Annotated in this window: 52 protein-coding genes; 33 read left to right on the forward strand and 19 right to left on the reverse strand. The window is 38.8% G+C overall.

From position 1 onward, the window contains the following. Window positions 1-371: 371 nt before the first annotated feature. From lpxK to EDC17_RS10210, 4 genes are read right to left on the reverse strand one after another with little or no spacing between them, the layout of a single operon-like run. Complete coding sequence (gene lpxK, locus EDC17_RS10195) at window positions 372-1,403, reverse strand: tetraacyldisaccharide 4'-kinase (protein ID WP_132777980.1); 1,032 nt, start codon at window positions 1,401-1,403, stop codon at window positions 372-374. Next, window positions 1,400-1,858, reverse strand: a complete 459-nt coding sequence (locus tag EDC17_RS10200) for a gliding motility lipoprotein GldH (protein ID WP_132777981.1) — start codon at window positions 1,856-1,858, stop codon at window positions 1,400-1,402. Before EDC17_RS10200 ends, lpxK begins: the two co-directional genes overlap by 4 nt. 23 nt (window positions 1,859-1,881) lie before the next feature. After that, window positions 1,882-3,261: a PSP1 domain-containing protein gene (locus EDC17_RS10205; RefSeq protein ID WP_207895741.1), complete on the reverse strand. Its 1,380-nt coding sequence runs from the start codon at window positions 3,259-3,261 to the stop codon at window positions 1,882-1,884. 10 nt (window positions 3,262-3,271) lie between these two features. Beyond that, on the reverse strand, window positions 3,272-4,417 hold the full coding sequence (locus EDC17_RS10210) for a DNA polymerase III subunit (RefSeq protein ID WP_132777983.1): 1,146 nt from the start codon (window positions 4,415-4,417) through the stop codon (window positions 3,272-3,274). Window positions 4,418-4,542: 125 nt separating this feature from the next. Here EDC17_RS10210 and dnaN point away from each other — a divergent pair, with 125 nt between their 5' ends. Genes dnaN through EDC17_RS10245 form a run of 7 tightly spaced genes read left to right on the forward strand, consistent with a single transcriptional unit; the run spans window position 4,543 to window position 9,339 of the window. Continuing rightward, window positions 4,543-5,667, forward strand: a complete 1,125-nt coding sequence (gene dnaN, locus EDC17_RS10215; protein WP_132777984.1) for a DNA polymerase III subunit beta — start codon at window positions 4,543-4,545, stop codon at window positions 5,665-5,667. Window positions 5,668-5,679: 12 nt separating this feature from the next. After that, entirely contained in the window at window positions 5,680-6,339 is a 660-nt protein-coding gene (locus EDC17_RS10220; RefSeq protein ID WP_132777985.1) for a DedA family protein, read from the forward strand. Window positions 6,340-6,366: 27 nt separating this feature from the next. Beyond that, complete coding sequence (locus EDC17_RS10225) at window positions 6,367-7,005, forward strand: DedA family protein (RefSeq protein ID WP_132777986.1); 639 nt, start codon at window positions 6,367-6,369, stop codon at window positions 7,003-7,005. A 58-nt stretch (window positions 7,006-7,063) separates the two neighbouring features. Beyond that, a complete protein-coding gene (locus EDC17_RS10230) occupies window positions 7,064-7,939 on the forward strand; it encodes a YicC/YloC family endoribonuclease (protein ID WP_132777987.1) in 876 nt (291 codons plus the stop codon). Between the two features lie 4 nt (window positions 7,940-7,943). Beyond that, the gene (gmk, locus tag EDC17_RS10235; RefSeq protein WP_132777988.1) at window positions 7,944-8,522 is read left to right on the forward strand and encodes a guanylate kinase; all 579 of its coding nucleotides are present in this window, start codon (window positions 7,944-7,946) and stop codon (window positions 8,520-8,522) included. Then, window positions 8,512-9,093 carry a nicotinate (nicotinamide) nucleotide adenylyltransferase gene (gene nadD / locus EDC17_RS10240; RefSeq protein WP_132777989.1) on the forward strand — a complete coding sequence of 194 codons (582 nt, stop codon included), beginning with the start codon at window positions 8,512-8,514 and terminating at the stop codon, window positions 9,091-9,093. Before gmk ends, nadD begins: the two co-directional genes overlap by 11 nt. A 57-nt stretch (window positions 9,094-9,150) precedes the next feature. Further along, entirely contained in the window at window positions 9,151-9,339 is a 189-nt protein-coding gene (locus EDC17_RS10245; protein WP_132777990.1) for a CsbD family protein, read from the forward strand. Window positions 9,340-9,397: 58 nt separating this feature from the next. On the opposite strand, the gene EDC17_RS10250 is transcribed toward EDC17_RS10245, so the two are convergent. Together EDC17_RS10250 and EDC17_RS10255 are read right to left on the reverse strand one after the other, a co-directional pair. After that, complete coding sequence (locus tag EDC17_RS10250; protein ID WP_243646114.1) at window positions 9,398-11,197, reverse strand: RagB/SusD family nutrient uptake outer membrane protein; 1,800 nt, start codon at window positions 11,195-11,197, stop codon at window positions 9,398-9,400. 175 nt (window positions 11,198-11,372) lie between these two features. Further along, on the reverse strand, window positions 11,373-14,648 hold the full coding sequence (locus EDC17_RS10255; protein ID WP_132777992.1) for a SusC/RagA family TonB-linked outer membrane protein: 3,276 nt from the start codon (window positions 14,646-14,648) through the stop codon (window positions 11,373-11,375). Window positions 14,649-14,805: 157 nt separating this feature from the next. Between EDC17_RS10255 and surE the strand changes: the two genes are divergently transcribed. The 8 genes from surE (at window position 14,806) to EDC17_RS10295 (ending at window position 22,884) form a co-directional block, all read left to right on the forward strand. Beyond that, the gene (gene surE, locus EDC17_RS10260) at window positions 14,806-15,585 is read left to right on the forward strand and encodes a 5'/3'-nucleotidase SurE (protein ID WP_132777993.1); all 780 of its coding nucleotides are present in this window, start codon (window positions 14,806-14,808) and stop codon (window positions 15,583-15,585) included. Beyond that, the gene (locus EDC17_RS10265) at window positions 15,586-15,849 is read left to right on the forward strand and encodes a hypothetical protein (protein ID WP_132777994.1); all 264 of its coding nucleotides are present in this window, start codon (window positions 15,586-15,588) and stop codon (window positions 15,847-15,849) included. It begins immediately after the preceding gene. Between the two features lie 12 nt (window positions 15,850-15,861). After that, window positions 15,862-16,737 carry a menaquinone biosynthesis family protein gene (locus EDC17_RS10270; protein ID WP_132777995.1) on the forward strand — a complete coding sequence of 292 codons (876 nt, stop codon included), beginning with the start codon at window positions 15,862-15,864 and terminating at the stop codon, window positions 16,735-16,737. A gap of 123 nt (window positions 16,738-16,860) precedes the next feature. After that, window positions 16,861-20,145, forward strand: a complete 3,285-nt coding sequence (gene secA, locus EDC17_RS10275; protein ID WP_132777996.1) for a preprotein translocase subunit SecA — start codon at window positions 16,861-16,863, stop codon at window positions 20,143-20,145. Window positions 20,146-20,168: 23 nt separating this feature from the next. Continuing rightward, the gene (locus EDC17_RS10280) at window positions 20,169-20,627 is read left to right on the forward strand and encodes an SPOR domain-containing protein (RefSeq protein ID WP_243646115.1); all 459 of its coding nucleotides are present in this window, start codon (window positions 20,169-20,171) and stop codon (window positions 20,625-20,627) included. Between the two features lie 12 nt (window positions 20,628-20,639). Next, window positions 20,640-21,830, forward strand: a complete 1,191-nt coding sequence (locus EDC17_RS10285) for a M20 metallopeptidase family protein (protein WP_132777997.1) — start codon at window positions 20,640-20,642, stop codon at window positions 21,828-21,830. Between the two features lie 5 nt (window positions 21,831-21,835). After that, complete coding sequence (locus EDC17_RS10290; RefSeq protein ID WP_132777998.1) at window positions 21,836-22,399, forward strand: thiamine diphosphokinase; 564 nt, start codon at window positions 21,836-21,838, stop codon at window positions 22,397-22,399. After that, window positions 22,399-22,884 (forward strand): GNAT family N-acetyltransferase, encoded by a 486-nt coding sequence (locus tag EDC17_RS10295; protein WP_132777999.1) that lies wholly within the window; start codon window positions 22,399-22,401, stop codon window positions 22,882-22,884. Before EDC17_RS10290 ends, EDC17_RS10295 begins: the two co-directional genes overlap by 1 nt. 41 nt (window positions 22,885-22,925) lie before the next feature. On the opposite strand, the gene EDC17_RS10300 is transcribed toward EDC17_RS10295, so the two are convergent. Then, window positions 22,926-24,227, reverse strand: a complete 1,302-nt coding sequence (locus EDC17_RS10300; RefSeq protein ID WP_132778000.1) for a M20/M25/M40 family metallo-hydrolase — start codon at window positions 24,225-24,227, stop codon at window positions 22,926-22,928. Between the two features lie 90 nt (window positions 24,228-24,317). On the opposite strand from EDC17_RS10300, the gene EDC17_RS10305 reads away from it, so the two are divergent. From EDC17_RS10305 to EDC17_RS10315, 3 genes are all read left to right on the forward strand, one after another. Continuing rightward, window positions 24,318-24,632 carry a rhodanese-like domain-containing protein gene (locus tag EDC17_RS10305; RefSeq protein ID WP_132778001.1) on the forward strand — a complete coding sequence of 105 codons (315 nt, stop codon included), beginning with the start codon at window positions 24,318-24,320 and terminating at the stop codon, window positions 24,630-24,632. Between the two features lie 102 nt (window positions 24,633-24,734). Further along, window positions 24,735-25,031: a hypothetical protein gene (locus EDC17_RS10310; RefSeq protein ID WP_132778002.1), complete on the forward strand. Its 297-nt coding sequence runs from the start codon at window positions 24,735-24,737 to the stop codon at window positions 25,029-25,031. Between the two features lie 2 nt (window positions 25,032-25,033). Then, the gene (locus EDC17_RS10315) at window positions 25,034-25,267 is read left to right on the forward strand and encodes a DUF6358 family protein (protein ID WP_132778003.1); all 234 of its coding nucleotides are present in this window, start codon (window positions 25,034-25,036) and stop codon (window positions 25,265-25,267) included. Between the two features lie 41 nt (window positions 25,268-25,308). Here EDC17_RS10315 and gcvT read toward each other — a convergent pair whose 3' ends face one another. The 5 genes from gcvT to EDC17_RS10340 form a co-directional block, all read right to left on the reverse strand. Next, window positions 25,309-26,388: a glycine cleavage system aminomethyltransferase GcvT gene (gene gcvT / locus EDC17_RS10320; protein ID WP_132778029.1), complete on the reverse strand. Its 1,080-nt coding sequence runs from the start codon at window positions 26,386-26,388 to the stop codon at window positions 25,309-25,311. A gap of 110 nt (window positions 26,389-26,498) precedes the next feature. Further along, window positions 26,499-27,203 carry a pseudouridine synthase gene (locus EDC17_RS10325; protein WP_132778004.1) on the reverse strand — a complete coding sequence of 235 codons (705 nt, stop codon included), beginning with the start codon at window positions 27,201-27,203 and terminating at the stop codon, window positions 26,499-26,501. Next, entirely contained in the window at window positions 27,203-27,571 is a 369-nt protein-coding gene (locus EDC17_RS10330) for a DUF4359 domain-containing protein (RefSeq protein ID WP_132778005.1), read from the reverse strand. The genes EDC17_RS10325 and EDC17_RS10330 overlap by 1 nt, the downstream gene beginning before the upstream one ends. A 26-nt stretch (window positions 27,572-27,597) precedes the next feature. Then, on the reverse strand, window positions 27,598-28,086 hold the full coding sequence (locus EDC17_RS10335; RefSeq protein WP_243646116.1) for a DUF4112 domain-containing protein: 489 nt from the start codon (window positions 28,084-28,086) through the stop codon (window positions 27,598-27,600). A 1-nt stretch (window position 28,087) separates the two neighbouring features. Beyond that, a complete protein-coding gene (locus EDC17_RS10340) occupies window positions 28,088-28,801 on the reverse strand; it encodes an SIMPL domain-containing protein (protein WP_132778006.1) in 714 nt (237 codons plus the stop codon). Window positions 28,802-28,942: 141 nt separating this feature from the next. On the opposite strand from EDC17_RS10340, the gene EDC17_RS10345 reads away from it, so the two are divergent. Then, entirely contained in the window at window positions 28,943-29,134 is a 192-nt protein-coding gene (locus tag EDC17_RS10345; protein ID WP_132778007.1) for a cold-shock protein, read from the forward strand. An 84-nt stretch (window positions 29,135-29,218) separates the two neighbouring features. Here the strand turns inward: EDC17_RS10345 and EDC17_RS10350 are convergent, their stop codons facing one another. Beyond that, window positions 29,219-29,686: a DUF805 domain-containing protein gene (locus EDC17_RS10350; RefSeq protein WP_132778008.1), complete on the reverse strand. Its 468-nt coding sequence runs from the start codon at window positions 29,684-29,686 to the stop codon at window positions 29,219-29,221. A gap of 70 nt (window positions 29,687-29,756) precedes the next feature. After that, on the reverse strand, window positions 29,757-30,479 hold the full coding sequence (gene recO, locus EDC17_RS10355) for a DNA repair protein RecO (RefSeq protein ID WP_132778009.1): 723 nt from the start codon (window positions 30,477-30,479) through the stop codon (window positions 29,757-29,759). Between the two features lie 304 nt (window positions 30,480-30,783). Between recO and rpmB the strand changes: the two genes are divergently transcribed. The 5 genes from rpmB (at window position 30,784) to rimO (ending at window position 34,132) form a co-directional block, all read left to right on the forward strand. Continuing rightward, window positions 30,784-31,017, forward strand: a complete 234-nt coding sequence (gene rpmB / locus EDC17_RS10360; RefSeq protein ID WP_132778010.1) for a 50S ribosomal protein L28 — start codon at window positions 30,784-30,786, stop codon at window positions 31,015-31,017. A gap of 71 nt (window positions 31,018-31,088) precedes the next feature. Then, window positions 31,089-31,271, forward strand: a complete 183-nt coding sequence (rpmG, locus tag EDC17_RS10365) for a 50S ribosomal protein L33 (protein WP_002998409.1) — start codon at window positions 31,089-31,091, stop codon at window positions 31,269-31,271. A 49-nt stretch (window positions 31,272-31,320) separates the two neighbouring features. Continuing rightward, window positions 31,321-31,482 (forward strand): DUF4295 domain-containing protein, encoded by a 162-nt coding sequence (locus EDC17_RS10370; RefSeq protein ID WP_132778011.1) that lies wholly within the window; start codon window positions 31,321-31,323, stop codon window positions 31,480-31,482. 131 nt (window positions 31,483-31,613) lie between these two features. Then, complete coding sequence (ftsY, locus tag EDC17_RS10375) at window positions 31,614-32,576, forward strand: signal recognition particle-docking protein FtsY (protein WP_132778012.1); 963 nt, start codon at window positions 31,614-31,616, stop codon at window positions 32,574-32,576. Between the two features lie 221 nt (window positions 32,577-32,797). Further along, a complete protein-coding gene (rimO, locus tag EDC17_RS10380; protein WP_132778013.1) occupies window positions 32,798-34,132 on the forward strand; it encodes a 30S ribosomal protein S12 methylthiotransferase RimO in 1,335 nt (444 codons plus the stop codon). A gap of 53 nt (window positions 34,133-34,185) precedes the next feature. On the opposite strand, the gene EDC17_RS10385 is transcribed toward rimO, so the two are convergent. Then, the gene (locus tag EDC17_RS10385; RefSeq protein ID WP_132778014.1) at window positions 34,186-35,010 is read right to left on the reverse strand and encodes an N-acetylmuramoyl-L-alanine amidase; all 825 of its coding nucleotides are present in this window, start codon (window positions 35,008-35,010) and stop codon (window positions 34,186-34,188) included. A 151-nt stretch (window positions 35,011-35,161) separates the two neighbouring features. On the opposite strand from EDC17_RS10385, the gene rlmN reads away from it, so the two are divergent. Together rlmN and EDC17_RS10395 are read left to right on the forward strand one after the other, a co-directional pair. After that, window positions 35,162-36,220, forward strand: a complete 1,059-nt coding sequence (gene rlmN / locus EDC17_RS10390; RefSeq protein ID WP_132778015.1) for a 23S rRNA (adenine(2503)-C(2))-methyltransferase RlmN — start codon at window positions 35,162-35,164, stop codon at window positions 36,218-36,220. A gap of 247 nt (window positions 36,221-36,467) precedes the next feature. Then, window positions 36,468-36,947: a ComF family protein gene (locus EDC17_RS10395; RefSeq protein ID WP_132778016.1), complete on the forward strand. Its 480-nt coding sequence runs from the start codon at window positions 36,468-36,470 to the stop codon at window positions 36,945-36,947. A gap of 116 nt (window positions 36,948-37,063) precedes the next feature. Here the strand turns inward: EDC17_RS10395 and EDC17_RS10400 are convergent, their stop codons facing one another. Continuing rightward, a complete protein-coding gene (locus EDC17_RS10400; RefSeq protein ID WP_132778017.1) occupies window positions 37,064-37,447 on the reverse strand; it encodes a VanZ family protein in 384 nt (127 codons plus the stop codon). Window positions 37,448-37,613: 166 nt separating this feature from the next. On the opposite strand from EDC17_RS10400, the gene EDC17_RS10405 reads away from it, so the two are divergent. The 7 genes from EDC17_RS10405 to EDC17_RS10435 all read left to right on the forward strand — a co-directional run bounded on the left by EDC17_RS10405 (window position 37,614) and on the right by EDC17_RS10435 (window position 45,976). Beyond that, window positions 37,614-37,958, forward strand: coding sequence for a PadR family transcriptional regulator (locus tag EDC17_RS10405; protein WP_132778018.1), 345 nt, complete (start codon window positions 37,614-37,616; stop codon window positions 37,956-37,958). Between the two features lie 23 nt (window positions 37,959-37,981). Beyond that, window positions 37,982-39,724, forward strand: coding sequence for a PspC domain-containing protein (locus tag EDC17_RS10410; protein WP_132778019.1), 1,743 nt, complete (start codon window positions 37,982-37,984; stop codon window positions 39,722-39,724). Window positions 39,725-39,923: 199 nt separating this feature from the next. Further along, window positions 39,924-42,332 (forward strand): outer membrane beta-barrel family protein, encoded by a 2,409-nt coding sequence (locus tag EDC17_RS10415; protein WP_132778020.1) that lies wholly within the window; start codon window positions 39,924-39,926, stop codon window positions 42,330-42,332. A 79-nt stretch (window positions 42,333-42,411) separates the two neighbouring features. Beyond that, entirely contained in the window at window positions 42,412-42,999 is a 588-nt protein-coding gene (locus EDC17_RS10420; protein ID WP_132778021.1) for an LOG family protein, read from the forward strand. 14 nt (window positions 43,000-43,013) lie between these two features. Continuing rightward, window positions 43,014-43,757, forward strand: a complete 744-nt coding sequence (locus EDC17_RS10425; RefSeq protein WP_132778022.1) for an acyl-[acyl-carrier-protein] thioesterase — start codon at window positions 43,014-43,016, stop codon at window positions 43,755-43,757. Window positions 43,758-43,788: 31 nt separating this feature from the next. Beyond that, the gene (locus EDC17_RS10430) at window positions 43,789-44,607 is read left to right on the forward strand and encodes an SMP-30/gluconolactonase/LRE family protein (protein WP_132778023.1); all 819 of its coding nucleotides are present in this window, start codon (window positions 43,789-43,791) and stop codon (window positions 44,605-44,607) included. Between the two features lie 73 nt (window positions 44,608-44,680). Continuing rightward, entirely contained in the window at window positions 44,681-45,976 is a 1,296-nt protein-coding gene (locus EDC17_RS10435) for a UDP-N-acetylmuramoyl-tripeptide--D-alanyl-D-alanine ligase (RefSeq protein ID WP_132778024.1), read from the forward strand. Here EDC17_RS10435 and EDC17_RS10440 read toward each other — a convergent pair. The 3 genes from EDC17_RS10440 to EDC17_RS10450 all read right to left on the reverse strand — a co-directional run bounded on the left by EDC17_RS10440 (window position 45,971) and on the right by EDC17_RS10450 (window position 48,737). After that, on the reverse strand, window positions 45,971-46,591 hold the full coding sequence (locus EDC17_RS10440; protein WP_132778025.1) for a trimeric intracellular cation channel family protein: 621 nt from the start codon (window positions 46,589-46,591) through the stop codon (window positions 45,971-45,973). The genes EDC17_RS10435 and EDC17_RS10440 overlap by 6 nt on opposite strands. 103 nt (window positions 46,592-46,694) lie before the next feature. After that, complete coding sequence (locus EDC17_RS10445; RefSeq protein ID WP_132778026.1) at window positions 46,695-48,395, reverse strand: M56 family metallopeptidase; 1,701 nt, start codon at window positions 48,393-48,395, stop codon at window positions 46,695-46,697. A gap of 3 nt (window positions 48,396-48,398) precedes the next feature. Further along, window positions 48,399-48,737 (reverse strand): BlaI/MecI/CopY family transcriptional regulator, encoded by a 339-nt coding sequence (locus EDC17_RS10450; protein ID WP_243646117.1) that lies wholly within the window; start codon window positions 48,735-48,737, stop codon window positions 48,399-48,401. Between the last annotated feature and the right edge of the window lie 501 nt (window positions 48,738-49,238).

A 49,238-nucleotide genomic window follows, 5' to 3' on the forward strand; every position in this document is an offset into this window, starting at 1 on the left:
TGTATTCATTCTTACCGAATACTCTGCAGTAATTCTTGCCAAAAACTCTGCAGTACTAATTGCCAAAAACTCTGCATTATTATTTACCGTTCACAAAGTCTTGCGCAAATGTTAAAGTGATAGCAAATAAAAAGCTCAGACCTGTTAAAATTAATTTTTTCATAGCATTTAAAATTTTAGTGTATATCTATTATTATTTTGTTGTCCCTTTAATAACAGTCAAAACCCAAAAAATATTGCACGAGTGTATCCTTTTTGTTACAATTTAACAAGTTTTAACGGATTTATATCGTAATCAATAAAAGGAAACAGGTCTGGGAGGTAAAAAAGAATGAAATACAGCAGTTATTCCGAATCAGGAAGTCAGAATTTTAGGATCTAGCTAAGTAATTTTCTATAAAATGATCAAAAGTATGCTGTTGCTTATCCACCGTTTGTAGATGAATAGGAATATAGAATAAAGGCAGTTTCTCAAACAATAGCGTATCTACACGTTGCATATCTTTTTCGGTCGTAAGGATAATGGCGTTCTCATTATTCAGCTTCTGATAAGCTTGTATGATTTTTTCAAAATCCGCATGCGTATAGTTGTGATGATCGGCAAATTGATGTAAATGCACAACATTCCCTTTGTCAAGTAAATATTTAAGCAAAGGACTCGGATTGGCAATTCCACAAAAAAGCACGATTTCTTTATTCTCCAGTTCGTATGGATACGTAATATTATTTACGTCACGGGGTTGGTCGTAATCAATTGTCGTGTAGAATATGGGAGAGATACTATGTTTGCGAATAATATGCTCGATATGCGCTTTGTTTTTGTCCGAAATATCTGCTGGGCATTTGGTGATAATAATCAAATCAGCGCGTCTGGTAGAGCTTAATACATCGCGAAAATCTCCTGTAGGCAGCGTAAGGATTGGCTTAAATAAAGACGGGTAATCAAATAATAAAATATAAAGCCCTGCCTTCAGCTTTCGATGCTGAAAAGCGTCATCAAGAATCACTAAGTCATGGTGGGGCTCCAGTTGTTGGATCCCTTTGCAGCGATCTTCGGACACCGCAACCGTAATATCCGGAAATTTGCGTTTGAACTGTAAGGGCTCATCTCCTACTTCTAACGCTGTAGATGTCGTTTCTACCCATCGGAACCCCTTGGTCTTACGTCCATACCCACGACTCAGCGTACTGACCTTATAACGTTCTTTGAGCAAACGAATAAGGTACTCTGTCATGGGGCTCTTGCCTGTGCCGCCTATCGCTAAGTTACCGATGACAATGGTGGGTATAGAGAAAGATTTGCTTTTTAATATTTGTTTATCATACAATAGATTCCTGCCCCATATAATAAGGTGATAAATGAGGCTAAAGGGTAAAAGAATCCATCGCAGAATAAGAATCATTTTTTCATGATTTTAATACCAACATCGCTGACATCTAATAAAGGGTTGACGCGCATATTTTGTTCAATACGAAATAAATATTTTCCTGTATCAGGGAAAGAAAAATCTTGCTTGGCCAATTGTTGGATTTGGTATAGCGAGCCTGATGATTTTCCGACCCACTTGCCATCGAGTTCAGCTAATTTGATTTCGTGTCTGTAAGCGGTGTCGGGCAGTCCCTTACCATTTGTATGGAGCAGGAGATAGATGTTGGAGTAATCGTATTTGTTGCTATGTCTCAAATTAATGAAAACATCGTATTTCGCATTTTTGTCGTCGATATGCACTTCAAAAGTGGGTATTTGGCTATATTCCCACGATCTATTATTGATGGGCTTATTTTCTTCAAAATAAGCCTCATTAGAACAAGCGGTAGATAAACAAGATACCAGAAAGACGGCTAAATACTTTTTCATATTAAAAAATATAGGTGGTGAAATTATTCACCACCATTTTGTTTATTATTATTCGGTTTATTACGATTACGATTATTGAATCTTCGCCTTTTCTTCGGATCAACGGATTTTGTGGCACCGTCACCCGTAGTGTTGGCTTCCGAAGCGGGTTTTACCTGCTCTTTCACCGCATTTTGAGGATTTTCCGGTCTTCCTGTTCTTTGTGGAGCAGGTTTTTCATTTTCAGCCTTATTGACCGTTGTGCCCGTCTTGCTCTTCGGTTTTTTCTTCTTACGTTTTCTATTCTTGTCGTCCAAGCGTGTCAAACTATCTTGACCGACCACATTCTCGTAATCCAAAATTACCGGTTTAACGACTTCTACCTTCTCGGTTGTCTGTCCTAATGACTCGGGCTTCTCACCTTTTTTGTTTAACTCAGCCAGCTCTTTGACTTTGTGAATAGGTAAAGGAATCCAGCTTTCTGCACCCGGGAACGAAAACCACATTGTCTTTTTGAAAATGTCAGTTTTTTGCAAATAGGCAACACCACTTCTGGTTTCTATACGATCGACATCATTTGGAATATCCTTTAAGGCATCCATATAACTGTCCAATTCGTAATTCAGACAACATTTTAACTTACCACATTGACCGGCAAGTTTTAATGTGTTTAAAGACAAATTTTGATAACGCGCAGCCGACGTAGAAACGGTCTTGAAATCTGTCAACCAAGTCGAACAACATAATTCGCGACCGCAAGAACCAATACCACCTAAGCGACTAGCTTCTTGACGCATCCCGATTTGACGCATCTCAATACGTATGCGAAACGCTTCCGCCATTTTCTTAATCAGCTCACGGAAATCGACACGGCCTTCTGCTGTATAGTAGAATGTAGCTTTTGTTTTGTCTCCTTGGTAATCTACATCGGAAATTTTCATAGAAAGACCCAAATCCAGCGCTAACTTACGCGCGCGGTGCATCGTTTCCCATTCCAATTCTTTGGCTGCATTATACTTCGCGACATCAGCTTCATTCGCTTTTCTGTAGATTTTCTTTTCTACAGTCTCCGGATTTACATTGTTTTTCTTCAATTGAAGACGAACTAATTCACCCGTCAATGATACGTGTCCAATATCATATCCGCCAGTAGAGGGTTCTACGGCGACCATTTCGCCCATTTCAAGATAAATATTGTCCGTATTGACAAAGAAATCTTTACGAGAACCTTTGAATCGAACTTCTACTATATTGAAGGGTTTATAATTTGATGGCAAATCCATATCGGAAAGCCAGTCATACACATCTAATTTATTACATCCGCTGGTCATGCAGGTGCCGTTATTATTACAGCCTGCTGGTACTGTCCCTAATTTGGTGCTAGTACCGCATCCACCACCGGACGAGCAACTGCCACATCCCATATTTTTCTTTCTATATATATTGAGTCCCTTTAGGGAACGTTTGATATTTGAACAATAAAACTAATTGCAAAGATAAATCTAAAAATAATATTTTAGGATTACCATTTCTTTCAATGCCATAATGTGCTTTTTCTAACAAAATAATGGCTTCAGTCAATTGTTCAAACTGATATAACTCACTAAATCTGTCGACAAATTTTAATTCCGCCTCTTTCAAAAAAACTAAGCTGCGCAAGCCCTGCTGAATCAATATGATTTGTCTAAACATATTGATTGCATAAAGTAAGAAACTTTTTTGATTTTCTCTCCCTAGTTTCGAAAGAATATCCTCACTCTGGTTCAAAATATTGTACCCATTGTCAGTCACCACGTTCCGCATCCACTCCACAAAAGTAGCAAAATTACTATTTTGCTCTTGGGCGGATAGTAGATTCAGGGCTTCCTGCACATTGCCATCTGCTATAAAAGCAATTTCATTGGCCACCGTTGCATCCACCTGTTGATGAGCGACTAAATAATTTTTCATCTCCTCGTGGCCGATTTTATTAATCTTAATTAATTGCGTTCGTGAAATGATTGTATTTAGAATCTTCTCTTGATTTTCGGCTACCAGAATGAACAGGGTCTTTGCAGGTGGTTCCTCAATCAGCTTTAGAAGCGCATTACCCTCTTTATCTAAATATTCGGGAAGCCACATGATCAACACTTTGTATTCTGCTTCAAAAGCTTTCAAGCTCAGTTTTTTCAGAATATCGTGTACCTCTTTGATGGGAATATTCGCCTGCTTATTTCCCGAGTCCAATTGCTCTCGCCAATGGTTAAACCCGAGATATGGATTGTTGCTTATAGCTTTTCGCCAATCTTGTACCACATCCACCGCAACAGAAATGTCTTTGGAAGTATAATAGGGATAGGAGAAATGTAGATCGGGATGAATCAGCTTTTGATATTTATGGCAGGAGCTGCACGCTCCACAGCTATCATCGGGCTGCTTATTCTCGCAATTGACATATTGTGCATACGCTATTGCCAGCGCCAGCGAACCAGAACCTTCAGGACCCAAAAATAGCTGCGCATGACTCACCCGGTTGTTTTTAACCGAATTGAGCAAGTGCTTTTTGACCTCCTGGTGTCCAATTATGTCTCTAAACTGCATAAATATTTAATCACAAATGTAGCAAAATTAAAATAGTATAAATAATGTCGCTATAAGAGGGTGGGATTGGTAAAATAAATTTAATTTGCGTAATATTGCATATAAGTAAATTATCGCAAAAAAGCATGAGATTCATTGTATCCACTTCAGTCTTATTAAAACAACTTCAAGCCATCAGTGGTGCATCAAGCAGCAGCACTGTGCTTCCTATTTTGGAAAACTTCCTGTTTGAAATCAAAGACAATATGCTAACTATATCAGCTACCGACTTGCAAACAAGTATGGTAACTTCCTTGCCAATAGAAGCAAAAGAAGAAGGTAGAGTAGCTATGCCGTCCAAAATCTTGATTGATACACTAAAAACTCTTCCGGATCAGCCGGTGGCTTTTTCAGTAGACACCAAGACCTTGGCCATAGAGATTAGCGCGGGTGACGGTAAATATAAACTGAGTGGCGAGAATGCAGATGATTTTCCTAAAATTCCGGTTGTAGACAATGTATCAACCGTTAAATTGGCTTCTTCTATTTTATCAGAAGCGATAAATAAGACGATATTTGCGGTGAGCAATGATGAATTGCGCCCAGCGATGTCGGGTGTGTTGGTACAATTAAATGAACAAAATATCACTTTTGTATCTACAGATGCACACCGTTTAGTAAGATACCGCCGTACAGATGTAGGAGCAGAAAAATCGGCTTCAATCATTCTTCCCAAAAAAGCGTTGACTTTACTTAAATCTTCTTTGCCATCTGATGATACTATCGTGTCAATTGAATACAACAATACAAATGCATTCTTCCATTTCGGAAGCATTAATTTGATTTGTCGATTGGTAGATGAGCGTTACCCAGATTACGAAGCGGTAATTCCTCAAGTGAATCCTAATAAACTGACTGTAGACCGTTCATTATTTTTGAATATTCTACGTCGTGTGGTAATCTTTGCTAATAAAACTACGCATCAAGTACGTCTTAAAATTAACGGTTCGGAGCTTAATATTTCCGCTGAAGATTTAGACTTTTCGAATGAAGCGCACGAAAGACTAAGTTGTCAGTTTGAAGGTGATGACATGGAAATCGGCTTCAACGCGAAGTTTTTGGTAGAAATGCTGAATAACTTGAATTGCGAAGAAGTAGTTTTAGAAATGAGCAGTCCAAATCGTGCCGGTCTATTGGTCCCCGCTGTCAAAGCAGACAATGAAGACATCCTGATGTTGGTGATGCCGGTGATGTTGAATAATTACAATTAATAGTAGGACGTTTTGGATATTATCTATTCTTTAATAGACTTTATACTTCATATTGACGATCACCTGATCGAGATAGTGAATGATTATAAATATTGGACTTACTTAATTTTGTTTCTTATCATTTTTGTGGAAACAGGTGTGGTGGTCATGCCCTTCCTGCCTGGCGATTCATTATTGTTTGCTGCAGGGATGTTGGCTGCTCAGCCCAATGAGCTGAATGTGTGGTTGATGATTGTCATTTTGTTGGTGGCAGCAATTACAGGAGATTCATTGAATTATTCGATAGGCAAAAACTTTGGGATGCGTATCACGAAGTTTAAGCTATTTGGTAAGCAAATGGTCACAGACGCACAGATTGAAAAGACACACTCTTTTTATGAAAAGTACGGTAGCAAAACGATTGTAATAGCCCGTTTTGTGCCCATTGTGCGTACACTTGCACCATTTGTAGGCGGTATAGGTAGAATGAACTACGGTACATTTATCACCTATAATGTCGTAGGTGCTATTCTTTGGGTGGTAGGAATTACATTGGCTGGATATTTCTTAGGCAATATACCATTGATCAGAGACAACTTTTCCAAAGTGGTATTGATTATCATATTCTTATCGATTCTACCCATCATATTCGAAGTAGTGAAAGAAAAATTTTTCAATAAGAAGGAAGCCTAAAAAGCTTCCTTTTTTGTTTCTATATACATGGAAGTTATTAGTACGCTAGTTGATTTTATATTGCATATTGATAAGCATTTGGTTTGTATTGTAAATGATTACCAATATTGGACGTATTTGATTCTTTTCATCATTATTTTTGCAGAGACGGGTCTGGTCGTTACCCCATTTCTTCCGGGAGATTCGGTGCTATTTGCCATGGGAGCGCTCATTGCGAAGCCTGAAACAGATTTGAATATAATGGTAATGCTAACGCTTTTAATAGTAGCCGCTATTTTGGGTGATTTTGTCAATTATGAAATTGGAAAGCATTTTGGGCTCCGTGTATTTAAAGAAGATTCTAAAATATTTAAACCCCAATATCTGCAAAAGACAGAGGCATTCTATGCCAAATATGGTGGAAAAACAATCATTTATGCGCGTTTCGTTCCTATTGTACGCACATTTGCCCCATTTGTAGCAGGAATCAGTAAAATGTCCTGCCCACACTTCGGGAAGTACAATATGGTGGGCGGTATACTTTGGGTTTCGTTATTTTTGTTTGCTGGATATTTCTTCGGTCAAATAGAATTTATCCAAAAGAACTTTTCTATTGTCGTCCTCGCTATTATCCTTATTTCCATAATCCCTCCTATTCTTGAAGTTATAAAACAGAGAAAAAGGTAATCACATATGGCATTCTTTAAATAATTTACTTTTAATTCTAGATTTCCTACCTTTGCATATGATAAAATCAATGACAGGATATGGTGTAGGAACATTTGAGAATGAAAATGTCAAATACACTGTCGAAATTAAATCACTTAATTCGAAGTTTTTGGAATTAAGCATACGTCTTCCAAAGATCGTATCCGACAAAGAGTTGACTTTGCGCGGGGAGTGTACCAAACTTATCGAGCGCGGAAAAGTCAATGTTTTGATTTCATCAGAATATACCGACCATACAGCCAAAGCTTCATCTATAAATGCTGAATTATTAAAAAAATATTTCGAGCAACTCAAACAGATAGCTGCTGAGCTTGGCGATAACACTACCTCTTTATTCAGTCTTGCACTTAACATGCCTGAAGTGATTTCATCCAATGACGATGAAATTGATGAAGAAGAAGGCAAAGTGTTGATGAAAGCTTTTCACAATGCAGTAGATAAATTCAATACATTTCGTGCGGATGAAGGAAATATCCTGAAAGGTGATCTGGAGAAGCGTGTAATGTTTATTTTGGATTATCTGACAGAAGTGGAAAGTGTAGAAGGAGATCGAATTCCATTGATTCGTGAGCGTCTGAATCAATATATGGAATCGGCTGTAGGTAAAGAAAATATAGATAAAAATAGATTTGAACAAGAAATCGTTTTCTATATCGACAAGCTTGACATTACAGAAGAAAAGGTAAGGTTACGAAGCCACTGTAATTATTTCATTGAGGCGCTTAATTCAGCCGATTCTAACGGTAAGAAATTGGGTTTTATCTCTCAGGAAATGGGCCGCGAAATCAACACGTTGGGTTCGAAAGCGAATAATGCCGATATACAGCAGATCGTCGTACGCATGAAAGAAGAGTTAGAGAAAATTAAAGAACAACTATTAAACGTACTATAATAACATGAGCGGAAAGCTAATCATCTTTTCGGCACCTTCAGGCGCTGGTAAAACAACCATTGTAAGACATTTACTAAGCAAGTACAGCGATAAGTTTGAGTTCTCGATCTCAGCAAGCACGCGTGAGCCTCGTGGAGAAGAAGTGCATGGTAAAGATTATTATTTTATATCGAAAGAGGAATTTTTGCACCGCGTAGCGAAACAAGAGTTTATCGAATTCGAGGAGGTATATTCAGGTACGTATTACGGCACTTTGCGTTCGGAAGTAGAGCGCATCTGGGCTTTGGGCAAGCATGTTATTTTTGATATCGACGTGGTGGGTGGATTACGTCTTCGCTCCAAATTTCCGGATCAAGCATTAGCCATTTTTGTGAATCCGCCATCTTTGGAGGTGTTGAAGCAACGCCTCGCGGGCAGAGGCACTGACTCGGAAGAAAAATTGCAGGAACGCTATGCCAAGGCCGAACATGAGTTGAGTTTTGCTGATAAATTTGATTTCATTCTCAACAACTTTGAGTTAGAAACTGCGAAAGCAGAAGCAGAACAGTTGGTTTTAGATTTCCTTTCTAATAATGGCAAATAAAAAAATTGGTTTATTTTTTGGCTCGTTTAATCCCATTCACGTTGGGCACTTAATCATTGCCAATTATATGGCTAATTTTACAGAATTAGATGAAGTTTGGTTTGTCGTATCTCCCCAAAATCCTTTCAAAGAGAAGAAATCGTTGGTAAATATGTACGATCGTCTAGAGATGGTCAACCTGGCTATTGAAGGAGCGGACAAATTACGCGCCAGCGACATCGAATTTACCTTGCCACAACCGTCCTACACGATCGATACGCTGACCTATCTGCAGGAAAAACACCCAAAGAAGGAATTTGTGCTGATAATGGGTGAGGACAATCTGCAGAGTCTTCGCAAGTGGAAGAATGCGGATATTATTCTCCGTGATTATAAAATCATCGTCTACCCTCGACCGGGCTATGATGCCGTCGAAATGAAAGAGCATCCTTCGGTACAGATGACTGATACACCGGTGATGGAATTGTCGTCTACATTTTTGCGTCAAGCAATCAAAGAAAATAAAAGTATAAAATTCTATACGCCAGACAAAGTAGCTGAGTTTATAGATAAGAAGGGTCTGTACTTATAAAAAAACAAAATCTAAATCGATTTGTTGTACTACTAAATAATAAAGGAGGTAATACACATGGATAAATTAGATTTAAAAGGAAAATGGAACGAATTGAAAGGTAAAGTAAAGCAAGAATATGCTGAACTTACAGATGACGATTTGAAATATGAAGAAGGCAAAGATGACGAGTTATTAGGTCGCCTTCAGCAAAAATTAGGTAAAGCCAGAGAAGAAGTCGTAGACTGGTTGAAAGGCTTAGGCTAATCGAAAAATATTTAAACAATAAAACCCTCCAATTTTGGAGGGTTTTATTGTTTAAAATCTATTCAGAATAACCAGGATTCTGTTTTAATAAATTATTTTTATTCAATTCATCTCTATGCAGAGGTCTGAAGTATAAATTATTGTTCCAAGATCTATTCTCTTGAGAATTATCAACTACGGGGGTATACGTATAGTCATATACAGTCGGGTCATGACGATAAGGTGCTGTCATTGTCTTACCAGGCTTGAATTTGCCTGTTATTTTGATATACGTCACTTTACGTCCTACAGTCTCCGCAGCAATTAACCATCTTCGCACATCGTGGTAACGATGCTCCTCATAAGCCATCTCAATTCTACGTTCATGTCTATAGATATCTCTTAATTGATTTTGATCGGTAGTAGTAATCGCAGGCATACCCGCTCTGAATCTAATTTTGTTCAACCAATCTCTAGCTACAGTTGTCTCACCTAATTCAATACTAGCTTCTACATAATTTAATATGGCTTCTGTATACCTAAAGAAAGGCCAAGGAACTAGTTGGAAATTATTCGCGTCGACAATATTTGGATCTGGGTCAATAAACTTATGATAATAATAACCGGTCCAGCTACCATTCCAACTTTCTACACTTCCACCTCTAGTATCAATTCCTGGAATAGTTTTGACAGTACCACCGTCCAGAATATCGTATGTACCGGTTTGTATCTGATTAGCCGGGTCAATATTTCCAGAAATCTTCTCTCTAGGTTTCCAGCCCGCACCATCATATAATATTGTAGCATAAAATCTAGGATCTCTATTTTTATATGGTTCAGCTTTGTGTGCAGCATTGTTCCAACTAAATGATGAGCCATCAATCATTTGATAATCATCTACAAGAAGTCCGATCGGGGTATTACCTGCCCAATTTTTGTAACCATTAGGCCCGTTATGAAGACCATGCGTATAATTCGCATCAGCAATAAAGTATTTCGCATAAATTAATTCCGAAGCGGCAGATGGGTCTATGCCCGGTGCTTTACTTCCAGCACCCATCGCTATACTTTTATAGTTGTTTTGACCCTCTGCTGCACTTACAGGTGCCGCTAAATTCAACTTATATCCTGATGAGGCATCCATCACTTCCTTAGCGGCAGCTTGGGCGGCTCTATAGCGCTCTTGTTGATTGCCTGAGGTATACGCTAGAATCGGCATCATTTCATCACTTATGGTGCTTACCTTTGCTTTTAATTTAGTAGAAACGTGTTGATCACTGGCTGCGTACAGCAAAACCCTTGACTTTAAAGCTAGTGCGGCTAAAGCTGTTGCACGGCCTTTATCCATGCTTTTTCCGTTCAAGAAACGATGCGCTTCTTCACAATCTTTGACAATAAAATTGACACATTCCTCGTAAGTGTTTCTGGCAATGTTCATATCGTCAGTGATTGTATATACTTTATCTACTAGAGGGACACCTCCATAATAACGTAAAAGTTGCTGATAATAATATGCTCTCAAAAAGTGTACTTGACCCAGCATTTTCTCTTTCAAATCTTGATCAGTTATTTTATTATCTTCACTATTCAATTGTTGCATAGCGACATTACAAAATCTGATGTATATATACATCCTTCCCCATGCCCATGTGCCATGTACCCATCCCAGGGAGGTTGGGTTTGAAGCTCCACTATTTACGATATCAATACCCCTTCCTGGGTGTGTAAACATAGCCTCATCGGAGACTGATGCTAACATTTGCTCGTTAAAACCTCCTTGCTCAAAACCATTGTAGATATCATTGATATATGCTTGTGCCGTTAATGCATCGTTCCATACCACATCAGCAGACAACTGATTGGGTGGCGAAACATTCATAAAGTCCGTACTGCATGATTGTATAGACATCGCGGACAAAGCGATTATAACTATTTTTGTCGTTTTAAGAGTTAATTTAGAAGTTGCATATAGCTGTTTTCTCTGAGTATTAAACCTTCTAAATATTTGGCTCAATGTTTCTTTTTTCATCTTTAATAAATTTACCGGTTAAATATTAGAGAGTTGCTTTCAAACCGAAGTTGATAACTTTCGCTTGCGGGTAATATTGACCACTCGTGTTAGTTGATTCTGGATCCCAGATCTTAATTTTGTCAACTGTAAATAGGTTTATACCATTTACATATAATCTTAACCCCTTAACCCCTATTTTGTTAATGATGGCTGGATTTATTGTATAACCGAGCTCAATATTTTTTAACCTTAAATAATTGTTATTTCTTACCCAATAGGTGTTATTAAGCGCTTTGCTACCATCTTGATAATAAGCAGTATTTCTATTACTTAAACGAGGAAATTCGTCGCTTGGATTGTCAATCGTCCAGCGGTTTTGATAAGACCAGTCCAAGTAGTTTCCAATATCTCCAGATTCGGTAATACCAATCATTTGTAATCCACCAGTAGCTCCTTGAATTAATAATGTCAAGTCAAATCCTTTATAGCCTGCATTAAGGTTAAATCCTCCTGTAAATGTTGGTGTACTGTTTTTGTCTAATCGCACCAAGTCATCACCGTTAATCTTGCCATCATTGTTGTAGTCAACGAATTTCATGTCGCCAGGTCTTAAATCGGCCCCTCCTGTCACAGCGCTATAATCTAACGTATTTGCCTCAACTGCCGCCATGTCTTTAAAGACGCCATCATATTGGTACAGTAGCCAAGCGCCCGTCACACGGCCTGTTGCTCGTTGCCATTCTGGAGCGCCAGGTATTTCATCGAAGAATAAGATTTTGTTTTTCGCGTAACCTCCATTGATACCAACTCCAAAGGTGAAGTCATTAATGTTGTTTTGGTAATTTAAGCTAAATTCATAACCCGCATTTTTAACTTTTCCAATATTTTCTGGTGGCAAGTTTGCGGATGGAATTCCTGTACTTTCTGGCACAGAAGCGATTCTTTGTGCCAAAATATTAGATCTTTGATTGTAGAAATAATCGAACGTTAACGAGAATTTGTTATTCATGAATGTCGCATCAAGACCTACGTTGGTGTTATTGGCAACTTCCCAAGTAAAGTTTTCATTGGGCACGTTAGCTTCCCAAAGCGTTTTAACCACTTGATCATTAAATACACCAGAACCAGTATTCATAAGTGTAAAGTATCTAAACTCTTGCAGCGCATCGTTATAATATGCCTCAGCTCCCATTTGACCCCAAGAACCTCTTATTTTTAAGTTGTTAACAAACTCCACATTGTCTCGGAAAAATGCTTCTTTGGATAATACCCACCCTACAGAAACCCCAGGGAAAAACCCAAATCGCTTATTTTCTGGGAAAATATAAGATCCATCTACACGCCATAAGAATTCAGCAAGATATTTTTCTTGGTAATTGTAATTTACACGTCCGAAATAACTTAATCGAGCACGAGAGAATATATCATTTACACCAATTGTTTGTTCTTTATTTTCACCAAAAGATAATTCAGGGATTAATGTAGATAAAAAGTAACGTCTAAAAGCATTAAAACCGCTGCTCTTATCCGTCTCTCTGGTTATACCTGCTAACAGTGAAATGGTATGATCATTATTAATCACTTTATCATAAGTTACCATACCAGTTAGGTTGACACCTAAGCGATTGGCCATAGTTTCGGATAAACGCGCGTCGGTGAACGGGGAGCTGACGGAGCCCATAAGGCTTGGGGTACCATCTTCTAATAGGGTGGTTTTGTCCCAACTGTATAATGTCCAAGGTGTTCGCCAGTTCTTGCCTCTTTTCCAAGATTTATCTAATGCCGCTGAACCCGTTACCTTTAATCCATCTACTCCAGGAACTTTGAAGTCAATTTTACCTGTAGTTTGTAAGTAATCATCAATGGTTTTATTGAATCCTGTTAGATCGGTTGTTGATACTACGGGATTATAGCCATATTCAATGGCAGGACCAGGCTCTCCATTGGGCCAAAATGCCGGTTCATTAGGACGTCCACGCATGAGGAATCTGAAAATATCTCCTGCTCCTACCGTAGGAAAATTTCGCTCTTCTTCTCTTCCAAGTAGGCTAATTGTGGTAGTAAGGTAATCGTTTATTTTACTTTCAATATTTAAGAGTAGATCATATTGATTATAATTTGTGGCGGACTTTTTATAATAGGCATCTTGATTGGTAAAACCGAGGGATGCTAAATAAACCGTGTTCTCTCCTCCTCCATTTATTTGTAAATTATGCCTTTGTTGTGGAGACCAATTCTTAAAAACCTCATCAAACCAGTCGGTATTTGGGTAGCGATACGGATCAGAACCGTCTTTAAATTTTTGTATTTCATCAGGCTTGAATGCCGCATCTATAGTTCCATTCTTGTCGGTGCGGGTATATGTTCCTGTTGTGTTTAGGGCAGTCCATGCGTCATTCCACAATGAGGGGTTTAGATCGCTACCGAATATTCTAAGTTCATTTAATATTTCCGCATACTCGGGAGATCCCGCCATCTTTGGCGTGCGTGTGGGCCGTTGAATACCATAAAAGGCATCGTACGTGAGGTTTGGTTTACCTGATTTTCCTTGTTTTGTGGTAATCAGAATAACACCATTACCCGCTCTCGAGCCGTAGATAGCCGCAGAAGCATCTTTTAGGACAGATACGCTTTCTATATCATTCGGATTTATACGGTCAATCCCACCAGCTCTGCTAGGCACACCATCGATTACGATAAGTGGACTGGAGTTCCCTCCGGCTAATGAGTTTATACCACGAATTCGAATATTAGAACCATCGTATCCAGGTTCTCCACTACTTTGTATTGCCGTTACGCCCGGAAGACGTCCCGCCAAACCATTCGATAAATTAACGGATGAGGATTTAGCTAATTCATCACCTTTTACTGCGGTAACCGCTCCTGATACAACAGATTTTTTTTGCGTACCATAGCCTACAACGACTACTTCCTCAATAGCTTCATTGTCACTGCTTAAGTTAATATCTATGGTCGTACGATTATTAACATTCTCCGTAATGGGCAGCATACCTACCATAGAGAAAACTAACTGTGCACCCGTGGGTACATTCTTTAACTCATACTGACCATTGACATTCGTAGTCGTCGCATTTGTTGTGCCCGCTACTGTTACCGTCACTCCTGCAATGGGTTGGTTGGTTTGTGGATCTCGCACGGTACCTTTTACAGTAAGATTTTGTTGCTCAGAAGTGATGTTTTGCGGTTCAAAAGGTTTTGCAAAGCCATATTGTGTGGTGATGCATAAGCAACATGCTACAGCGCTTGAAATCCATACGAACCTTTTCAATCCTTCACTGGGGTTTAGATTATTGATCATAAGATTGTTTAAATTGATTAATAGTATTAATCGGTCCTTCCTTTATTGGTTACCTATTTATAATTAGGTTAATAAATATATTAAAATATTTTTATTAATTGTCTGCTTAACGTTTATATGAAGATTTTGTTTTTAATAAATTCCTTAACTTTACCCTATGGCAAAAGAAAAACCTACTATTTTGGTCGTGAATGACGACGGTATCACTGCACCAGGCATTAAAGTGCTTTTGGAAGAAATGCAAAAATTGGGAAATGTAGTGGTTGTAGCTCCTGACGCTCCGCAATCGGGTATGGGTCATGCAATTACTATTGGCAAACCGCTCCGTCTGGACAAAATTGACTTGTACGAAGGAGTCGAGATGTATAAATGTTCGGGTACGCCAGTAGACTGTGTGAAATTGGCTGTAGATCGTATTTTCAAGGACAAGAAGCCTGATCTATGCGTGTCTGGGATCAATCATGGACTGAATTATTCGATTAATGTATTGTATTCAGGGACCATGTCTGCTGCGGTCGAAGGTGCAATCGAAGGCATTCCTTCTATAGGTTTTTCGCTGGATGATTTTTCACATAACGCGGATTTTACGCATACAAGACCATATGTATTGAGTATTGCCGAGCAGGTACTCAACAATGGGCTGCCGAAAGGAACATTATTGAACGTTAATTTCCCTCATATAGAAAAGGGTATTGTGGGTATTAAAATTTGCCGACAAGCCAATGGGAATTGGATCGAGGAATTTGAATACAGAGTAGATCCGCACCACCGGGATTATTTTTGGATGACAGGGCGATACGACTGGGTAGATCGTGGAGAAGACACGGATGTGTTCGCTATTAATAACGGCTACGCTTCAGTGGTTCCTACACAATTCGATATGACAGCACACCATGCTATTCCCGAACTGAATTCTTGGTCTTTTGATGTGAAATAGATGAACAAAAATTCTATAATCGCAGGGATAATCGTTGGTGCTATAGCCCCACTATTGGCCTATTTGGTGATGACTTATACCACATTACAACAATCTTATTTCGCGGAAAAACCCATCGCTTTATATGTCCTTGCTGCGGTTGTCAATCTTGTTATTATCCGTTTTGCGTACCGGGGACAAAAAGAGGCTTTGGCCAAAGGCGTGGTTTTGATAACTTTTTTGGCTATGATTGCCTTTGTTGTATTGACTAAATTCAAGATATAGGTATCTATTATTATGAAATTATCATTAGGCTTTTCGCCTTGTCCAAACGATACATTTATTTTCGACGCGCTCATACATCACAAAATAGATACAGAAGGACTGGATTTTGAGGTGGAGTACCACGATGTAGAAACGTTGAATCACAAAGCTTTTAGAGGGGAGCTGGATATCACAAAATTAAGCTATCACGCATTTGCTTATGCAGTAGAAGACTACGAATTGTTAGATTCGGGTTCTGCTTTGGGATTCGGCGTGGGGCCCCTGCTAATTACTAAAAATCCCCTTTTGGCGCAACTATTGTCTTCTTTTGCCGGGCAGGAACTTCCTGCAGAATATCATAACTTAAAAGTTGGAATTCCTGGTCAATATACCACCGCAAATTTCTTGTTGGGATTAGCTTTTCCGCAGTTGAAGAACAAAGAAATTATGGTTTTTTCGGATATTGAGTCCGCCCTATTGAATGGAGATGTTGATTTGGGACTAATTATACACGAAAATCGCTTTACTTATCAGGAAAAAGGCTTGCATAAGGTGGTGGATTTAGGTGAATATTGGGAACAAACGACAGAAAGTCCGATTCCACTAGGGGGGATTGTCATAAGTAGAGACTTAGCTCCTGAAGTGAAAGAGAAAGTAAACCGCTTGATTCGCAAAAGCGTGGAATATGCATTTGCCAATCCTAAATCTGGAATTGACTATATCCGGTCTCACGCACAAGAAATGGAAGAATCGGTCATGTACAAGCACATTGAATTGTATGTAAATCAGTATTCCATAGATTTGGGAGAGGTTGGGAGGAAGGCTATTATGTCCATGTTTGGCAAAGCGCAGGAATTAAATATTGTACCGCATAGCGCAAAAAATATATTTTTGATAGGAAAATCGTAAAAATATATTATAACATTAAAAGTTGTCAATCTGAATAATTAAATTTGCCCGATTAGTGCCAAATTGTCCTGAATATGAATTTGGATTCAATTTTGTGCATGTGAAAAGAGATAAAAAAAAATTATGTTAAAATTCTTAAGTAAATTATTTGGTAGCAAGTCAGAACGTGATATCAAATCTATACAACCCATTGTAGAAAAGATCAAGGGGGAATATAGTAAGCTAACCAATTTGTCACATGACGAGCTTCGTGCTAAAACAATTGAATTCAAAAGCCGTATCCAAGAATATTTAAAAGAAATAGATGCTGAAATCGCAGAATTGAAACTCAAAGCTGATAACCACAGTGTTGATATTTCAGAAAAAACTGAGGTTTATGAGCAAATAGATAAACTTAACAAAGATCGCGACAAAAAGCTGGAAGAGGTATTAGCGGATATCTTGCCTGAGGCTTTTGCTGTAGTAAAAGAGACAGCGCGTCGCTTGACAGAGAATCCAATATTAGAAGTAACAGCTACAGATTTTGACCGTGAGATTGCTACACGCAAAGCCAACGTCAACATCGTGGGCGATAAAGCACAATGGCACAACAAATGGATTGCTGCCGGCACAGAAGTTACGTGGAACATGGTGCACTATGATGTGCAGCTGATCGGTGGTATTGTATTGCATCAAGGTAAGATTGCGGAAATGATGACGGGTGAGGGTAAAACCTTAGTGGGAACACTTCCAACTTATCTGAATGCTTTATCAGGTCAAGGTGTACATATCGTAACGGTGAATGATTATTTGGCAAAACGTGACTCGGAATGGAATGCTCCATTGTTTGAGTTCCACGGTTTGAGCGTAGACTGTATAGATAAGCACCAACCGAATTCACCCCAACGCCGCAACGCATACAAATCGGATATCGTGTATGGTACGAATAATGAATTTGGTTTTGACTATTTGCGTGATAATATGACGCAAACGCCGGATGCAATGGTACAACGTAAGTTGCACTTTGCGATGATCGATGAGGTGGATTCAGTATTAATTGATGATGCGCGTACTCCATTGATTATCTCGGGACCTATTCCAATGGGTGACCAACATGAATTCTATCAATTAAAACCGCGTATTGAGCGTTTAGTGAATGCACAAAAGGCGTATATCAATACCGTATTCAACGAGGCGAAAAAAGCTATTGCTAGTGGTGATACGGATCCAGAAAAAGGCGGATTAGCTTTATTCCGTTCATATAGAGGTTTACCTAAAAATAAGGCTTTAATTAAATTCTTAAGTGAGGCTAATCACCGTCAGATCTTGCAAAAAGTAGAAAACTACTACATGCAAGACCAAAGCCGTCATATGCCGAAAGCAGATAAAGAATTGTTCTTCGTAATTGATGAAAAAAACAACCAGGTAGAGCTTACTGAAAAAGGTATTGAACTGATCACCGCACAGGGAGAAGATCCAAGTTTCTTCATCTTACCAGACGTAGGAAGTGAAATTGCAGAGATCGAAAAATCAAACGAATCATTAGAAGAAAAAGCAGCGCGCAAAGATGAATTGTTGCGTGACTATTCGGTGAAATCAGAACGTATTCACTCCATCAATCAATTGCTTAAAGCCTATACCCTTTTCGAAATTGATGATCAATATATCGTAGACGAAGGCAAAGTCAAAATCGTCGATGAGCAGACAGGCCGTATCATGGATGGCCGTCGCTATTCGGATGGTCTTCACCAAGCAATCGAAGCCAAAGAAAATGTAAAAGTAGAGGATGCGACACAAACATACGCAACCATCACTTTACAAAACTATTTCCGTATGTACCACAAACTCTCTGGTATGACGGGAACGGCATCTACAGAAGCGGGTGAGCTTTGGGAAATCTATAAATTGGATGTGGTCGAAATACCAACCAACAAACCAATCCTTCGTGATGACAAACAAGATTTAATCTTCCGTACGGCACGTGAAAAATACAATGCAGTAGCACAAGAAATTCAGAACTTAACGGAGGCAGGCCGACCAGTGTTGGTAGGTACTACATCGGTAGAGATTTCTGAGTTATTAAGCCGTATGTTGAAGTTGCGCGGTATCAAACATAATGTACTGAATGCGAAACTTCACCAACGCGAGGCCGAGATTGTTGCAGAAGCAGGTCGTCCAGGACAAGTAACTATCGCTACCAACATGGCTGGTCGTGGTACAGATATTAAATTATCCGCTGAAGTTATCAGTTCTGGTGGTCTAGCAATTATCGGTACCGAGCGTCATGAGTCTCGTCGTGTAGACCGTCAGTTACGTGGTCGTGCAGGACGTCAAGGTGACCCAGGATCGTCTCAATTCTTTGTGTCACTAGAAGATCCATTGATGCGTCTATTTGCTTCGGAGCGTATTTCCAACATCATGGTAAAAATGGGTGTGGAAGACGGCGAGGTGATGCAACACAGCATGCTAACAAAATCTATTGAACGTGCACAGCGTAAAGTAGAAGAAAATAACTTTGGTATTCGTAAGCGTCTATTGGAATACGATGACGTAATGAATTCGCAACGTAATGTTATCTATTCAAAACGTAAAAATGCCCTTTTCGGAGAGCGTCTAGACGTTGATTTGAATAATACCATCTATGATGTAGTAGAAGATGTCGTAATCAGCGCCAAAGAGGTTGGTTCTTACGATGAATTCCAAATCGAAGTGATCCGTCTATTCTCGGTAGATCCTACGATTTCTGCAGAAGAGTTTGGTTCATCCAGTGTAGATGCGCTTACGGAAAAATTATTTAATCAAATATTTGCTCACTACGAGAATAAAGCTAAAAATGTAGCTAGTCAGACATTACCTGTATTGCAGAATGTATTGGCGGAGCGGGGTGATATGGTTGAGAATATTGTGGTACCATTCTCAGATGGCCTTCGCGGTATTCAAGTTTCTACCAACTTGAGAAAAGCTGTAGAGTCAGAAGGTGAAGAAGTCTTTCGATCATTCGAAAAAGGCATAGTTCTTGCTTTAATTGATGAGGCGTGGAAAGAACACTTGCGTGAAATGGATGACTTGAAGCAATCAGTTCAGAATGCGGTGTACGAGCAAAAAGATCCAATCATTATCTACAAAATGGAAGCATTCAACTTGTTCAAAAGCATGTTGGCTTCGATGAATAAAGATATTGTAAGCTTCTTATTCAAAGGAGAAATCCCGGGACAACAGCAACAGCCACAAAATATTCAAGAGGCTAAACCTGTTCCTGCTCAACCCGCTAATGTGAAGGCTACAAAAGAAGATTTGGACTCACCAACAGGAGTTTCTGAAGAAGATGCAGCCGTAACACAGCCCATTCGTAAGGAACAAAGCGTAGGAAGAAACGACGAATGTCCTTGCGGATCAGGATTAAAATATAAAAATTGTCACGGTAAATAACCGCAAACAATAAAATATAGGAGATGTTGAACAAAAAAGGATTGATTTTATTCGCGGCGATTAGCTTGATAAGTTTACAATTACAAGCACAAGATAATAGGGGTTTAGAAATCCAAAAGGATTCCCTCATTACTTTGTTGCAAAACTTTAGAGCAGCCCATGAAATCAATCCTACAACACCTCGTCTCATCAGTCTCGGTTCCAAACCTGTAGACAAAACCAAAGCTACGCGCGTAAAGCGCAAGGGATTCAGAGTCCAAATCTATTCAGGCTCTAACCGCAGCGAGGCTTACGCGATTCAAGCGCGTTTCAAAAATCAATATTCAGATATGGACACCTATATCACTTACGCAGAGCCCAACTATAGGGTGAAAGTAGGTGATTTCAGAAGCAGAGCTCAAGCAACTCAATTCATGAATTCTATTCGCTCCCAATACAAAAGTGTCTTCGTTTTCCAAGAAGATATTTGGGTTTGGGAATAATCCAAATACACTATGGCCCAAATTAAGGATGATATTAAACGGTTAGCGAAGGATTATTTTTCAGAAACTGTTCAAATACGTCGCCATCTTCATCAACACCCCGAACTTTCTTTCGAAGAATACAAAACATCTGCTTTTGTAAAGGCTCAATTGGATGCAATGGGTATTCCCTATCAATCCATGGCTAATACAGGCGTGGTGGGCATGATTCAAGGAGATCTTCCTTCCACACAGGTCATAGCACTGCGTGCGGACATGGACGCCTTGCCTATTACAGAAGTCGAGGGTCGCAGTTATGGTTCGCAGAATACTGGTGTCATGCACGCATGTGGGCATGATGTACACACTTCTTCTTTACTGGGTGTTGCTAAGATTCTTAACGAGTTAAAGGCGCAGTTTGGCGGTCAGATAAAGCTGATTTTCCAACCGGGTGAAGAAAAACTTCCTGGAGGAGCGTCTATCATGATTCGAGAAGGCGTACTGGAAAATCCTGCACCACAAGCTATATTTGGCCAGCATGTCATGCCGTTTATTGAAACCGGCAAAGTGGGATTCCGATCAGGACAATACATGGCATCCTGTGATGAGTTGTTTATGACGGTGCGAGGTAGAGGTGGACATGGCGCACAGCCTCATCAAAATATTGATCCTATTGCTATCACCGCGCAGATAATTTCTGCCTTACAGCAAGTGGTAAGCCGGTTTGCCGATCCTAGAATACCAACCGTATTGTCATGGGGCAAAATCATCGGAAATGGCGCCACCAATATTATTCCGGATGAAGTGTATTTAGAAGGTACCTTCCGAACTTTTAATGAAGAATGGCGTGCCCAAGCGCATGAAAAGATGGTGAAAATAGCAACAGGTATCGCAGAGGCTATGGGCGCAGTTTGTGAGATGGAAGTACGAAAAGGCTACCCGTATCTAGTCAATGAACCCGAAACCACGGCGCAGGCTCGTGCTGCAGCAATCGATTACCTCGGTGAGGATAATGTGGTGGAATTGGACTTGTGGCCTGCTGCAGAAGACTTCTCTTACTACTCTCAAGTGGCAAATGCCTGTTTTTATCGTTTGGGAACAGGAAATAAAGCCAAAGGAATAATATCAGCAGTACATACACCGACTTTTGATATTGATGAGGAAGCACTGGAATTAAGCATTGGTCTAATGGCCTATATTGCTATCTCAAAACTTACCAAATAGGTCTTATGTCATCGCATCATATTGTTCGAGAGAACCAAGAGCCGGCATTATTAGTCGAAGACTTTGCTGCGTTGTCCGAAGAATACTTAGGTCAATTATTGGAATGGTCTCCGACTATTATTACTTCTTTAGAAAATCTTGACTATTTCTTGACAAGAGATATCAAAGTAGACATCCTGTATGGAGTAGAAAAGATATCAGAAGCACAGGAAGAAATAAAATATCTTCCACGTACTGCCAACTTTTGGAAAGATACCTTGGCCTACCTAGTAGAAAATAAATATAAAGCCGTAAATATCATGGCTCATGCGCTCCAAGAAGACTTTCTTATTGCAGCAGAAGCAATTAATAGCGTTGTATTCGTAAAGAACGTGCGGTATGTAATCGTTCGATCACGTTATGAGAAGTGGAAGACCGCCGGTCAAAAAATGTTCATTGATCCTGCACAGGTCAAATCATTCAATGGGCTAAAATATATCAGTGATACCATCTTCGAAGTAGAGCAGGAAGGATTTGTGCATATAGAAATGAATTCCGATAAATTTATTTTTGTAGGAGAAGAAATATAATGCTAAACATTCGACACGCGCGGCTCGAAGAAGCTAAGATAATACATCAACTCGCCCACCTTATCTATTATCCGACTTACACGGGGATACTAAGTAAAGGTCAAATGGATTTTATGCTTCAGAAAAGCTATACAGAAGAGGCTTTGAAAGAAAGCATGAGGACAGATCAAATTTTTTATTTGGTTTTGTACAACGATATTCCTGTCGGTTTTATGGCGCTAAAAGAAAAGGATAGCAGGATTTTAAGAATCGAAAAGCTCTATATTTTACCCGAAACTCAAGGTAAGGGAATCGGTAGGGAGTTGACTGATTTCGCTCAAATACAGGCGCAAGCCAGCGGCAAAGCAGTCTTAGAACTCAATGTCAACCGAGGTAATAACGCTTATGAATTCTACAAAAAAATAGGATTTAAGGTCGTTGAGGAGGTTGATATTCCCTATTACGGATATATCCTGGATGATTATGTCATGCAGATGGAAATATAAAAAGGTACTGTGAAAAAAACAGTACCTTTTTTGTTCGGAAACTAATCTTTTAGCTTTTCGACTCTAGTGGGAGTTTGTACTCCTTTTACGATGCCTTCGGCACCAATCGCAATAGCTTCTAGGCTAGACATGATATTATCAATATTCAGCGTTCTGACCTCATCTTTTACGGTATGGTAGTAACCGTCTTTGTCAATTTGAGAGGTGGAGAAAGTATGTGCAGGGACGCCTAATGCTGCCAATACAGCATTGTCGCTGCGGTAGAAAAGGTTTTGTTGTGGGTAGGGATCTGGATGAAAAGTAAATGCAGTATTCGCTACATTTTTTTGCATCAGCTCTCCCAAATTCGACCTATCGTAGCCTGTGATATATAAACTGTTGGGCCCGAACTTTGAATCTTTCCCAATCATTTCAATATTAATCATAGCAACTACACTATCTGCATTGATATTATTGGAGAAATACTTAGACCCATACATGCCTATTTCTTCGCCCGTGAACGCCACAAAAATCAATGTACGCTCATTATTATTCAATTTTTTATAGTATTTGGCAAGACCAATCATCGCAGAAGTACCCGAAGCGTCGTCATCTGCTCCATTGGCAATGGAGTCTTGTCCATCCGCTTTAATGATGCCGATATGATCGTAGTGTCCGGAGAAGACCACATATTCATTCGGTTTTGATTTGCCCGGAATGACGGCTGCTACATTGAACAAGTCGATTTTATTTGCACTGTTTTGGCATTTAATGATGTAATTGCCGGGCAATTGCTCTGTCAGTATAAAGGCTTTTGTAAACCCTTTCTCTGGTAAAGCACCAACAAGGTTTTCGCGAGAATATATTCTGTTGAAGCGCTTAATATATGATGCAAAAGAAGGATCTACAAGCACTATCACATCTTCTTGAGCTTGTGCTAAAGCGCGGAAAGTAGCCGCAAAGTCGTCGTCTTTCTTAATATATTTGATGGGGATACCCGATCCTTTATCCCAATGGATTGTCGGTTCGTTACTGATCAGAAGAAAATTATCGGCAGTCAATTTATTGTTACTCCATTGTACTTCGGCGATTTCACGCGTGATTTTGGTCAAATGGAAGGTTTGTCTAAAGTTTTCTTCAGCATATGGTTGAAGTCCGATGCTGCGAAATTCCGCCGCTATAAAATCGGCAGCCTGATGAATGTGCGGACCCAGGGTGTGCCTTCCTCCCATTTCGTCCGAAGCAAGGGTGTTGAGTATGCGTTCTACATAACTTTTTTCAACAATCTGCGCATTGGATTGTTGTGGTAGTATACAAATTCCGGAGAATAATAAAATACTCGATAGTACGGTTGATAATTTCATAGTCAAAAAATTTACTGAAAATAATAAATAAAAATTTATGCTGCATCTAAATAAAGCATAACTATTATATTTGATATAAAATAAAAAGTCATGAAAGAAGTTACAGTTCAAGAATTAAAGGATATGATGGATCGCAACGAAGAATTTCAATTAATCGACGTTCGCGAACCTTTCGAATACGAAGTTTCAAACCTTAATGGGGTAAATATTCCTTTGGCAGGAATTATAATTGAAGCAGAGAAAGTAGCTAAAGATATTCCAGTGATCATTCAATGCCGTTCGGGCAAGCGTAGCGCGCAAGCTGTGATGCTTTTGGAGCAGCAGGGATATTCAAATCTTGCTAATCTACAAGGCGGAATTCTTGCTTGGAAAGATCAAATCAATCCGGATATGGAGGTGTATTAATCCCCCGTTATAATCTTACTGCGTGAGAGAGAGACAAGACAGTCTCTCTTTTACTTTTTAATAAGACAACAAGAAGCATCTTATTTTTGTATTTTTGTGGGGATGAGAAATTTGGAACGACCGACAAAACAAGCTTTTTACTTCAGTTTGATGTTTTATATAGGATCGCTCGTGCTATTGTTGCTAAAAGTCAGCATCGCCCCTATCCTATTCAGTTTTTCGTTGATGGTATCCATGATCTGGGTGTTTCTCGTCTTGCAGGAGATTATGCGCTCTCCACGTATTACCAATATGGAGCGTTTATTTCTTGCTTTGTTTATTATTCTCCTCAACATTCTGTCGGGTATCGTATATTTCTTTTACCTGCGCAATAAAGTTATTGGACAACATAAAATCTAAAAATGAAAAAACAATTTGTACTTAATTTATTACTTAATCTGGGGATTATATTCTTGTTAATGAGCGGGATATCGGCCTACCAAAGCGGCAATATGTTGATTTTGGGATTGGCAATCGCAATATGTATCGTCTTAATCTATTTAAAAGTGGTGCTCCTGAAGCACGTGAAGGAAGACTTCAAAAAGAAGCAGGCAGAAAAGCATAACTCCAACCAAAAGATAAACAAAAAGGGTTAATCAAATTTTGATTAACCCTTTTTGTTTATTGCCGATTTCTTTTATTTCAAAAAAGGAGCTTTCTTAACTTCAGCTTTTATCTTTTGGTTGCGGATACTGATAAATATTTCCGTGCCTGCTTTTGCATATTCCGTGTTTATATAGCCTAGACCGATTGATTTTTTAAGCGATGGAGATTGAGTACCCGATGTTACACGACCAATTACCTGACCATCAGCATCCACAATTTCATAACCATGACGAGGGATACCTCTGTCAATCATCTCGAAGCCAACCAGCTTTTGTGCTGTGCCCTTTTCCTTTTCAGCCTTAAGATTTTCTGAGTTTACAAAATCTTTTGTGAATTTTGTCACCCAACCTAAGCCTGCTGCTAACGGTGAAGTCGTATCATCAATATCATTACCATACAAGCAGAAGCCCATTTCTAGACGTAGGGTATCTCGTGCGCCAAGACCGATAGGTTTGATGCCGAATGATGCGCCCGCAGCGAAGATGGCGTCCCACACCTTTTGAGCATCTTTGTTTGCCACATATATCTCAAAGCCTCCAGCGCCAGTATAACCAGTCGCGGATATAATTACATTGTCCACACCAGCAAAGCTGCCTTTAACAAAGGAATAATACTCCATAGAAGCCAGTTCGATGTCTGTAAGGCCTTGTAGAGCCTCTGCAGCTTTAGGACCTTGTACGGCGAATAGAGAGGTCTCATCCGAGATGTCTTTCATTTCTACACCATAGCTGTTGTATTTGCTGATCCAGTTCCAATCTTTCTCGATGTTAGACGCATTTACTACAAGAAGGTATGTCTCATCATCGATTTTGTACGTCAAGAAGTCGTCTACAATACCACCATTCTCATTCGGTAGATAGGCATATTGAACTTTTCCGTTGTATAATTTAGATACGTCGTTTGAAGATACTTTTTGGATTAGGTCTATAGCTTTTTCTCCTTTCAAAATAAACTCACCCATATGACTCACATCGAATACCCCTACTCCCGTACGGACAGTCTCATGTTCGTCGTTAATGCCAGAATATTGAACAGGCATATTAAAACCTGCGAAAGGAACCATCTTTGCTCCTAAGGAAATATGATGGTCTGTTAAAGCTGTATTTTTCATCATTTATGGAATATAAATTTTTGCAAAAATAATTATTAAATCTGTATTTAAGGGCATCTTTTTGAGATACTCGTAAAGTATACAAAATAAATTGATAAAAAGCGTAAATTTTATCGGTTACCTAAGATCGCAACCGATTGCAGATTCAAAATGTGCAAAACTCTTTTGAATTCTTCATTTAAATCGGCCTTTATTTCGATTGTTTTTTGGGTCCAGGGATGTGTGAAGGTTAAAGCGGATGCGTGCAATAACATCGTATCCATCTGAAACCTTTCTTTCCACATCTTGTTCTGCTTGTTGCAGCCATGTGGCCTATCTCCTATTATCGGGTACATGATGTGCGCAAAATGTCGTCTGAGCTGATGCATACGTCCTGTCTCGGGGTTGGCCTCGACTAGCGAATAACGAGAGGTAGGAAACTTTCCTTGTGGAACATCGATTTCTGCTGTTGCTAACCTGCGGTAATGCGTAATGGCATCCTGCGCCGTGCCGTTTTCTTTCAGCAATGGGTAGTCTATTGTGCCTTCTTCTGGGCAATAGCCACGAAGTACCGCCAAATAGCGTTTATTTATCTTTTTGTCCTGAAAAAGCATCTGCGTTTTTTGATCCGTCTGTTTATCGAGAGAGAAAAGCAATATCCCGCCTGTTTTTCTATCCAGGCGATGCGCTGGGTACACAGGCTGTCCGATTTGGTCACGTAGCTGCTGTAGCGCAAACTCCGAGGCGTCATTTGCAATCGATGATCGATGTACAAGAAGCCCGTGAGGCTTGTTTATAGCGATAAGGTGTGTGTCGTGGTATAGAATTTCGAGCATTACAATCTTCTCAGTATTCCCACAATTTCGTCTGCCTTTTTATCGATTTCTGGACTTAGCCACACCGTTTTGAAAGCCCCTCCTCCTATTGGATTATCTTGACCTTCCCATCTGATTTTTATAACCGAGAAGAGGTAATAATTTTCTATGATAATGTTATTTTGCACAAACTCTTTGACAATTCTATCGCCAAACAAGGACATGCCCAATTCTACTGCGTCCTTATTTTCGTAATCCAGTTGCTTCACAAGCAATGCTTTGGCTTTATCCTCTATAGCTTTTTCAAACTGCTCTCGCTTTGGGTTTGTCAAGATGGCCGCAATCATAATGGCCACCAGTGTTAATGCAAATATCCTGGTTTTAGACATGTATAAAAGTTATGACATTAAATTTTTTAGAATATACTTCCTACAGTGGTGAACACCCAGTCCGCAAACAACCACATGAGATAAATAAATCCTACACACAAAATTACTATAATAATAAATAAAGTAATTAACAATCCTTTGGCACTACCCTGATGTTTGTTTTCAAAATAGTGTTCACGCAATAGACGCACGTTTTTCTTATTGGCTTTGTTGAAAAAATCAAAGGCATATCCGAGCAAGGGAATAGAGCCTAAAATAGCGTCTAGTAAAATGTTAAACAGCATTTTCACACCCACTTTAGATCCTGCCCCGTTCCGCAGTATGACAATCACCAATCCCATGGACATGGTAAATGACACGACCTGACCAGCGTAGGGTATTAAATTCAAAAGAGGATCCAAGCCGAACCTGAATCCTCCAATATTGAATTTATTATCTAATAACGTTGCCATTTGCTCTATCCAAGCAAATTCCTTCGCTCTTTTTTGTTGAACCAGTTGTTTGTTCTCTTCCAAGTTATTTTAATTCAAATACACCATCAATATAGCAAGTCAATTTGATAGGACGAATATCTAATGATAAATCGGATGATTCTGCTGCGCCGTCCATCATAGCTGTTTTGGCATACATACGTGTAGATACAGGCATCAGTTCGGCAAAGTTGAAGCTACTATTGTCATTGATGACAAGTACATTGCCTACTGTACCGCCGTCTGCCGCAGCCAATATTTCTGCATTTTGACGAGCATCTTTCACTGCTGCGGTTTTTAATTCTTTTTCGATAGCACGTTTTTGACTGTGATCATAGCCGCTGATTGAAGTGCTTTGCAATCCTTGAGGATCTACTTTGTCCAGCATCTCGTGCAATCCGTTCAGATTTGTCACTTTGATGCGGTATTGACGAGCTTGCAATAGCTCATTATTTTTCTTCTTATTGGCGTAATTGTAGCTATAGATATTCTGAACGGTAAAGTCCTCTTTTTTTACGCCATTAGCCATTGCAGCATCAAAAAGCTGTTTTTCCAATGTCTCGATAAACACTTTCTTTTTCATATTTCCATCCATGTAAAACTCTTTGAGTGAGATGGATAGATAAATAATGTCTGGTGTAACTTCTTTCTCCGCGTATCCTTTTGTGGCTACCTTACGATACGAATCAATATTATTTGTTTGTGCTTTTGTCATCAAAACAGTTCCTATTAGAAATGCGATAGTTAGTAATTTTTTCATAAATTATTCTAAAATTAAAATTGTCTACTTATAACGCATAGACAATCGAATTGCTACAATGTTTAATAAAAGCAAAAAAATAATAATTGTAAATAGTTTTTATAAATCTTATCTTTAGGATAAATTAAACACAATACAGTAATGCAAGAAGGTAAAGTAAAATTCTTTAATGAGACCAAAGGTTTCGGTTTCATAGTGCCTGCTTCGGGCGAAAGTGAAATTTTTGTTCACGTATCAGGATTAGTAGACAAAGTTCGTGAAGGCGATGATGTTTCTTACGAAGTAGAACAAGGCCGCAAAGGTCTTAACGCGGTAAATGTAAAAGTTATCTAATAGATTCTAAATATATTTATTGTGAAAAAGCTCGAAATATTTGATTTCGAGCTTTTTTAATTCCACGCCTATTTCAGTGGTATTTTATTTATTGACAAAAGGGTTGTCCGTGTCTCTTTGTCCAGCAAAAGGATCATTATTTTCACCTCGTTTTGGGTCTGCACCATATTCATTTTGCCCTTTTTCTCCCTCTTGGATATATAGGTAGATTAAATAAATCCAACCTACACAACAAAAGAACCCCCATAAAATGTTCCATCCAGATTTCCCGATATCATGTAATCTTCTTACACCTACAGCTATCGATGGGATTAATACGACTAAAGAATAAAAACTGCTAAGATATCCCCCAGATCGATAACTCGATATCCATTCCATGCCTGGTACATCTACAGGTTCAGCTTGAAAGGAAAATCCCAACATACTATCTAAAAGGGATAATCCCCAAGAAATAATAATATTAAAAAGGACAAACATCCAGAATTCCTTTCTACGGGCTCGCCCATTAAAATTTGCGTAATTATCTCTTACGACTTTTAAATACCATTCCATAATTTAGTTTATTTAGTCAATTAAAACGTTTTCTATATCAAAAATAAGATATTTCCCGACTTATTAAAGTCTAATGAAATATTTCTTCAAGTATTTGCAGGGATTTTACAGTGCCAAAATTCTCGGTGTGTAACTTATAGAAGTTGATGATCTGTGACAGCAGATAAATACGGTCCTCGTGCGTCATTTGGATGGTATGCGCGTGTTCGTAAGAAATGTTTAATACCGTATGAAACATTCGGGTGTGTGGTTCCTGTAATGAATAGGTGTGCGCGGGCGCAAAATTGGTAAATATGCCATCCACCAAATCAAAATAAGCAAGTGGTTTGTCAGGTGCTGTAGGCATATACCCCAAAAAACGACTTAATTTCATCAGAAAACAGAGATGAAAATTATGAATAGGCTTATCGGTCTGATCTAACCAGAGAATGGATTGCTGTATAAAATTAAAAAGATGAGGGTCCGGCTGCTGCTGTTTCAGCACTTTGTAAAGGATCTCATTTAGGAAAATCGCGACAGAACTTTTGGTAATATCCATAGGGATCTGTTGCAATATCGGTGACGATGTGGCTTCTTTTATGCGCTGCAGTGCGCCAGTATCTTTGTGGTACACAATCATGTCCAATAAGTGCAGAGGCTGAAGCATATTGATGTGAATTTTGGCCTTTGGTTTACGGGCGCCGTTGATCAAATAAGACTGTATACCAAACTCTTCGGTGAAAAGTTGAGCAACGACACTATTCTCCGAATAGTTGGTCACCTTTAAAGCTATCGCACGTGTCTTATGAAGCATTCGTCCTGAATAATATCCTTGTTTTGTCCGTAAAAGTACTAAGATGACCTTGGAATATCAAAGCGGATTTTATTTGCAGCGCAGTGGTCATTGTGAATTGTTGAAAACTATTTTCATGGGAGACTTTTTAGATAATTTAGAAAAGCTATACCTTTGGCTGTTCCTACCCTTTTTGGATTATTTTTAAAAATAATTCTAACCATACTGTTGTAAATTCCAAAAGAAATATAGATATTTGCAAACTCTTTGCAGAGAGTGCAAAAGAGAATTGGTGTATAAATAGACAACATTAAAAATAAATATCATGTCAAGAATTTGTGATTTAACAGGCAAAACGGCATTAAAAGGAAATAACGTATCTCACTCGAACGTTAAGACTAAACGTAAATTCTATCCTAATTTACAAACTAAACGTTTTTACATTCCTGAAGAAGATCGTTGGATCACTTTAAAAGTGTCTACGGCTGCAATTAAAACAATTAACAAAAACGGAATTACTTCGGTTATCAATAAATTTATCAAAAAAGGATACGTTTAGTAGATAATCCGCCTGTTAATTAAAAATATTCATGAACTAATAGTCCGTGAGGATTAGAAAAAGTAAAAACAATGGCTAAAAAAGGAAATAGAGTACAAGTTATCTTAGAGTGTACTGAGCACAAAGAAAGTGGTCTTCCAGGGATGTCACGTTACATCACTACAAAAAACAAAAAGAACACAACAGAGCGTTTGGAATTGAAAAAATTCAATCCTGTATTGAGAAAAGTGACTGTTCACAAAGAAATTAAGTAATTAATTTATGGATTGATGAAGGTCATCCATTTTAAATAAATAAAATACCATGGCAAAGAAAGCGGTAGCATCATTACAAAAAGGTGGTGGTAAAGAATTTACAAAAGTTGTTATCACTGCAAAATCTGCTAAAACTGGAGCTTATACTTTCAAAGAAAGTATGGTACACAACGACAACGTAAAAGATGTTGTTGCGGCAGCTTCCAAATAAGCATAAAAAATATTCCTTTTTTAAAGTTTTTCTTTAAAAAAACTGAAAGCCGTTTTGGTATCTCACCGAAAGGGCTTTTTTAGTATGGCAAGATTTGAGTATATTTGAACTTGTATTTTAAGCAGTAATTCATGGGTTTATTCGATTTTTTCAAGAAGAAGCAAGAAACACCTGAGGCGCAAGAAGCGCTAGACAAAGGATTAGAGAAAACTAAAGAAGGTTTCTTATCTAAGATTACCAAGGCTGTCGTTGGGAAATCCACGATTGATGACGATGTATTGGACAATCTGGAGGAGGTGCTTGTAACTTCGGATGTAGGAGTGACTACGACATTGAAAATTGTAGAACGCATTCAACAGCGCGTAGCTCGTGATAAATATGTGGGTACGGATGACCTTAATCGTCTGCTGAAGGAAGAAATACAAGCGCTTTTAGCGGAGAATAATAGCAACGATTTTGAACACTTTGAATATGGCGATCATAAGCCGTATGTAATCATGGTGGTGGGCGTGAATGGTGTAGGCAAGACAACTACTATTGGTAAATTGGCGCATCAATTAAAAGAATCGGGCAATAAGGTAGTATTGGGAGCTGCAGATACATTCAGGGCTGCCGCTGTGGAGCAGATTAAACTTTGGGGTGAGCGAGTAGGTGTACGTGTCGTAGCACAAGCTATGGGTTCAGACCCCGCGTCAGTGGCCTTTGACACTATTCAATCCGCCGTATCCAATGGCGATGACGTGGCCATCATTGACACGGCAGGGCGTCTGCACAATAAAGTGGGATTGATGAATGAATTGGGTAAGATCAAAAATGTGATGCAAAAGGTTATTCCTGGCGCGCCGCATGAGATTTTATTGGTGCTCGATGCTTCTACAGGTCAGAATGCCATAGAACAATGTACACAGTTCACTCAAGCAACGGATGTCAATGCTTTAGCTTTGACTAAACTGGATGGGACAGCCAAAGGCGGTGTGGTGATTGGTATTTCGGATCAATTCAAAATTCCTGTAAAATATATCGGTGTAGGAGAGAAGATAGGTGATTTACAGCTTTTCAACAAAAGGGAGTTCGTAGAATCCTTATTCAAATAGTACTTGATTAAAAATTTCTGAAAATATTCCGTCATTTCGAATGAGGTAAACGAAATGAGAAATCTCATCTGTTTAGATTTCTCCCTTCGCTCGAAATGATGAATAGACTTTACTACCTTTCAAAGAAGAATAACAGGCTTATTAATAAATTTTGGAAACTTAAGTTGCGAGATTAAACGATTATCTGTGTAATCGATTAATCTGTGCAATTCAATCATAATATGAAAACTAAACAAAGTAAATTCGAGCCAGTGGTTGCTAAACCACGTGTCAATGTAGTTACATTAGGCTGTTCGAAAAATATTCACGATTCGGAAGTATTAATGGGTCAATTGAAAGGAAATCAAATTGACGTGGTACACGAATCGAATAATATACAAGCAAATGATATCGTGGTCATCAATACCTGTGGGTTTATAGACAATGCTAAGCAAGAGTCTATCGATACGATTTTGCAGTTTTCAGACCTCAAAGAACAAGGTAAAGTCAATAAAGTTATCGTAACAGGATGTCTTTCTGAGCGTTATAAGCCAGAATTGGAGTCGGAAATTCCGAATGTAGATGCTTATTTTGGCACGAATGATTTACCAGAGTTATTGTCAACCATTGGTGCAGATTATCGTCATGAATTATTAGGCGAGCGCTTACTTACGACGCCTTCACATTTTTCATATTTTAAAATTGCTGAGGGTTGTAACAGACCGTGTTCCTTCTGCGCTATTCCCTTGATGCGTGGTAAACACGTGTCGAAGTCGATTGAAGATTTAGTGAAAGAAGCTAAATTCTTAGCTTCAAATGGTACGAAAGAATTGATCCTTATTGCTCAAGATCTAACCTATTATGGGCTTGATATTTATGGCAAACGTAATTTGTCCGATCTGATGAGACATCTTTCGGATGTAGATGGTATTGAATGGATCCGTTTACAATATGCTTATCCATCAGGATTTCCAATGGATATATTGGATGCAATGAATGAGCGTAGCAACATCTGTAATTACCTCGATATGCCATTACAACATATTACCGATAATATGTTGACGTCTATGCGTAGAGGTACATCTAAACAGAAGCAAATAGACCTCGTAAACAAAATTCGTGATAAGGTGCCTGATATTGCTTTGCGTACGACATTGATTTGTGGTTATCCAGGGGAGACCGAGCAAGATTTCCAAGAAATGTTGGAATGGGTAGAGGAAACCCGTTTTGATCGTTTAGGCTGTTTTACATATTCTCATGAAGAGAAAACACATGCGCATTCTTTGACGGATGACGTGCCAGAAGAGGTAAAACAAGAGCGTGTAGAGGCTATTATGGAGGTACAACAAGGCATATCTTTTGATATCAACCAAACGAAAGTTGGTAAAGAATTTAAAGTATTGGTAGATAGAGTGGATGGCAACTATTTCATTGGTCGTACAGAGTATGATTCACCGGAAGTGGATAATGAAGTGGTATTAAATGCCAAAGAGAATTATGCACGTATCGGAGATTTTGTACAAGTGAAGGTGGACAGAGCAGAAGATTTCGATTTGTACGGAACGATTGTAAAATAGTTCATCAATATATATAAAAAAGAACGGCTGCCAATTTTGACAGCCGTTCTTTTTTATAAGTACTTTTTAAATATAGAATATAAAATTTTTAAATCGTTTTCAGTCAGATTGGCGGTCTGTGTGTCTTGTTGTATATAATGATGTTTGAATCCTTTGATTGCTGCATCCAGATTTTTCACATCATAACCTATTACACGTAACGCCAAGCGCACATCAAAATTAGCTGGAGGCATTTCTAAATAATCATCGTACCAATAACCAAATCCTTTGTCGGCCAATTTTTTCCAAGGGAAACGTGAAGGATCATTTTTGCGTGAAGGAGCATAGTCCATATGTCCAATAAAGTTCGCTTGTGGAATTTTGTAACTGTCCTTTAGGTATTGAAGCAAGTTGATCAACGCTTCAATTTGGACCTCAGGCCATGGGTCGGTAAGACCATTGTTATCCAGTTCAATTCCGATAGAAGAGGAGTTTAAATCAGTGTCATTACCCCATTTTCCTGCGCCGGCGTGATGACCTCTGTATAAGTCATTGACCATTTGAACGATTTTACCATCACGACCAATGACATAATGTGAACTTACGCCTGCTCGAGCGCTGTGAAAAGTCTTTACCGTTTGTCCCAGCGAATCTTGTGCGGTATGATGAATCATGACATAATTCGGTTTACGCACCCCAAAATTTATGGATCCGATCCATTCTTTGTCTGTAGAATTGATTTTTTCGAGTTGACTGTTTACTGGCGCTTCACGGTATAATGCAGCAAAGTCTTTCGCTTTCTTTTTATAGACTTTTTCTGTTGCGGCATATTTTCCTCCTCCACAGGATGCGATGAATGCCGTAGCAAGTAAAAAAGGTAAGAAATTTAATTTTTTCATCTTATTAAAACAGGATTTACCATGCAATATAGTTAAGAAATCGCAAATCTTGGGTATACCACAAAAGTATTACATTTAACGTGCTGACAGTCATGCGAATGTTATACTCTCGTCAGAAAAGAAGGAGAAATAAAATTTTGCATATCTTTGCATGGTGAATACAACAACAAAATTGATAGATATTAGAAGTCTTTCTCTGGGTCAGATAAAGGAAAAGTTAGTAGAGATGGGCGAGCATGCATTCCGCGCAAAGCAGATCTATGAGTGGCTATGGCAAAAATCTGTTACGGATTTTGAGCAAATGAGCAATTTGAGCAAAGTTTTACGTGACAAGCTGAAAGCTAATTTTACTATCAATTATGTGCAGGTAAAACAGTCACAGATATCTTCGGACAGGACTATTAAAAGTAGTTTTGTACTATATGATGGCAATATTATCGAGGGCGTACTGATACCTACTCCGGAGCGTATGACAGCCTGCGTGAGTTCTCAGGTAGGATGCAGTTTGACCTGTAAGTTTTGTGCTACGGGATATATGGATCGTAAGCGAAATCTGAATGCGGATGAAATCTATGACCAAGTTGTATTGATCGATAAACAGGCCCAAGACAATTACGGTATTCCATTGAGTAACATTGTGTATATGGGCATGGGCGAACCTTTGTTGAACTATGCCAATACGTTGAAATCTATCGAAAGAATTACTTCTCCCGACGGCTTAAATATGGCCGCAAAGCGTATTACCGTTTCCACTGCGGGTATTGCCAAGATGATTAAGAAATTGGGTGATGATGAAGTAAGATTCAATCTGGCTCTGTCTTTGCATGCAGCCAATGATGATAAAAGAAATGAAATTATGCCCATCAATGAGCAAAATACATTAGAATCTTTGGCAGATGCATTGCGCTATTATTATTCAAAAACCAAAAATCCGGTTACTTTTGAGTATATCGTATTTCATAATTTCAATGACGAGCTGCAGGACGCAAAAGAGCTTGCTAGATTCTGTAAGCACGTACCGTGTAAAGTGAATATCATTGAGTACAATCCAATCTCACTGGCTGATTTTGTAAATGCAGAGGCCGATAAAATCGACGCTTTTGCTAGCTATTTACGTAGTCAAGGCATTATTACGAATGTGCGCCGCAGTAGAGGTAAAGATATTGACGCAGCGTGTGGTCAATTGGCAATTAAAGAAAAATCAAATTAATTTCTTATATTAATGATTACAAGTTAGTTGTAATCTAATATGGAGCTGCAATTTTTACTCCAAAATTTTCTACATTTATTTTTTCCGCGGCTTTGAATGGCCTGCGACACACATTTGATTGCTACTGAAGAAGTCATTTGTGCGACCTGAAAGTTTCATTTACCGCTTAAGGATTTTCATCTGGACTCTAGCAATCAGACAGCACGTCCATCTATAGGGGAAAATTTCCTTTGAACACGCCTTCTCGATGTTACATCTGGCCAAATCCTCTCGCGTGGAATCATTATTACATAGCTTGAAATATAAGAATCAGCCTGAAATCGGTCATTTTCTAGGGCGCCGGTATGCGCAATCGATTAAAGAAGTGCTTCAGGATGTGGATATGATCGTGCCCATTCCTATACACCCGAGCAAACTCCGAAAAAGAGGGTATAATCAAGCTGCTGAATTTGCAAAGGGATTGAGTGAGGGATTAGAAATACCCGTCAATACGACGCTCATCATCCGAAAGGTTCTTTCTGTCAGTCAAACCGAAAAATCACGTAACGAAAGATACGACAACGTAGCAGAAGTATTTTCGCTGCTTCCGTATATTTCGGACTTGAAAGATGTGCATATTTTGCTAGTCGACGATGTCCTGACTACGGGCGCGACTATCGCCGAAGCGGATAATTTGTTTGTAGAAGCTGGGGCAAAGGTGTCTATTGTGACAATAGCTCGGGCTTAGTTAGCGTCTTTTTGGGGTGTAGGGTTTCTGACAACCGCAATTTTTCACCGCACAAGATTGTACTCCTAAAGCTAGTATACACAGTAATCCGATGCAAAGGAGTAATTTTTTCATGATTATTTTTCTTTTCTATACAAGAGGATAAAGGCAAAGGTAGCCATTCCGATACCCAAACAGTCGGCATAAATATCATAAAGATCGGCCGTACGGCTGGACACATGGCGCTGGGCTTCTTCCGTAAACAAAGCAAAGATGACGGTACTTATCACAATTTTTGCAATTGTAATCCACTTATTACCTTTCCAACCTGATTTCATCGCTGACTCCCAGTATAATAGACTTGCGAGGACAAAGAAAATGCCCATATGTACGACTTTATCTACTCCTGGAAAAATCTCAAATTTACTTAGGTCCGGTAGATCGTTAGGTGGTAGTAATAAGATGATTAACATCACGATGGCCCAAACGATACCCCAAATATGGCTAAATATATATTTCATTGTTCCAAAAGTGTTATAAAACAATAATAAATCCTAATTATTTATACAATTTAACATACCCTAAAAATAAATTTTAAAATTATTTAACTGTAAATCAGTTAATTATAATTTTGTATACTACTATGTATTGCAAAGTACCTGCTAAAGGATATAACTTTGTATTGTTATGATAGCGGAAAATACACAAACGCAGATGCGAAAAGGGATACTGGAATACTGTATTCTTTCTATAATCTCCAAAGGCGAGATTTATGCATCAGATATAATTTCGGAATTAAAACGTGCCCAGTTGCTGGTGGTAGAGGGGACGTTGTATCCTTTATTGACACGTCTCAAGAATAATGGTCTGTTGAGTTATAATTGGCAGGAGTCAACATCGGGTCCACCAAGGAAATACTATCAAATCACACCAGAAGGTCAAGAGGTGCTGGAGAGGCTGGATAATACATGGAAAGAGCTTGTATATGCAGTGGAAACCTCGCTGCAAGGAAGAAACGAATCTAAAAACTAACAACAACAATAATATCTAAGGCTATGAACAAAACTATCATCATAAATATTAATAGCATTGTTTTTCACATAGAAGAAGAAGCTTATGAAGTGCTAAGGTCGTATATGATCGATATCAAAAAACATTTTGGTAAATCTTCGGACAGCCAAGAAATTTTGCAAGATATCGAGAATAGAATTGCTGAAATGTTTTCTGAGAAAATCAAAATTGGCCGCAAGGAAGTAATTTCTCTTGAAGATGTCAACCTAGTCATCAACCAAATGGGTAAAGTCAGTGACTTTGAAGGGGAAGAGGACGAAATCAGCGAAGAGACCAATCAGCCGCAGAGCGAATACTCGGATTCGTCGCAATCCACAGCGTCTACTACCGGATCCAGCACGATGGAGAAGAAGTTGATGCGTAATCCGGACGATAAAGTTTTCGGCGGTGTGTGTAGCGGATTGGCAGCGTACTTTGGTATCGAAACCAAATGGATGCGACTGATTTTTGCGTGTTTCTTTTTATTTGGCGGCTCCGGGGTAATGATTTATGTGATTTTGTGGATGGTCATGCCAGTAGCGATATCGCGTGCTGATAAAATGGCTATGAAAGGGGAGTCTCCGAATCTTCAAAACTTCAAAAAGAGCTTTGACGAAGAGCTTCAAGGCTTAAGTCCGAATTTCTCTAAGGCCAAATCCGAAATAGCACGAGGTACGACAGTGGTCGGATCGGGGATTTCTAGACTGGGTAGAGTGTTTTTGCGTCTGGTGGGCTTCTTTATCTTGGTAATGTGTGCAGTTACGTTATTAGGGTTGGCTATCGCTTGTGTTGGATTTATTACCGGAGTGTTGGGTTACCAACGTGAAATGGTATTTCCAGGTACCGAGTTTTTGAATACGCCGCAAGCTATTATTGCATTGATTGCAGGAGCATTGGCTATTGCAATACCATTTTTGGCCTTGTTACTGTTGATGGTACGCATCCTATTTAGGACTCAACCGGTCAATCATTACTATTCATTAGGCATGTGGGCTACTTGGATTAGCTCTATCATAGCGGTTACATTCTTCAGCTTTGTCGGTGCGCAAGAATTCAAAGAATCCAGCACGATCAAAGTCGAAAAGCAATTGGAGGCTCAAGCAGTATACTACATCACCGAAAAGGATGTACGCACGATTGAAGCTTCATCATCGGATAAAGAAGGTAAAAAGTTTAAGATCGAACTGGACGGTGAAGATTTGGAATATGCATTGCGCAATCACATCAGTATAAATTTTGAAAGCATTGATTCTCTTGCGAAGCCTTATATACAATATAACTATTTTGCACGGGGCAAAACTTATCAATTAGCCACTGCAAATGCTGCAGACATTAATTATTTGGCCAATCAGATTGACGATAAACTAATATTTAACTCACATTTTGGTATTAATCCAAAAAGAAAATATAGAGATCAGTCCGTATCGGTGACTATTTATTTGCCACAAGGTTCGCGTGTTGTGATTGATAATTCAATTCAATATAAATTAAGAAATCTCTCCTATTGGGATTGTAAGAAATCTTATGAATCTGAAGAAGAGATTAAGGCGACCGAATGGATAATGAGTAGAACGGGCTTACAATGTACACCTAGATTTTTGCCTGTGGCAAAAAATTCTGAAACAAAGAATGTAGAAGATTTAGTCAAAGAAGCTGAAAAACACGCGAAAGAGGCAGAGCAACACGCACGAAAAGTAGAGGAAGAGGCGAATAAAATAGTTACTAAGGTGACTAATACAGAAAGCTAACCCTCTTAATCTAAAACTCAAATATTTATTATGATGCCTTTTAAATTTTACAAAAAGGCATCATAATTATTCACCGACTTATTCTCCCATTTTACCGAAAATCACCCCTCATTGGTCTAATTCCGATTCTTTTCTCAAGCTGTCAGACCTAATTTTGGATTATCAAAAGAAATCGGAATTATAATAGAACCTTACTAAAATGAAAAGATTATTACACATAATAGGTTGTCTCGTTTTATTCATGCAACTAGCCATGGGACAACAGCAGAGTATTTCTGGTTATGTAAAAAACAAAGAGAACGGGCCAATAACGAATGCGTCGGTATTTTTGGTTACCGAACCCAGCAAAGGACTTATCAAGTCTGCCGTAACAGATGAAAATGGACAATATAAAATAGTGGGATTTCCGAAGGGAAATTTCAGAATTGAGGTCACCGCTGTTGGTTATACAAAAAGTGAATCAGCGCCTTTTAACGCTGAAACATCTTCGATAGTTATACCTGAGATTGTGATGAATGCATCTACTCAAGAGATTGCGGCAGTAAGTGTCGTAGGTGAATTACCTCAAATCAAACATTCCGATGGCAAATTAGTGATGAATGTAGAGAATTCTTCCATTAGTGCCGGTAATAATGCTTTGGAGGTGCTGAAACGAGCTCCTGGCGTGGACGTGGACAAGGATGATAATATCTCCCTAATGGGCCAACAAGGGGTAAATGTGACCATTGACGGCCGTCAAACTTATATGACCGGAGAACAATTGGCTGCATTCTTAAAAAACACAGACGGAGGTCAGATCAAAAGTATAGAGCTGTCGACAACCCGTTCGGCAAAAGATGATGCAGAAGGATCAGCCGGTGTTATCAATATCGTCATGAAGAAAAACCGCCTTGAAGGATTTAATGGTTCTTTCGTTGCGAGTGGAGCGAAAGGAGAAATGTATAAGGGCAACACCTCATTGAGTGTGAATTATAAGAAAAACAATTCTACTTTTTTCAGCAATTATTCCTTTAATAATAATAATTATGTTGAGGATATTAGAATTACGCGTCTGATTCCAGGCAACTCTGCAAGCACGTACTTTGACCAAGTATCTAGATTCAATAATGAAGAGAAAGGACATAATTATAAGTTAGGTTTTGAACAAAAAACTTCCGATCGAAATACTTTTATGATCCAATTCAATGGCGCGAACAGTAAAGAATATCAGTTGACTCCGGGCACGACTTATATGTCTTTGCCAAATACTAGTCCGGACTCGATAATGGTAGCGGATAATAATAACGACGAAAAGTTTTATCGCTATTCCATTAATATGAACAATGAATTTTTAATTGATTCTACAGGCAAAAAGCTTACAACAGATTTTGACTACAGTATGTTTAACACTTCGTCTATGTTGAACTACGCGTATTCCACTTACTTTCCAGATATGAGTTTGGTTCGAGATCCTGAATTTGAAAGAAGCGGTTTTGGCGTAGATATTAAGATTTTAGCTACCAAAGTGGATTACACGCAAAGCTTGGGAAAAGGGAAGATGGAGACAGGTGCCAAATACAGCAATGTGAGATCCGACAATGATGTTTTATTCCAAAATCTAGTAGGGTCAAATTGGGAAAATAACACCGCTCGCAGCAATACCTTCAATTACACAGAGCAGATCCTAGCAGGATATGTAGATTACAGCACTAATATCAAAAAATGGGGCTTGAAAGCAGGATTAAGAGGTGAATATACCATTTCTGATGGCCATTCGCCGACTCAAAATAAACGCGTGAAAAGGGATTATTTTGATATGTTTCCATCAGCGTCTATATCTTATAATGCGCATGAAAACCATGTATTGTCGATTAGCTATGCGCGTAAGGTGTCTAGACCGAACTATAGAAACCTCAACCCATTTGAGTATTATATCGACAAAAGAACTTTCAATAAAGGAAACCCTTATTTGAATCCACAATATAACGATGCGTTTTCTTTGAATTACTCCTTATTCAAGCGTTATAATATCGCCATTGGCAATGATTATACAAAAGGAGCAATGGTAGAAAGTATGGGTCAAGATACTGTTTTGAAAACAACTTGGGTGACCAGAGAAAATCTAGGTACGCAAAACACGACTTATATGAATTTATCTATTCCTGTGCGTGTAGGCAAAGTGTGGAGCATGTTTAATAATATCACAGGTATATATATGCACTTTAAGGGTCCGGTTGCAGGTTATTATATTAATCAAGGTTCAGCATTTGTACAAGGAAATATTAATAATAACTTCCGTTTCAATAAACAAGTATCTGCAGAATTGTCCATGAGATTTAACACACCTTTTATATACAATATGTACAAAATTCAGGCACGTTGGGGTACGGATATCGGGTTGACTTATAATCTTAAAGACGAACGTACAACATTGAAAATGGCCGTGACGGATATTTTCCACACAAATCACAACAATGTATTTACGAACTTCACAGAGTTCAACTCTAAAATTTATCAATACAGAGATGCACAGAACTTCCGCCTGACATTGACTTATCGATTTGGTAATCTTAAACAATCCATTCGCCGAGTAAATGATAGCAGTGAAGAGAAAGAAAGAGCTTTATAGTATACATTGGGTAATAAAATAGATAGCAAGATGACCGTGGACTTAAAAGTCTACTGTCTTTTTTATTTAGCTTTGTGTAATGAAATTTAAAAGTATAGGCGTTTTTTGTGCTTCAAGTCCAGGGTTTGATTCCATCTGGACACAATCGGCATATGATTTGGGCACATATTTAGCCCAACAAGGCATTACCTTGGTGTATGGTGGTGGACGAGTGGGGTTGATGGGTGCGGTTGCGGATGGTGCCCTTGCTCACCAAGGGAAAGTAATTGGTGTAATTCCTCATTTTTTGAATAGTAAAGAAATCGGACATGCTGGCGTGACGGAATTGATAGATGTGGATAATATGCACCAGCGTAAAATGAAGATGAATGACTTGAGTGAGGCTATCATAGCATTGCCCGGAGGGTTTGGGACGATGGAAGAGCTGTTCGAAATGATTACCTGGGCGCAGTTGGGTTTACACCAGAAGCCGGTAGGCCTTTTGAATATTAACGGGTTTTACGATCATCTGATTGCCTTCGTACAAAATATGGTGGATGTTGGCTTGCTGAATACGCAGAATCGCGATATGCTGCTGGTTTCAGATAATATTGAAGATCTTCTTCGAAAAATGGATAGTTATGTAGCACCAGACGTGCCAAAGTGGTTAAGTAGGGAAAAGAGCTAATTTAAAACAGTAAGATGCCAGTATCAGCAGATTTCAAATCCGTACACACGAAAAATTGGGAAGTTTACTTTTCTCAATGTTATCCCAATGGCGCGCTTAAATTGCCCGAATTGGCTAATATATTACAGCTTACCGCTGCGGAACACGCCGACTTGGGTGGAGTAGGATTTGATGATTTATCCAAATACGATCAGTCATGGGTAATGAACAGGTTGCGTATAGAAATCGGTGACTTACCACACTTCTCGCAGGAGATAGCAGTGAAGACATGGATTGAAGAATTTAAAGGTTTTAAGTCCACAAGGAATTTTGAGGTTTCACGTGAAGGAAAGAAATTGTTGGGCATATCATCTCTTTGGGCAATCTTCAATATGAAACGAAGAAGACCGGATACGCTTCAATTTGATACCTCTTATGTGGAGCAATTTCCCTACACCCATGCAACAGATTTGCCCAATCAGCGGATTGATTTGGATTTTGAGACGAATGAATCTTATACACAAAAGGTTGTATTTTCGGATTTGGATATTGTCAACCATGTCAACAATACAAAATACCTAGAGTGGTGTTTGAATTATTTGGATCCAGCTATTATTCTTCGTAATAAGATAAAAGCGATCGACATGAACTTTATCAAAGAATTAAGTTTGGGAGATACTATTATCCTAGAAAAGGGGACTAATGGAAACAGAATTGGATTTAAAATCCGAAAAGAAGAACAAATTTGCTTTGCTTGTGTTTTGGAGATAGAGAACTAATGATTTAACTTTCACCTATAATAATCAAGTTATGAAAAAAATTACATCCTTTATCGTATTAATTACCTGTCTTATCACCGTGGGGTATGCACAGAATAAGTCTATTGAAAAGCTGTGGGAAACCACCCAAGATATACATGTTCCTGAATCGGTGCTGTACAATGAATCGACAGATAAGCTATATGTGTCTATGATTGGCAAAGATGGAACAGACAAGGGAGAGATTGCTATCCTGAATACCGATGGCACGGTACAAAATGCCCATTGGGTCACCGGCCTCAATGCGCCTAAAGGTTTAGCTATTCATAAAGGATTGCTCTATATTGCGGATGTTACCAAAGTTATTGTTGTGGATATTGTTACGGCCAATATTGTGGACGAAATCGTAATAGAAGGTTCTACTTTTTTGAATGACGTGACTGTCGATGACACAGGCATCGTGTATATCTCAGACACTCGCGACAATAAGATTTATCAACTGCGCAACGGTAAGGTGAGCTTATATTTGGAAAATGTTCCTTCAGTTAATGGCCTCAAATATCATAATGGTGCTTTGCTAGCGCTGGCCGGAAAAGAATTCTGGTCGATCGATAGGAATAAGAATGTTACCGTATTTACCAAAGGATTCGAACAAGGTGGAGATGGTCTTGAACCATTAAAAGTCGGCGGCTTTATTGTCACTTGTTGGCCAGGGCTGATTTATCATGTTACTGCGACAGGAGAGATCCACAAAATACAAGATGTCCAAGGAAAAATGAATACGGCAGATTTGGGTTATAATCCAAAAGAATCCGTGATCTATATACCGACCTTCAACAACAATAGCGTTATCGCTTACAAATTGAAGTAAAATTATAAGGAGCAAAATGCTCCTTTTTTTTGTCTATAAGATTACTACATTTGTCTTGTCAAATAGAGTCATTATGCAAATCGAAAAACTGTACGAAATCTATAAGCAATTCCCTTCCATATTTACGGATACACGTAATATAAAAGAGAGTAGTATCTTTTTTGCGTTGAAAGGAGCAAATTTCAATGGTAATACATTTGCATCTCAGGCTTTAGAAAGCGGAGCAAGGTATGTGGTTGTTGACGAAGAAGAGTTTGTGAAAGGTGAGCAATATATTCTGGTAGAAGATGTGTTGAAATCTTTACAAGAGTTGGCCTTGTATCACCGCAAGCAATTGACAATTCCAGTTGTAGGAATTACGGGCACGAACGGCAAGACAACGTCAAAAGAGCTGGTTTACTCGGTATTATCCCAACAATTCCGCACCTATGCTACACAAGGTAATTTAAATAATCATATTGGAGTTCCTTTGACACTGTTGTCTATCGACAGCACCTATGAGGTTGCGATTATTGAAATGGGGGCGAATCATGTTGGTGAAATTGAGTTCTTAGCTAATATAGCATGTCCGACATTAGGATTTATTACGAATGTCGGTAAGGCGCACTTAGAAGGATTCGGTTCATTCGAAGGAGTGAAAAAAACGAAGGGCGAGTTATATGATTATCTTTCTCAGCGCGGAGGAACACTATTTTTACAAGCCGACAACCCGCATCTTGTCGAAATGGCCGCTCAGCGGGAATTCAGTAAAATAGTTAAATATGGTTTTACGTCCACCAACGATATTGTCGGAAAACTATTAATGGCCAATCCTTATCTTTCCATAGCATGGAAAGAAGGTCGTAAGTCAGAGACGTACGAAGTGTACACGCAGTTAACAGGATCTTACAATACCGAAAATATATTAGCCGCAATTGCTGTAGGTCTCGAGTTGGGGATGACTCCTTCCTCCATCAACGAAGGAATAGCGAATTATATTCCCAAGAATAACCGTTCGCAGATCACCAAAACTTCCCGTAATACCGTCGTGGCAGACTTTTATAATGCCAATGCGAGTAGTATGGCTGCGGCCTTGGACAATATGCAAGTGCTGACAGCTGAACATAAGGTCGTAATCCTGGGTGATATGTTTGAATTGGGCGACGAAGCGTTTGAAGAACACAAAAATGTTATTCTAAAAGCTAAAGCATTACATTTTGAACGACTAATATTTGTTGGAAAAGAGTTTTGTAAGCATCAGGATGAGGAAGCTGAGTTTTACAAGACGACGGAAGAAGCCGCGACCGCAATATCTTCACTACACGATAGCTTTATTTTGCTCAAGGCATCCCGCGGGATGGCATTTGAGCGCTTGTTGGAGGTATTATAGATCGGAGTCTTTTTTCATCTCGACGACCGGCAAGGATAAGTTGTAGCGTACGGAGATGATCCGAATAATAAATACTAAAGAAGCACTTATAAAGGCATTCCAGCCGTTATCGACTTTTAGATAGTTTAATAATACAAACAATAGAGCACCCGACAAACAAGCTGAGGCGTAAATCTCTTTGCGCAATATCAGTGGTGTTTCGTTGATTAATACGTCACGTATTACCCCACCCATAGCCGCCGAAAACATTCCTAGCATGATCGCCGCAATATTACTTGACTCGTAATCAATGGACTTCTGTGTGCCTACAACCGTGAAAAATCCAATTCCAATGGCATCGAATAATGTCAAGGTTTTGGCGAGAGTATAAAGTTGTTTGTTCGCGAGGACCGAAACAAATACACCTGCAAAAATCGCTAGTAGATAGTTGCCGTCTTCTACCCATACAGGACGGATATTTAAGAAAATATCTCTCATTGAACCTCCGCCTATTGCCGTGACAAAGGCCATGAACGTAGAACCGAATATATCTATTCCCTTCCTATGTCCGGCCATAGCGCCCGAAATAGCAAAGACCATGGTCCCAAGAAGATCAATAGTATATATGATATTCATGATGATGTATTTATAAACAATAATACATAAAATCGACATGAAATGAAAGAGGAGCCTTATAATAGGCCCCTCTCGGTATAAATAGTAGAATGGATGACGATTTTTAATTATTATGATTGCGGAGCTTGTCAGCTTCTACTCGTTGTTTATCACTGACCCTTTTAAGTTGATCCGTTGTAAACTTGGCGGTTTTGTCCGCGAATTCCTGTATGTTTTGTTTCCATTCCGGAGAGTTTACCATTTTTTCAATTTTTTGTGCGTTTTGCTCAATTTTAGAAATATGTTCTTGCCATTCTGCGGAATTAAAATGTTCTTCCATTTTTTTTGCGTGTGCCTCGAGGTGTTTTACTCTTTCTTTCCATTGAGGTGACTCAAAATGTTTTTGTACTTCCAAAGCATTCTTTTCGATAGCGGCAATCCTTTCTTTCCATTCCGGGGTATCGAATTTTTCAGAAATATTAAGGGCATCACGCTCTATTTTAGCAATTTTTTCCCGCCATTCTGGAGTATTAAATTGCTGTTCCATATCTTTTGCGTAAGCTTCGAGATTCTTGATCTTTTCTTGCCATTCTGCCGATTCAAAATGTTTTTCCAAATCTTTGGATTCTGTTTCCAGTCGTTTGGCTATTTTCTCTAGCTCTTTCTGCTTCTTCTTAGGCAAATGAACTTTGGAAGTATCAATTAGAGCGGAGAAGTTTAATACTTGTGCTGGGCTTGTTGATATATGCGGAGAATGCACTTCAGTCGTCTCTTCTATAAAGGTGGAGGTGCTAATCGTATTTTTATTCATTTTATTAGCTTCGGTCTCGGGATTTACCCAAGCAATAAATAGCAAGGCCAGCGCTGTGCACGAGATTGCTATGATCTGATGCTTAAAAGCAGTGTATTTTGTTTCCATTATATAATTATTTATTCTTTTGATTCTATGGAGTAAATTGTATTTATTATGTCCAGATAAAGCCATAGCCGTATGGCTGGCCTGTTCTTGTCTCAAAACCTCCACATGGAGTAAAGTTTTCGAGTACTCCAAAGGGCTTATGTGCGATTGAGTAACAAAGTCATCACAGGCTTGTTCGCGTTCAATTTTTACGTGGCGGCTTATTAGCCATACAAAGGGATTAAAGAAGAGGATAGTCTCGATGCTAACCGAAAAAAGGTTGAAGAGGTAATCATAGCGTCTGATGTGCGCTACCTCATGAAGTAGGATTGCTTCAGTATCTTTGAGGCTTATTTTATTTATGTACGCTGCCGGGAATATAATCAGCGGCTTGAAAACACCCATCGTGATGGGGCTAGTGACATAATCCGACACCAGCAATTGGATCCGGGACGAAATGTTGTGCTTTTGCATCATGGATTCCAAGAGGTCTTGCCATTGCCTTGGCACGATAGCCTGGCTTGTTTTCTTGATGCGGTTAAGCATACTGTAACTTTTGATGCACAGTGTAATTTGGACGATCAATCCTAAAGTGTATAAGGATACGATGTATGGAAATAAGTTGGCTATGGACCAGCTTGTATTCTGAAGGTAGGCTATATATAGAAATAATTCTTCTTGCTCTGAAATTAGGGATTGACCTGCCGGAATGCTGGAGTACTGTATATATTTATTGAATGTAAATACAAAGCAGGCAAAAACGATTACCTGTGCGATATAAGCTAGTATATATTTGGTTTTGGAACTCATATCGTAAAAGATGAGATAAATTCCGAATAGTATAATATATATGGATGCTCCTTGCCACAGCGAATGCAGTATACTCCAACCTATGGCATTGTTAAATATTTGGATAAGATTTTCCATGATTTATTCTTGTAGATTATCTAAATATTGTTTTATCAATTCTATTTCTTCTTTGCTGGCTTTGTGGTTGCCTAAAGCTTGCATGATGAGTCGTGACGTATTGCCGTTGTAAACGGTTTCGATAAAGCGATCCAAAAATTCATGCTGGATTTTCTCTTTGCCGATAGTAGCCTTATATAGGTGGCTCTTTGCGCTAGTATCGCGAGAAACCATTCGTTTTTCCAGCATTATTTGCATCAATTTTAATATAGTCGTATAGCCTACGTCTTTCTTGTCGAGAGTTTCGTATACCTCGCGCACCGTACAGGGGCCTTTATTCCAAAGGACCTGTAGTATTTCCATTTCGCTTTCTGTCGGTTTAATCATTGTATTGTTCTACGAATGTTTTCGTATATCTAATCTACGAAGTGTTTCGTATTTTGCAAACATTATTTTCGATTTTAATATAATTTAACATTTATCCTACTTATATCTTAGTATAGGGGCTATTAGCCAATTTTATCCTTCAATCTTTCAGCGACTTACCTTGTGGAGTAAAAATATATCAGTGTAAAGCTTGGAAGCAATAGGTAATGTTGCCTATCTTTGCACCACTCCGCAAGGGAGCAGCGGTTCTTCGGAACGATGAAATACAGAGTTAGATACGGTTTAAACTGCGAAATCAGTTAAAACAAAAGAAAAAAAACTTCAAATAAAATTTGCGGTTTAAAATAAAGTTTCTACCTTTGCAGTCCCTTCGGAAACGAATGGGGTTAAAAAAAAGATAAGTACAGCCGTAAGGCTCGAAATATAAGCAGAAGCGCGATGCGGATGCGATAGAAGTTCTTTAAGAAAATGATCATG

The sequence above is a fragment of the Sphingobacterium alimentarium genome (genome assembly GCF_004342685.1).
GTDB classification, from domain to species: Bacteria; Bacteroidota; Bacteroidia; order Sphingobacteriales; family Sphingobacteriaceae; genus Sphingobacterium; species Sphingobacterium alimentarium.

Bases quoted from the DNA above. Each gene is read 5' to 3' on its own strand.
- lpxK (WP_132777980.1), bottom strand. From the start codon at position 1,403: ATGATTCTTATTCTGCGATGGATTCTTTTACCCTTTAGCCTCATTTAT.
- EDC17_RS10200 (WP_132777981.1), bottom strand. From the start codon at position 1,858: ATGAAAAAGTATTTAGCCGTCTTTCTGGTATCTTGTTTATCTACCGCT.
- EDC17_RS10205 (WP_207895741.1), bottom strand. From the start codon at position 3,261: ATGGGATGTGGCAGTTGCTCGTCCGGTGGTGGATGCGGTACTAGCACC.
- EDC17_RS10210 (WP_132777983.1), bottom strand. From the start codon at position 4,417: ATGCAGTTTAGAGACATAATTGGACACCAGGAGGTCAAAAAGCACTTG.
- dnaN (WP_132777984.1), top strand. From the start codon at position 4,543: ATGAGATTCATTGTATCCACTTCAGTCTTATTAAAACAACTTCAAGCC.
- EDC17_RS10225 (WP_132777986.1), top strand. From the start codon at position 6,367: ATGGAAGTTATTAGTACGCTAGTTGATTTTATATTGCATATTGATAAG.
- EDC17_RS10230 (WP_132777987.1), top strand. From the start codon at position 7,064: ATGATAAAATCAATGACAGGATATGGTGTAGGAACATTTGAGAATGAA.
- gmk (WP_132777988.1), top strand. From the start codon at position 7,944: ATGAGCGGAAAGCTAATCATCTTTTCGGCACCTTCAGGCGCTGGTAAA.
- nadD (WP_132777989.1), top strand. From the start codon at position 8,512: ATGGCAAATAAAAAAATTGGTTTATTTTTTGGCTCGTTTAATCCCATT.
- EDC17_RS10245 (WP_132777990.1), top strand. From the start codon at position 9,151: ATGGATAAATTAGATTTAAAAGGAAAATGGAACGAATTGAAAGGTAAA.
- EDC17_RS10250 (WP_243646114.1), bottom strand. From the start codon at position 11,197: ATGAATGTTTCGCCACCCAATCAGTTGTCTGCTGATGTGGTATGGAAC.
- EDC17_RS10255 (WP_132777992.1), bottom strand. From the start codon at position 14,648: ATGATCAATAATCTAAACCCCAGTGAAGGATTGAAAAGGTTCGTATGG.
- surE (WP_132777993.1), top strand. From the start codon at position 14,806: ATGGCAAAAGAAAAACCTACTATTTTGGTCGTGAATGACGACGGTATC.
- EDC17_RS10265 (WP_132777994.1), top strand. From the start codon at position 15,586: ATGAACAAAAATTCTATAATCGCAGGGATAATCGTTGGTGCTATAGCC.
- EDC17_RS10270 (WP_132777995.1), top strand. From the start codon at position 15,862: ATGAAATTATCATTAGGCTTTTCGCCTTGTCCAAACGATACATTTATT.
- secA (WP_132777996.1), top strand. From the start codon at position 16,861: ATGTTAAAATTCTTAAGTAAATTATTTGGTAGCAAGTCAGAACGTGAT.
- EDC17_RS10280 (WP_243646115.1), top strand. From the start codon at position 20,169: ATGTTGAACAAAAAAGGATTGATTTTATTCGCGGCGATTAGCTTGATA.
- EDC17_RS10285 (WP_132777997.1), top strand. From the start codon at position 20,640: ATGGCCCAAATTAAGGATGATATTAAACGGTTAGCGAAGGATTATTTT.
- EDC17_RS10290 (WP_132777998.1), top strand. From the start codon at position 21,836: ATGTCATCGCATCATATTGTTCGAGAGAACCAAGAGCCGGCATTATTA.
- EDC17_RS10295 (WP_132777999.1), top strand. From the start codon at position 22,399: ATGCTAAACATTCGACACGCGCGGCTCGAAGAAGCTAAGATAATACAT.
- EDC17_RS10300 (WP_132778000.1), bottom strand. From the start codon at position 24,227: ATGAAATTATCAACCGTACTATCGAGTATTTTATTATTCTCCGGAATT.
- EDC17_RS10305 (WP_132778001.1), top strand. From the start codon at position 24,318: ATGAAAGAAGTTACAGTTCAAGAATTAAAGGATATGATGGATCGCAAC.
- EDC17_RS10310 (WP_132778002.1), top strand. From the start codon at position 24,735: ATGAGAAATTTGGAACGACCGACAAAACAAGCTTTTTACTTCAGTTTG.
- EDC17_RS10315 (WP_132778003.1), top strand. From the start codon at position 25,034: ATGAAAAAACAATTTGTACTTAATTTATTACTTAATCTGGGGATTATA.
- gcvT (WP_132778029.1), bottom strand. From the start codon at position 26,388: ATGAAAAATACAGCTTTAACAGACCATCATATTTCCTTAGGAGCAAAG.
- EDC17_RS10325 (WP_132778004.1), bottom strand. From the start codon at position 27,203: ATGCTCGAAATTCTATACCACGACACACACCTTATCGCTATAAACAAG.
- EDC17_RS10330 (WP_132778005.1), bottom strand. From the start codon at position 27,571: ATGTCTAAAACCAGGATATTTGCATTAACACTGGTGGCCATTATGATT.
- EDC17_RS10340 (WP_132778006.1), bottom strand. From the start codon at position 28,801: ATGAAAAAATTACTAACTATCGCATTTCTAATAGGAACTGTTTTGATG.
- EDC17_RS10345 (WP_132778007.1), top strand. From the start codon at position 28,943: ATGCAAGAAGGTAAAGTAAAATTCTTTAATGAGACCAAAGGTTTCGGT.
- EDC17_RS10350 (WP_132778008.1), bottom strand. From the start codon at position 29,686: ATGGAATGGTATTTAAAAGTCGTAAGAGATAATTACGCAAATTTTAAT.
- recO (WP_132778009.1), bottom strand. From the start codon at position 30,479: ATGCTTCATAAGACACGTGCGATAGCTTTAAAGGTGACCAACTATTCG.
- rpmB (WP_132778010.1), top strand. From the start codon at position 30,784: ATGTCAAGAATTTGTGATTTAACAGGCAAAACGGCATTAAAAGGAAAT.
- rpmG (WP_002998409.1), top strand. From the start codon at position 31,089: ATGGCTAAAAAAGGAAATAGAGTACAAGTTATCTTAGAGTGTACTGAG.
- EDC17_RS10370 (WP_132778011.1), top strand. From the start codon at position 31,321: ATGGCAAAGAAAGCGGTAGCATCATTACAAAAAGGTGGTGGTAAAGAA.
- ftsY (WP_132778012.1), top strand. From the start codon at position 31,614: ATGGGTTTATTCGATTTTTTCAAGAAGAAGCAAGAAACACCTGAGGCG.
- rimO (WP_132778013.1), top strand. From the start codon at position 32,798: ATGAAAACTAAACAAAGTAAATTCGAGCCAGTGGTTGCTAAACCACGT.
- EDC17_RS10385 (WP_132778014.1), bottom strand. From the start codon at position 35,010: ATGAAAAAATTAAATTTCTTACCTTTTTTACTTGCTACGGCATTCATC.
- rlmN (WP_132778015.1), top strand. From the start codon at position 35,162: ATGGTGAATACAACAACAAAATTGATAGATATTAGAAGTCTTTCTCTG.
- EDC17_RS10395 (WP_132778016.1), top strand. From the start codon at position 36,468: ATGTTACATCTGGCCAAATCCTCTCGCGTGGAATCATTATTACATAGC.
- EDC17_RS10400 (WP_132778017.1), bottom strand. From the start codon at position 37,447: ATGAAATATATATTTAGCCATATTTGGGGTATCGTTTGGGCCATCGTG.
- EDC17_RS10405 (WP_132778018.1), top strand. From the start codon at position 37,614: ATGATAGCGGAAAATACACAAACGCAGATGCGAAAAGGGATACTGGAA.
- EDC17_RS10410 (WP_132778019.1), top strand. From the start codon at position 37,982: ATGAACAAAACTATCATCATAAATATTAATAGCATTGTTTTTCACATA.
- EDC17_RS10415 (WP_132778020.1), top strand. From the start codon at position 39,924: ATGAAAAGATTATTACACATAATAGGTTGTCTCGTTTTATTCATGCAA.
- EDC17_RS10420 (WP_132778021.1), top strand. From the start codon at position 42,412: ATGAAATTTAAAAGTATAGGCGTTTTTTGTGCTTCAAGTCCAGGGTTT.
- EDC17_RS10425 (WP_132778022.1), top strand. From the start codon at position 43,014: ATGCCAGTATCAGCAGATTTCAAATCCGTACACACGAAAAATTGGGAA.
- EDC17_RS10430 (WP_132778023.1), top strand. From the start codon at position 43,789: ATGAAAAAAATTACATCCTTTATCGTATTAATTACCTGTCTTATCACC.
- EDC17_RS10435 (WP_132778024.1), top strand. From the start codon at position 44,681: ATGCAAATCGAAAAACTGTACGAAATCTATAAGCAATTCCCTTCCATA.
- EDC17_RS10440 (WP_132778025.1), bottom strand. From the start codon at position 46,591: ATGAATATCATATATACTATTGATCTTCTTGGGACCATGGTCTTTGCT.
- EDC17_RS10445 (WP_132778026.1), bottom strand. From the start codon at position 48,395: ATGGAAAATCTTATCCAAATATTTAACAATGCCATAGGTTGGAGTATA.
- EDC17_RS10450 (WP_243646117.1), bottom strand. From the start codon at position 48,737: ATGGAAATACTACAGGTCCTTTGGAATAAAGGCCCCTGTACGGTGCGC.